39 protein-coding genes and 1 tRNA gene (1 of these 40 cut by a window edge) are annotated in these 57671 nt (G+C 48.1%); 19 read left to right on the top strand and 21 right to left on the bottom strand.

Annotation, left to right across the window (positions count from 1 at the left end):
- Positions 1-995, bottom strand: the 5' portion of a protein-coding gene (locus N836_RS52445; protein WP_023072846.1) for a response regulator. 808 nt of this gene lie to the left of the window's left edge; 995 of the gene's 1803 nt are visible here — the first part of the coding sequence; its start codon is at positions 993-995; the stop codon falls past the left edge of the window.
- A 232-nt stretch (positions 996-1227) separates the two neighbouring features.
- On the opposite strand from N836_RS52445, the gene N836_RS52440 reads away from it, so the two are divergent.
- Entirely contained in the window at positions 1228-1536 is a 309-nt protein-coding gene (locus N836_RS52440; RefSeq protein WP_023072845.1) for a hypothetical protein, read from the top strand.
- A 409-nt stretch (positions 1537-1945) separates the two neighbouring features.
- Here N836_RS52440 and N836_RS52435 read toward each other — a convergent pair whose 3' ends face one another.
- Entirely contained in the window at positions 1946-2665 is a 720-nt protein-coding gene (locus N836_RS52435; RefSeq protein ID WP_023072844.1) for an MOSC domain-containing protein, read from the bottom strand.
- 44 nt (positions 2666-2709) lie between these two features.
- Positions 2710-3378 carry a M24 family metallopeptidase gene (locus tag N836_RS52430; RefSeq protein ID WP_023072843.1) on the bottom strand — a complete coding sequence of 223 codons (669 nt, stop codon included), beginning with the start codon at positions 3376-3378 and terminating at the stop codon, positions 2710-2712.
- A gap of 154 nt (positions 3379-3532) precedes the next feature.
- Here N836_RS52430 and pdxR point away from each other — a divergent pair, with 154 nt between their 5' ends.
- Both pdxR and N836_RS52420 read left to right on the top strand, forming a co-directional pair.
- The gene (gene pdxR, locus N836_RS52425) at positions 3533-4990 is read left to right on the top strand and encodes a MocR-like pyridoxine biosynthesis transcription factor PdxR (protein ID WP_023072842.1); all 1458 of its coding nucleotides are present in this window, start codon (positions 3533-3535) and stop codon (positions 4988-4990) included.
- A gap of 181 nt (positions 4991-5171) precedes the next feature.
- Positions 5172-7040 (top strand): GTPase family protein, encoded by a 1869-nt coding sequence (locus tag N836_RS52420; protein WP_023072841.1) that lies wholly within the window; start codon positions 5172-5174, stop codon positions 7038-7040.
- Between the two features lie 136 nt (positions 7041-7176).
- Here N836_RS52420 and N836_RS52415 read toward each other — a convergent pair whose 3' ends face one another.
- Complete coding sequence (locus N836_RS52415; protein ID WP_023072840.1) at positions 7177-8643, bottom strand: ABC transporter substrate-binding protein; 1467 nt, start codon at positions 8641-8643, stop codon at positions 7177-7179.
- 785 nt (positions 8644-9428) lie between these two features.
- On the opposite strand from N836_RS52415, the gene N836_RS52410 reads away from it, so the two are divergent.
- The 6 genes from N836_RS52410 to N836_RS52390 all read left to right on the top strand — a co-directional run bounded on the left by N836_RS52410 (position 9429) and on the right by N836_RS52390 (position 18462).
- Positions 9429-10838 carry a response regulator gene (locus N836_RS52410; RefSeq protein ID WP_023072839.1) on the top strand — a complete coding sequence of 470 codons (1410 nt, stop codon included), beginning with the start codon at positions 9429-9431 and terminating at the stop codon, positions 10836-10838.
- Between the two features lie 142 nt (positions 10839-10980).
- The gene (locus N836_RS52405) at positions 10981-11346 is read left to right on the top strand and encodes a response regulator (protein ID WP_023072838.1); all 366 of its coding nucleotides are present in this window, start codon (positions 10981-10983) and stop codon (positions 11344-11346) included.
- A gap of 95 nt (positions 11347-11441) precedes the next feature.
- Positions 11442-12035 (top strand): chemotaxis protein CheW, encoded by a 594-nt coding sequence (locus N836_RS73320; RefSeq protein ID WP_023072837.1) that lies wholly within the window; start codon positions 11442-11444, stop codon positions 12033-12035.
- 45 nt (positions 12036-12080) lie between these two features.
- Positions 12081-14477, top strand: coding sequence for a methyl-accepting chemotaxis protein (locus tag N836_RS52400; protein WP_023072836.1), 2397 nt, complete (start codon positions 12081-12083; stop codon positions 14475-14477).
- Positions 14477-17557: a hybrid sensor histidine kinase/response regulator gene (locus N836_RS52395; RefSeq protein WP_023072835.1), complete on the top strand. Its 3081-nt coding sequence runs from the start codon at positions 14477-14479 to the stop codon at positions 17555-17557. Before N836_RS52400 ends, N836_RS52395 begins: the two co-directional genes overlap by 1 nt.
- Positions 17558-17610: 53 nt before the next feature.
- Positions 17611-18462 (top strand): p-loop containing nucleoside triphosphate hydrolase superfamily, encoded by an 852-nt coding sequence (locus tag N836_RS52390; RefSeq protein ID WP_023072834.1) that lies wholly within the window; start codon positions 17611-17613, stop codon positions 18460-18462.
- A gap of 187 nt (positions 18463-18649) precedes the next feature.
- Here N836_RS52390 and N836_RS52385 read toward each other — a convergent pair whose 3' ends face one another.
- The 5 genes from N836_RS52385 to N836_RS52370 all read right to left on the bottom strand — a co-directional run bounded on the left by N836_RS52385 (position 18650) and on the right by N836_RS52370 (position 27520).
- Positions 18650-20065, bottom strand: coding sequence for an MATE family efflux transporter (locus N836_RS52385; RefSeq protein ID WP_031292752.1), 1416 nt, complete (start codon positions 20063-20065; stop codon positions 18650-18652).
- Positions 20066-20354: 289 nt separating this feature from the next.
- Complete coding sequence (locus N836_RS78195) at positions 20355-20480, bottom strand: helix-turn-helix domain-containing protein (RefSeq protein WP_071789053.1); 126 nt, start codon at positions 20478-20480, stop codon at positions 20355-20357.
- A 16-nt stretch (positions 20481-20496) separates the two neighbouring features.
- The gene (locus tag N836_RS52380) at positions 20497-22473 is read right to left on the bottom strand and encodes an ArnT family glycosyltransferase (RefSeq protein ID WP_023072832.1); all 1977 of its coding nucleotides are present in this window, start codon (positions 22471-22473) and stop codon (positions 20497-20499) included.
- 247 nt (positions 22474-22720) lie between these two features.
- Complete coding sequence (locus N836_RS52375) at positions 22721-24328, bottom strand: hypothetical protein (RefSeq protein ID WP_023072831.1); 1608 nt, start codon at positions 24326-24328, stop codon at positions 22721-22723.
- A gap of 423 nt (positions 24329-24751) precedes the next feature.
- Positions 24752-27520: an NACHT domain-containing protein gene (locus N836_RS52370; RefSeq protein ID WP_152532135.1), complete on the bottom strand. Its 2769-nt coding sequence runs from the start codon at positions 27518-27520 to the stop codon at positions 24752-24754.
- A gap of 188 nt (positions 27521-27708) precedes the next feature.
- On the opposite strand from N836_RS52370, the gene N836_RS75845 reads away from it, so the two are divergent.
- The 3 genes from N836_RS75845 to N836_RS52360 all read left to right on the top strand — a co-directional run bounded on the left by N836_RS75845 (position 27709) and on the right by N836_RS52360 (position 30666).
- Positions 27709-27832, top strand: a tRNA-OTHER gene (locus tag N836_RS75845).
- An 81-nt stretch (positions 27833-27913) separates the two neighbouring features.
- Entirely contained in the window at positions 27914-29518 is a 1605-nt protein-coding gene (locus N836_RS52365; protein ID WP_023072829.1) for a TROVE domain-containing protein, read from the top strand.
- Positions 29519-29877: 359 nt separating this feature from the next.
- A complete protein-coding gene (locus N836_RS52360) occupies positions 29878-30666 on the top strand; it encodes an alpha/beta fold hydrolase (RefSeq protein WP_023072828.1) in 789 nt (262 codons plus the stop codon).
- A gap of 36 nt (positions 30667-30702) precedes the next feature.
- Here the strand turns inward: N836_RS52360 and N836_RS52355 are convergent, their stop codons facing one another.
- The gene (locus N836_RS52355) at positions 30703-31719 is read right to left on the bottom strand and encodes a sulfotransferase family protein (RefSeq protein ID WP_023072827.1); all 1017 of its coding nucleotides are present in this window, start codon (positions 31717-31719) and stop codon (positions 30703-30705) included.
- 1432 nt (positions 31720-33151) lie between these two features.
- On the opposite strand from N836_RS52355, the gene N836_RS52350 reads away from it, so the two are divergent.
- The 4 genes from N836_RS52350 to N836_RS52340 all read left to right on the top strand — a co-directional run bounded on the left by N836_RS52350 (position 33152) and on the right by N836_RS52340 (position 41506).
- Positions 33152-33676 (top strand): hypothetical protein, encoded by a 525-nt coding sequence (locus N836_RS52350; RefSeq protein ID WP_152532134.1) that lies wholly within the window; start codon positions 33152-33154, stop codon positions 33674-33676.
- The gene (locus tag N836_RS52345; protein WP_023072825.1) at positions 33673-37515 is read left to right on the top strand and encodes an nSTAND1 domain-containing NTPase; all 3843 of its coding nucleotides are present in this window, start codon (positions 33673-33675) and stop codon (positions 37513-37515) included. Before N836_RS52350 ends, N836_RS52345 begins: the two co-directional genes overlap by 4 nt.
- A 39-nt stretch (positions 37516-37554) precedes the next feature.
- A complete protein-coding gene (locus tag N836_RS73315; protein ID WP_023072824.1) occupies positions 37555-40518 on the top strand; it encodes a C1 family peptidase in 2964 nt (987 codons plus the stop codon).
- A 454-nt stretch (positions 40519-40972) separates the two neighbouring features.
- Entirely contained in the window at positions 40973-41506 is a 534-nt protein-coding gene (locus tag N836_RS52340; protein WP_023072823.1) for a pentapeptide repeat-containing protein, read from the top strand.
- Between the two features lie 153 nt (positions 41507-41659).
- Here the strand turns inward: N836_RS52340 and N836_RS75840 are convergent, their stop codons facing one another.
- From N836_RS75840 to N836_RS52330, 4 genes are all read right to left on the bottom strand, one after another.
- Positions 41660-41863 carry a hypothetical protein gene (locus tag N836_RS75840; protein WP_071789049.1) on the bottom strand — a complete coding sequence of 68 codons (204 nt, stop codon included), beginning with the start codon at positions 41861-41863 and terminating at the stop codon, positions 41660-41662.
- An 83-nt stretch (positions 41864-41946) separates the two neighbouring features.
- On the bottom strand, positions 41947-42894 hold the full coding sequence (locus N836_RS52335) for a CHAD domain-containing protein (protein WP_023072822.1): 948 nt from the start codon (positions 42892-42894) through the stop codon (positions 41947-41949).
- A gap of 78 nt (positions 42895-42972) precedes the next feature.
- Positions 42973-43422, bottom strand: coding sequence for an SPFH domain-containing protein (locus N836_RS0138055; protein WP_023072821.1), 450 nt, complete (start codon positions 43420-43422; stop codon positions 42973-42975).
- A 277-nt stretch (positions 43423-43699) separates the two neighbouring features.
- Positions 43700-44512: an acyl-CoA desaturase gene (locus N836_RS52330; protein ID WP_023072820.1), complete on the bottom strand. Its 813-nt coding sequence runs from the start codon at positions 44510-44512 to the stop codon at positions 43700-43702.
- Between the two features lie 275 nt (positions 44513-44787).
- Here N836_RS52330 and N836_RS52325 point away from each other — a divergent pair, with 275 nt between their 5' ends.
- From N836_RS52325 to ltaE, 3 genes are all read left to right on the top strand, one after another.
- Positions 44788-46155, top strand: a complete 1368-nt coding sequence (locus tag N836_RS52325) for a (Fe-S)-binding protein (protein WP_023072819.1) — start codon at positions 44788-44790, stop codon at positions 46153-46155.
- Positions 46156-46236: 81 nt separating this feature from the next.
- Complete coding sequence (locus N836_RS52320) at positions 46237-46662, top strand: thiol-disulfide oxidoreductase DCC family protein (protein WP_023072818.1); 426 nt, start codon at positions 46237-46239, stop codon at positions 46660-46662.
- Between the two features lie 17 nt (positions 46663-46679).
- Positions 46680-47708: a low-specificity L-threonine aldolase gene (gene ltaE / locus N836_RS52315; protein ID WP_023072817.1), complete on the top strand. Its 1029-nt coding sequence runs from the start codon at positions 46680-46682 to the stop codon at positions 47706-47708.
- Positions 47709-47754: 46 nt separating this feature from the next.
- Here the strand turns inward: ltaE and N836_RS52310 are convergent, their stop codons facing one another.
- The 7 genes from N836_RS52310 to N836_RS52275 form a co-directional block, all read right to left on the bottom strand.
- Positions 47755-48495: a YHS domain-containing (seleno)protein gene (locus N836_RS52310; protein WP_023072816.1), complete on the bottom strand. Its 741-nt coding sequence runs from the start codon at positions 48493-48495 to the stop codon at positions 47755-47757.
- 248 nt (positions 48496-48743) lie between these two features.
- Positions 48744-50036, bottom strand: coding sequence for a glycoside hydrolase family 10 protein (locus N836_RS52305; protein WP_023072815.1), 1293 nt, complete (start codon positions 50034-50036; stop codon positions 48744-48746).
- Complete coding sequence (locus tag N836_RS52300) at positions 50029-51009, bottom strand: HAD family hydrolase (protein WP_023072814.1); 981 nt, start codon at positions 51007-51009, stop codon at positions 50029-50031. The genes N836_RS52305 and N836_RS52300 overlap by 8 nt, the downstream gene beginning before the upstream one ends.
- A gap of 751 nt (positions 51010-51760) precedes the next feature.
- Positions 51761-53773: a dynamin family protein gene (locus N836_RS52290; RefSeq protein WP_023072812.1), complete on the bottom strand. Its 2013-nt coding sequence runs from the start codon at positions 53771-53773 to the stop codon at positions 51761-51763.
- Between the two features lie 59 nt (positions 53774-53832).
- Positions 53833-54600, bottom strand: a complete 768-nt coding sequence (locus N836_RS52285) for a GntR family transcriptional regulator (RefSeq protein ID WP_023072811.1) — start codon at positions 54598-54600, stop codon at positions 53833-53835.
- 80 nt (positions 54601-54680) lie between these two features.
- On the bottom strand, positions 54681-55838 hold the full coding sequence (solA, locus tag N836_RS52280) for an N-methyl-L-tryptophan oxidase (RefSeq protein WP_023072810.1): 1158 nt from the start codon (positions 55836-55838) through the stop codon (positions 54681-54683).
- A 148-nt stretch (positions 55839-55986) separates the two neighbouring features.
- Entirely contained in the window at positions 55987-57639 is a 1653-nt protein-coding gene (locus N836_RS52275; RefSeq protein WP_023072809.1) for a BCCT family transporter, read from the bottom strand.
- Positions 57640-57671: the final 32 nt, after the last annotated feature.

The following is a 57671-nucleotide window of genomic DNA, read 5'->3' as shown; positions in this document are numbered from 1 at the left end:
ATCTCATGGCGTAGCTGTTGGACCAATTGATGAAACTGGGCGGCTGGAATATCGGTGGATGGTGTGATTTGTAATAACTTTTCTAGTCGCTGGGCCAGGGTGGAACCCATGGGAAAACCAAAACTCCCTAGAGCACCCACTAGCTTGTGGGCTGTCATTTGGCTGGTTTGATACAGTTCGCGTCCCAGGGTACCTTGTTCGATTGCGATCGCAGCTCGTTCCAATACCTCCACCCGTTCCTGCATTACCCCCTGATATTTCTTCCAGGCTTGCTCTACCGCCACGGTTGTCGTTGACCGAGGGGTTACTGGCTCTGGCACCTCACTAACATTTAGCCGATACCCCAACCCATAGACTGTTTTAATTAAATTCTTAGGAGCCCCCACCATACTCAACTTTTGTCGGAGCCCCTTAATATGAGTCCGTACCGCATCTTCACTCGGTGGATTTTCAAAGGCCCACAAATCATCAATGATGGCATCCAGGCTATAAACCCGATTGGGTCGGCGTAAAAACAACTCCAGCAGCGCAAATTCCTTAGGCGTCAGATGGACTGGTTCACCGTTGTAGTTGGTTTCACAGGTACTTGGGTCCAGGTTAATCCCCCCCAGCTGCAGCACTGTAGGCAGCCCCACCTGCTCCCGTCGCAGCAGCGCTCGAATCCGAGCGCCCAACTCATCTAAATCAAAGGGTTTAACCACATAGTCATCAGCCCCTGCATCCAACGCCTTCACCTTATGGGCAGGCGTGTTAGTCGCCGATAACATCAGAATCGGTTGCTCGTAACCGTTGCCACGAAAGGCCTTACAAAATTCAATCCCACTACCATCAGGCAGGTTAAGATCGAGCACCACCAGGTCATAGCTAAACATATCCAGGTATCCCTGGGCACTTTCACCACCCGTGGCAATATCTACCGCATAGCGCTGATGAATCAAGTGATTGGCCAGCGTGTCCATCAACACTTCATCATCGTCTACCAACAATATGCGCATCGCACCGAGATAGAGTACTTTCTTTTCTTTGCTTCAGAAGCCCTACTTATCTATGTAAGTCGGAAACCCTTGTACTTTAACAACATTTTATAAAAATTATTTACCTTAAGGAGAGTAAATGACTCTATTAGTTTTACTAAACCCTATTTACCCACATACTATCTGGAATTTTCTAGAATAGAGATGACGGTGCTTAAAATATTCCCCTATTTACCGTTAGCAGGAGGGATTGATGCAACAATTTTCTGTACCTATCCCAGATTTAAACAAATTAGCAGTTGCCAGTACGGTCACTTTTTTAGCCTGCGCTACGCCTGCCTTGGCCCAAACGGTGCCTGCTCCCCATGTGTCAACACTTGATCAAGTCAGCCTAACTAGGCTTGCCGCCGATTTGGCCTATCCTAATAGCGCTCAACGTTTCTTTGAAGCAGGCAATGCCCAGTTTGAAGAAGAAATTCGACGCCTGACAGCAGAAGATGCTGAGACTGAACCACAGCTCACGATCAAACCAGAAGTCCTAGAACAATTTGAAGACGAATAACAAGACTTCATTGCTGCTGGCCAGCTTTCATGACATACAGTCTCGAAGAGAGCTTGTCATCATACTTGATTCCCTCTTAGCGCGATTTCATCCAGTTGTCATCGCCCTGGCTGACCAACTAGGCGTTTACGCTGTCTAAAATCACGTGGCATGGCAAAACTCTCTCAATATTTACGGATGCCCTATACAGGTGAGGGGTGCAATGGCAGCTAGCAATGCACAGCAGCCATGGTTCTCATAGAGATAAAACAATGACAAATAAAGGGTTATTCGACAACGGTGCTTAAAAGCCAATAACAGGATTTGAACCCGTGACCGCTCGATATTGGCTATCCTTTAACGCCGCACTCACGTTGTCTTAAACGATCAAGTAGCCATTATCAACCATGCGATCGCATCCCACCGCCTACTACTCATTTTCACCGATTAACCGAGGTGTTGCATCCAGCCTAACGCCTTGGCTAACACGATTGGCCAGAGTCCGCTGCCAGTTTGGAGCCAGCAGTGGCAGTTCAGCCAGTTCAGCCATCAAGTCACGACTAGTAGTACGGTGATGCATCGTTTCATTAGCCCGCATCACGGTCCATTGAGGATAGGGACGATTGATTAAGATAAGCGGCTGATTAGGAGTCACATACCCCTCTTGTAAGACTCGAAAATACCAGCCCGTTTTACCTGTGCGTTGTACCTGCAGGGCAAGATCTTTAATGTGCCATCGCCGTGACAGTTTCCAACAGGGTTGACGCGGTTGAGAGACCTGCACAATAGCGTCTCCTACCCCATAGGTATCACCAATACACACCGATGATTCTGTTTGGCCAATCACTGTAAAATTCTCTCCGAATGCCCCATAGGGCAATGCTGGATTCATCAACTGTTGTCGCCAATCAGGATAATGCTCAGCTGCATAGGCCAAAACTGCCTTTTCAGGGCCACCATGGTGACGTAAGTCAGCCTGTCTGTCTCCCTCTAAATTGGTTTTACCTAACCAAATGGATGTATCAACCGGTTCTTTAAAGAAGCCAGTTGACCAGGGCCGATCCATGGGGTCAGGTGCATTTTTAACCCCTAAATTTTTAACCAAACCTACCTGTATTGACGTCAGGTAAGGCGTCTCTACTAAGCTCATAGGTCTTTCGGTAAATAGATTATTTGACGACGGCACTAATGGTGTCAAATGAGAAGATCTTCATAAAATGCACCAAATGCCCTGTGGGGGTGACGAATTTGAATCTCTAGTACCCACAACTTAGATGACGGACAAAAGGAGATATCTGCAAGACCACCTTTATAGTAAACATCATGGGGAAAGTCACCTAGGCGATGACCACTTAAATCCATATTCAACACCCAACCCATCTGACGGGCCGTGTCTTGTGCAAATTTATAGAGGCTATTACCCCCCAGGGCATCTATTTTCCACTTGTCTGATACTGTTTGAAAGATGTGTTTTACATCGTCAGCACAGCGCCGTAGTATCAGATTCTCCCCTGTGACAAAGGTATCTCCTGCAGCCCCTTCATAGTTTCCCCAAACTGGACCCACATCAATGAAGTAGATATCATCTTCTCCCAGGCGAATGCCAGATGCTGAAGCTGCCCCAATTGTTTTGATTGTGTTGGGGCCAAAGCGCACATAGGGCTGATGCCAGTTTTGGCGAGCGCCCATATCCTGCAGGGTTGCGATCGCGATGGCATTGGCTTCTTCTTCTAGCATACCAACCTGAATTTGCTGAGAAATCCGTCTGACTGCCTCAAACGAACGGTCACGACTTGCAAAGAATAGATCCTCAGAAAAATTAGCGTGGGTTCTTTCAAGTACCTGTTGTTCTAAGGTGTGCATAAAATGACAGTCCTAATCTTGAAACGTAGTTTATGAACCCTTAAGTCTCTCAAGCTTATGGGCTTACAAACGATTGCTGAATGACACATTACATCCTATAAAAAGATTGGACTAATGTAATGGACCAATTCAAAGAAAAAATAGTGTACCAATTATGTTGCACCTTCAGCTTGATCGACAGCGCTCCCATCATCCCTATTACCTGCAAATTATGGAGCAAATTCGTGGGGCTATTCTTTCGGGGCATTTACCCAGGGGCTTTCAATTGCCCCCCAGTCGACAACTTGCCATAGAACTCGGTATTGCCCGACGTACCGTTGTTCTAGCCTATGAAGAGCTATGCGCCCAGGGATATTGTGAGGGCCAGGTGGGTAAAGGTACCAGCGTTGCTGATGTCGAGTCGCTGCATGCCGTTCCCTTGGAACAAATAACAACCACTGGATTACCTCAATGGCTCATGGGGGCAACCCCTAAGTCAGTTGCTCCTGAGGGTGAGCGGCAACCCACCCTGAATGACAAGAGCATCTCCCCTCAACAACCCTTGATTTGCTTTACACCCAGTCTGGCTCAAACAAATCTACTGCCCCTGAAAGCTATGCAAAAGGCATTTCAAGTGGTGATGCAAACGGCATCCACCCATTTACAAGGGTACGAAAAAAATAACGGTCATCCCGAACTACTAGATGCTATTTGTCATCATGTTTTACCCAACCGAGGTATAACGACCTCTCCCGATCAGATACTCATTACCAATGGTTCGTTACAATCTTCATGTCTATTGGCTGAGTTGTTTGCCCCCCATGGTGGTAGCCTCAGTTATGGTGTTCCAGGATATCTACCAATTTCTCAAAATCTTATAAAAAAAGGGCTTCAAGGCATTCCTTGTGCCGTCGACTCAGACGGAATTTGTCTCACTGAGGCCGCCCAATCAGCCCGATTTCATTACGTGATGCCGGAACATCATTTTCCCACCGGTGTAACACTATCACCTGAGCGCAGAGGACTTCTGTTGCAGCTTGCGAGTCAACAAGATGCATTAATTATTGAAGATGATTATGATAGTGAATTTTATTTTAACCGCCACCCATTGCCGGCATTAAAAGCGGCTGAATACAATGAGCGAGTTATCTATTTAGGGACATTCTCCAAAACGTTATTTAATGGTTTACGGGTGGGGTACATCGTTGCTCATCCGGAAATAATTCAGCAATTGATGGATTTACGTTGGCAAATGGATGGGGGAACCAGTCTGATCCTGCAGCTTTGGTTAGCCGAATTACTTAAGTCTGGCACCGTCGATCATCATTTGCGCCGTATGCGCGTCCATCATCGTAAAAAGCGCGATCTAATTGCTCAATATTTACAACGAGATTTTCCTCACTGGCAATGGCAATCACCCACTGGCGGCTTACAGTTTTGGATTAAATTACCACCGGAACAATCTGCCCTAAAGGTGGTCCAACAATGTCTCACCCTGGGTGTAAAGGTTTTTTCTGGCCATCATTATTACCCATCTGATTGTAAACAGGAAAGAGACCATTTAATTCTCGGATTTGGCAGAGTGACTGAATCGCAAATTCACCAGGCCTTTAGTCAATTGAAGCAGCTCTGAGCATGAGCAGAATGACGTCAATTTCACACGAGTAACGTAGAGCCCATTCTAGTGCCCAGCCGGAGTCTGGGTACTACAATCTATAAAATTCTGCCGTTGTCAGCTTAAAAGTTCGGATGTTTCCCCTTTTACTGTTTTAGCCGCTTGCTTAAACTGAGAGAAAGCGGATGGGTAAGTAACGATGGTAGAGCTCAAACGATGGCAGTGGATTATCCTGGCGTTGCCGCTGGTGATGGTTGTAACCTTTGTCATGATTACCGCAGGTATACAGCTACGTGCTTGGGGGTTGACCTGGATTTGGGCCGTTATTTTACTCGTATTTGTTGGCTGGCGCTGGCTACTAGTTTACTGGACAAAACCCCGTGAAATTGAACGCATCATTACTGCTGTCAAATCAGAGCTAACTTCGGTAACTGCTAATCTTGAAGATAATCAAGTTTTAGAAACCTCCCTGCAGCCCATTGTGACAGCAGCCCGAGAGGACCCACCTGTTTGGGATGATTGGCCTGCCTTCTGGCAGCGATGTCAGAGCGTTGTTGCCACTGTTGCTCACCACTATCACCCGGAGGTTAAGTATCCGCTACTCAATATATATGTGCCCCAGGCCTATGGTTTAATTCGCGGTACGGTAGATGATATGGACCGGGCGATGACCCAGCTGGCCCCGGTATTGAATCAGGTGACTGTGGGACAAGCCTATGAAGCCTATGAAATCTATCGTAAACTTGAACCCTCCATGGGTAAACTGTGGCGGGTGTGGAACTGGGCTCAGTGGTTGCTTAATCCAGCAGCGGCGGCGGCAAAAATGGCTAGCCAAAAAAGTACAACCCAGGCTAATCAGCAGCTGTTGGTAAATCTTAGCCAGCTGCTACGGGAAACGGCGTTGCGAAATCTGGCTCAGCAAACCGCGGCCCTCTATGGTGGTGATACCCTACCGGAGATCTTTGGAACTGACACCTCTAAGACATTAGACGGGGAGGCTAAAACTGCAACGCTGCAGACAATCTTAGAAACGGCTAATCCTACTGAAACTGTTGAACAAAAACCGGTTTCTTTAATGTTGGTGGGGCGAACAGGGGCTGGTAAAAGCAGTCTGATTAATACCCTGTTCAAAACTGATTTGGCTGAGGTGGATGTGCTGCCCAGTACGGAGCAAGTTTGTCAATATAGCTGGCAGCTGGATACTGGAGAAGTTTTAAATCTGATTGATTCACCTGGCTATGAACAAATTGAACGAGGTGATTTCCGTGATTTAGTGCTTGACCAGGCTGCTAAGGCAGACTTATTGGTGCTAGCAACACCGGCGTTAGATCCTGCCTTGCAAAGCGATAAAACTTTTTTGCAAGATCTCAAGGCGACCGAGCCGCAGCCGCCCATGGTGGTGGTGCTTACCCAGGTGGATCGATTACGACCTGTACGCGAATGGCAACCGCCCTATGACTGGCAAACAGGACAGCGTCCTAAAGAAAAGGCGATTCGTGATGCTGTTGCCTATCGCGTGGATAGCCTTGATGTGTCACCAGATAGGGTGATGCCGCTAGTCACCTATGACAACAATAGAAACCCTTGGAATGATGACAGCCTGGCTCTGCAGTTAGTGGAGACCCTGGGACAGGCAAAACAATATCGTCTGGCACGGTTTCTCACTAATCAAACGGCCCTGGCTCAGGCTGCTGCCAAACTAATTGAGCAGTACAGTTTTCAAATGACAACTACCCAGGGGGTAGCCGAACTGCTCAAAAGCCCAATTTTACGTTACATCTCGCGGATGATGACGGGGTCGGATCTGTTGGCAGCGGCGTTGATGGAAAAAATTCCGGTGGAGCAGGCTCCAGTTGTCATCGGTAAGCTGCAGCTGGCCTATGATTTGTTTAATCTATTAGCTAAAGAAGAGAGTACCTTTGATTTGCTGACGCTGTGGCCGACATTGCTGGACAATGACGCACCGCCAGCGCAGGCTGCCTGGGCCTTGGGACATGCCCTGACAGCTTATTGGCTAGGAGAAACAAGTCATCTGGAAAAAGCCTATGCCCAGTATCTCAAGGAATAGAGAGGCCTGGTGTTTAGTGAAGTACGGACTGAGAGTAGAACGCGATAGCTTAGGGCAGGAACAAGGCCTACCCCTGCAGAATTGTTCACTTTTAAGCCGGGTTTACCCAACTTGGATTTGGTATGGGAACTAGTGTTTACACTCCAAACTGGTTGATTTGATCCTGCAAATATTTTTCTGCTTGATTGGGGTCAAAATCACCAAATTGCATTTTCTCGATCCGAGATAGCTCCTGGGGTGCATCAACACCTAGCTCTATTGCTAGTTCTCTTGCTAGCTCTGTTAGGAAAAAGTCTTCTCCCCCATTAGTAGCTTTATCCGGGGGCATATAATTCCAACGCACTAGCTGAGTGGTAATCCAGCTGGCAAAACTTTTCCAAGGATACGGATCAAAGTAAATGCGATCTGGCACATCAAATGTGTTCCCCTGTCCATCGTCAAACTGGCCGGTCATGACGGCCTCAAGCACGGCTAGAGGTTGATTGAGATATTGTTGTGGGGCAATGGCTGCCGCAATTTCTTTGCGGTTGGCAGGGTCGTTAGCGTAGTTGGCTCCATCAATGATGGCTTTATTCAAGGCGCGAAACGTTTGGGGATTACTGTTAATCCAATTTTGGGTAGCAACGAAGGCGCAACAGGGATGACCTTCCCATAAATCTTTGGATAACATGTGAATAAAGCCGATGTCGTCTTGGACTACTCGCTGGGCAAAGTTATCGGGCAGGATAAAGGCGTCGATTTGGCCCGCGGCCATTTGTGCGATCGCATCCGGTGGCGGCAAGATAAACAGATTAACATCTTTGTCAGGATCTAATCCCCCAGATGCCAGATAATAGCGTATCAGCAGATTGTGGTTAGAGTAATCATAGGGAATACCAATGCTCATGCCCCTAAAATCTTCCGGACCATTGATGTTGCCTAGGTGTTTCTTAGCAACAGCAATGCCTTGACCATTATTGTTTTCAATACTCGCTAACCTCACCGGAAAAGGCGCTGAACCTAGTCCAAGAGACATGGCGATAGGCATAGGCGCTAGCATGTGATAAGCATCCAGGTCACCGGCAATGGCCGCATCTCTCACAACTGACCAACTAAAATACTTAATTAATTCTACATCGAGACCATATTTATCATAGAAGCCCAACGGCTCCGACATAATAATAGGGGTTGAACACGTAATCGGCAGAAAAGCGACCTTTAGATTAGTTTTTTCTAGATTTCCAACGTCTGGAGCCTCACCAGCAGTCTCTTCTGCTAGCTCTGAGGCCGAGCCACAATTGGCTAAAGTGACAAGGGCAGCCCCCACAGCAATATTTTGTAAAAACTTGCGTCGAGTCACCTGACTCGTACGTTTAGCATCATTGAAAAACTCACCAGCTTTCGGACCAAAGGCTGCACTAAATGCCTGGTCAAGACCGCCAGCTAATTTAATTAAATCTCTTACTAGCCGCTCTCGTTTTGGTTTACCTTGACCAACCATGCTAATAAACAAAGCTGTTCGCAGCTCTGCCTGGGTGATCGAATCAGCTGCTTCCATAGCAGTTGGCTGATAAACCCGCATCTTCACCAGGTCATCAATCAGATCAGCTGGATTCTGAGGCATCTCTATATCTGCCATTACATTCCAGTGATCTTGAGTGGAATGAAAAGTTCCACAGACATCACAGCGTAAAGAGATCCTGCTGCTTGTTTCCTGAGGGTATAATAAATGGTCTAACGAGCGAGACTGACTGAGAGGTGACATCATAGCAAACTTCTGTTGGTGGGGGTTAACCTCTTTCGCTATGAATGTATTCTAAGGGTGTTATGAATGTCAGGATCGATTACAAGAATTTTATTTTGTTGTGTTTTTGATGTTTGCCAATCATAGGTATCAAAAAAGGTTAGCGTTCATATAAAGTTAATCTTGATGTGTGCACTCTTGATTTCAAAAATATATGAGATACTATTCACGAATGTCTATAATGAGGGCCGCAGGGTCGTAGGTTGCCACCGTACGGATGATCTGAATTCATTGTGTTGTGGTCGAGATTTTAGGGCAAGTCTCAACTGTTCTTTCTGCGGGTGCTTGATTCTCCACAGTAAAACTTGAAGGTTGATGCCTCTATCTTTAGAAACTGGCTGGTGTTTTTCTTTAAAGTCTTTTAGAGTTACTGATTGCAGAAGTCTTAGATAGTAATTAATATTAATTGGGCGAAATTTAGTGCCAGTCATCCTAGTCCTTATTACCTTAATTATATTTGTGACCGCAGCATATAAATTACTGTTGCTCTTCTCTAGAGGGGACGTCTGATTTGTTGCAGAACTGCACCAGGATGCTCTGATAGTAACCTGAGAAGATATAAAACGTGATTGGGTTTATGACAATATTGATTTTCTTAGATCACCATGTATGAGTCGTTTGAGGCAATATCTTTTTTAAGTAAGACACTTGAATCTCGTCAAACTGGACGAGTGCATATCATTAGTGAAGATGTTGAGTGGTGCCTGGATATCATTGATGGCAAGTTGATATTTGCGGCACATTCACTGCAATACTTAAATACTGTAGAGACAACACTGCCGGGTTTAGGCTATGAAGCCTTGCTGCCTGTTTACTGGCAATTGACCAAGTTGAAGGTGTATAGACGCCAGGCCGAACAGACAGGTTTGCAAGCTCTCAACTGGACTAGTAAGGTTGTCGGTGCGTTTGTTCAGTATAATTTTCTCGAAGTAGAGCAAGCGGGAGAAATCCTGGCTAAATTAGCTAAAGATGCTGTTGAAGCCCTCGTGGGTCTAGAAAGCGCTACTGTTGTTTGGTACCCTTTTCCTCAGGAGCTGTGGCATGCAACAAGTCAGGGGATAGAACTCACTGCCTTAATTAATCATTTGTCTGAAAGACTTAAAGTATGGCAGTCTATTAGCGATCGCATTTGTTCTCCTCACCAGCGTCCCTACTGCGAAAGCCTGGATGATCTGGATAAGTCTGTGCCCCAAGGAGGACTCTCACAAAAAATGTTAGAGTCCTTAGTTCGCTTAATGCAGGGAGCCAGTATTCGTCAACTAGCTCAAACTATCAAACAGGATGAAACTAAGCTGGCGCAGTTACTTTATCCCTATATTGCGCAGCAAACGATCAAGCTATGGCCGCCATTACCTCCTTTAAATCGCTTGCCCTGGTTGCCAACTAAGCAACAACAGTCGTCTGAGTTTGTCTCCAATACGGTTAAAGACTCAGATACCCCGGTTATCAATAAGTCTTCTGAGCCAATTCCTTCTGAGCCGATTCCTGCTGAGTCTGTTGCTGTGGGTAATAGCATTGTGCAGAAGAATGGCTCTACTGCTAATACCTGGAGTTCAAATCAAGATAAGTCGAACTCTAACGAATTAAAAAGTAGCACTTTTCAAAACAATAACTCAGGCATAGTTAGGCCAAGACATTTAATCATCTGTATTGATGACAGTCAGGCCATGCTGGAAAAGATAGAAAGCTATCTTGATCCAGCTCATTTTGAGCTTCAAACTATCTTAGATCCAGTAAAAGCTATCTCTCAAATCTGCACCAGGAAGCCTAGTTTAGTCTTAATGGATATCTCAATGCCAAGTATAAGCGGCAATTCTCTATGTTCGATTTTAAAGCGAAGCTATATGTTCAAAGATGTCCCAATTATTATGATCAGTAGCAATACAGGGGCCTTAAACAAAGCAAAGTCTCAGGTTTCAGGCGCAGCTGGCTATTTAGAAAAACCATTTTCAAAATCACAACTGATGGACTTATTAGACACCCATCTGAAGTTTAAAATTAACAGGATGGAATAATTTGAACATCAGGTCAAGCGCCATAATCACTTTATATTGTGCATGCAGCAATAAATTAACTATGAATCTCTTTCCAGATAAAACGATATAAACGGCAACTCAAGATAAAAATTATAACTGTAAGTAATAGGGCATTGAAGACATGGCAAAAAAAGTATTGGTCATTGATGATGTTAAATCCGAACTGGATTTGCTTAGCCATTATCTTGAAGAGGCTGGCTACACTGTAACAACAGCTGCAAGCGGTTCGGAAGCACTGGAAAAAATTGCGTTTGACCGTCCAGATGCAATTGTGACAGATTTGGTAATGCCTGAAGTGACTGGCTTAGAACTCTGTCGGAAGCTCAAGAAAGATCCGGACACAGCTAACATTCCGATTATTGCCTGCACCACAAAAAGTCGCAAGATGGATCAAAGTTGGGCTAAAAAGCAGGGTGTTGCTGGATATGTAGTCAAACCTTGCACTGCTCAGCAATTAGCTGACGCTGTCCGATTTGCAGTTTTGTAATTTACGTAAAACAGCGCATCATTCCCCATGCAAATTTCGTCTACCTCCTCAACTCAGACGTTAAAGACTGCGAATCGTCTTCAACTCATTCCCCCATGCAAATTTCTTCTACCCCCTCAACTCAGACGTTAAAGACTGCGAATCGTCTTCAACAGCTTTTACCTGATGTATTTAATCCAAAAACTGTTGGCGGTGAACAGTTTTTGAGAGTGCAGCTGACCCCTGATTTAACTATTGCTTTAGCGTTAAGTTGGGTTGAAGAGAGTCTGTTGATCCCAACTCAGCTCGTAACACCGATGCCTAATATGCCGTCATCGGTGTTGGGGTTAATGAGCTCAAAAGATCAGGTTTTTTGGGCAATTAATCTAGCCCAATTGTTAGAGTTACCTATCGTTCTAGAACCTTCTCAATCCTATGAAGTAGTGGTCATTCGGGCTTTGCCAACCGACTCTAATATAGAGAGACTTGATGCCAGTACAGATGAAGAGCTTTATTTAGGACTGGTTGTCCCTAAAATCAGAAGTTCTGTCCGCTTATTACAAGAAGATATTATCTCCCCTGTCGACGAAGTAGATGCTAGTTTCCACCCCTACTTAAGTGGTCAGGTTGTTATTGATGATGAAGTCATTCTTGTCCTAAGTGCTGAAGCGATTGGGGCGGCTCGATCACTAACATCAGTTGAGTTTTAGAGTTAGATATCTTTTTTGGTTAACGTAGCGAACTAGGACACCACCATGACTGCGCAGGACTATTCATTAAATAACGATCAGATTCAACGGGCTACTTCGGTTCAGAAACAACTTCCCCGAATTTCTAAGGCAGAAAAGCAAGGGGGACGACCGCTTAGTAGACAGCTGCTACAAACGCTGTTGCCTGTGACCTTGATGCCCCTTGCAGTAGCCAGTGGCTTGGGGATTATTGTCACCAAGCGGGCTGAGAATGCGGATGTGATCTTTGCTCTCAAACAAGAAGCCTTTCTGGCGAGTGAAGCAGCCAGCTTCTTTGTAGAGGATAGCTTTAAAGTTTTAGAGAAATTAGTAATTAGCCCGTCTATTCAAACAACACTGGCTCAAGCTAATGCTAAGGCTGAAGAAGATGAACTGATTGATAGATCGGTTGAGGAGCTAGAGCAACAGTTTGCTCAGACGAGGTTACTAGAGCCCAATGCAGCAGTCAATCAGTATCTAGCAGATGTAGTCGCCGCTGAAGAACTGGATGAGATATTTATTACCGAACAAAATGGCCTCACAGTCGGTATTAGTAACCCAATTACTGACTTTGTGCAAAGCGATGAGGACTGGTGGCTGCAGTCTACGCAATTTGGCGAGTATATTGAACCTGTAAAATTTGATGAATCTGCAAATGTGGCGAGTGTATCGCTTTCTCGGGCAATCTTCCCGACATCAGCTGAAGAAATCGTCGGAGTCGTTAGAGCGGTTCTATCTCAGCAGGTATTAAGTAATCGAATTGCAACCTATTTGAGTAATTCGCTTGGTGACACCCAGAGTGTACAAATTGTCGATGTCCGCAGCGGCCTGGCGTTGGCAACGGTACCGGTCATCGAAGAATTAGAGGGTGGTGCAGAGGTAGTTGGCGGTGAAATCATTGCCCAGTTTGCCCAGGCCTTGTCATCAAAACTCGGACGTGAGTCGGATAGTCCCCAAGTTTTTGTCCAGGAATTACAGGAAGCAACAGCTGCTAACATCATTGAAGTCAGCCGAGTACCGGGACTAGAGCAAGAAGTCTTAGAGGCTGTTGTATCCTTTGAAGGCAGAAACTATAGTTTCGCCACAGTCACCGATCTACCCTGGGTGGCGGTTTCGTCAGAGGACGCTGTTGTGCTTGACCAGGCGGGACTGACCTTGCTGCTGGTCTTTGTTATCACTGCCATCATCTTGGGTACGGCCTCGGGTGGTTTACTCCTATCGCTAGCCCGTAGGCTTTCTCAACCATTGCAAACACTCACTGAGGTGGCCCAGCAAGCAGCAGGAGGAGATCTAGATGCCCGTGCCCGTGTTGAGGGAACCTTTGAAACTCAGATTCTAGGTCGAGGGTTTAACAACCTTTTAGAACAGCTGCAGGGGTCGCTTAAGCAGCAAAAAGAATTTGCCAATGAGCAAAAGCGAGAAAGGGAAAAACTAGAACAGGACATTACCCAGCTGATGGAAGAAGTGGGTGATGCGGCAAACGGTGATCTCTCGGTGCGGGCCAAGCTGTCTGCTGGAGACGTGGGTATTGTGGCTGACTTGTTCAACGCGATTATTGAAAACCTGCGAGATATTGCTGTCAATGTAAAACAATCAACCGGTCAGGTGAGTGGCTCATTGCTGACTAACGAGCAACAAATTCTTAGCTTGGTTGATCAGGCCGTGGAAGAGGCCAGTTCTATGCAGAGCACCATGGTAGCGGTTCAAGAGATGGGTCAATCCATTCAGACGGTTGCCCAAAACGCTAGTCAAGCTTCTAACTTGACGAATGACACCTATGTAACGGTTCAAGCAGGTGCGCAATCCATGGAAAAAACAGCAGATAGTATTCTAGATCTGCGCTCAACGGTTGGTGAAACTGCGAAAAAGATTAAGCGATTAGGGGAATCTGCCCAGAAGATTGCTCAGTCGGTCAGTCTGATTGATGAGATTGCCCTAAAAACTAACTTGCTGGCGGTCAATGCCAGTGTTGAGGCATCTCGGGCTGGAGAGTTGGGACAGGGCTTTACTGCTGTAGCGGAACAGGTTGGCTCCCTGGCGGAACAATCGGCCAATGCGACTAAGGCCATTGCTCAAATTGTGGCTGATATTCAAACGGAGACCCAGGAGGTAGTCACAGCTATTGAAACAGGTACTGCCCAGGTGGTTGATAGTAGCAGCCTGGTTAAAATGACCCAGCAACAGTTGGAGCAGGTGCTGGCTAAATCTGAACAAATCAACCGACTGATGCAGGATATTTCAGAGTCCACGGTTAGCCAAACTCAAGCATCTGTGGCTGTGACTGAGCTGATCCAAAAATCTGCTCAGTCTTCTGAACAGCGATCGCAAGAATCTGCTCAGATGGCCCAAGCGATTCAAAGCACTGCCCAAGTAGCCCAATCACTACAAGCGTCTGTTGAGCAATTTAAGGTTGAAGTAGAATAATGGAATTAGATAAGGAGCAACAAGCTCGACTGACCTTTCTGGCAGAAGCAGAAACATATTTTGAGGAAGTTGAAACCGTCTTGCTGGGGCTAAAAACAGCAGATGATCGCTTGGGTCAAATCAATATTGCCATGCGGGCCGCTCACTCTGTTAAGGGAACTGCTGGCATGATGGGGTTTGTTGAGCTGAGTCAGGTTGCTCACCAGCTAGAGGATGCGTTTAAAATTCTGCGAGCCCGACGATTATCGGTAGATACCTCTTTAGAAAGTTTGCTGTTAAAAGGGGTGGACTGTTTGCGGTCAGTGCGTCTGCATTATCAGATGCAGGAGACTATCGACCCGACGTGGTTAGCCACTGATATTGAACCTGTCTTTACTCAGCTAAACCAGTATTTAGGCGATCTTACCCCGGAAGACGAAGCCCGTCTCTTGTCGGAAGACAATGATGAAAATCTTGATGTAGTGATCTTCACCACAAGTGTTGAAGATTGTCTCGAAGAATTTCAAGATGAGCTATCCCAGCTCAAGGGAGATGACCTCAGACAAGCCACGGTTGCCATGGCTCAACGGATGTCTGAGTTTGGCATGATGGCTCAATTGGAGCCATTTGTATCCCTATGCAGTTCTGTCCAGGAGCATTGTCTGTCTGCTCAAACTGAGTTGGTCGATGCGATCGCACATCAAGCGATGAAAAATTGGCGACGGAGTCACTCACTGGTGCTTTTGGGGCGTACAGAACGACTGCCTGACCAATTAAAAGTATCTGCCGATATTGCGAATGCAGATCCCAGTGACTTAGGTGAATTTTCTTTGCCAGAGCTTTTGGTGAAGCTGCCAACTGCGGAGAGTGAGCTTGAGTTGTCACAGGATCCGCTAGTGTCCTTAGAAGGCATTGAGCTTTTACCAGACTCTGAGCCCGGAGAGAGTGAACTGGTCAGTCAAAATCCCATTGATCAGTCAGTTGATCTAGAGGCATTGCAGGCGGAGTTTGCAAAACTGTCTCTAGAACCCGATCCAGACATCGTTGATCAGCCAGTTCCGGCTGACCATCAGCCGGAGCAGCCACCTGTGGCACCGATTAAAGCCACAGTGAGTCCAGCCGTTGTCTCACCTATCCCTCTCAGTGCGCCGCCGCCCAGTGCTGCTCCGAGGGGGCAAAAAATGTCCACGGTGCGGGTTTCGGTTGAACAACTCAAGCGCATTAACACTAACTTTGAGGCGCTGATTCTGAATCGAAATGCGGTTAATCTCAAACTAGATCAGCTCCAGGTATTTAGTGAGTTGATGCAAGAACGGATGACTGCCCTGGCCGCCTTTAATACTAAGCTCCGGCAATGGTATGACCAGGCGTCCATGGAAGGCCCTCTTGGGGCGATGGTCGAAAATGGAGGCATGGCGGCTCCTGCTGGCAATCGTATCGGCATGAATGGTACCGATCAGACTAAGCCTCAGGCTTTTGAGGTGGCAGCGCCCGAAGATTTAGATGCCCTAGAATTTGATCGCTACTCCCAGCTCCATTTGCTAGCTCAAGAGCATATGGAGACGATTGTGAAACTTGAGGAGGTTAGTCACGATATTGAACTGGGTCTGAATGAAATGGGCCAGGCAGTTGGCGGACTTAACTACACCAGTCGTTTGCTCAAAAACCGGATTACTCAGACCCAGATGCGTCCGTTTGAGTCGATTGTCGGACGTTTCCCCCGAGCGGTACGAGACTGGTCGGTGCAGTATGGGAAAACTGTGGAGCTTGAGATTGAAGGTGGCAGTACCCTGATTGAGCAATTTGCGTTGGATCAGCTGAGCGATCCGCTCATGCATCTATTACGCAACGCCTTTGACCATGGGATTGAAAGCTCTGAACACCGTGTTGCCCAACAAAAGCCTGCTGTCGGCAAGATTTCGTTGCGGGCGGTGAATCGTGGTAACCGAGTGGTGATTGTTCTGAGCGATGACGGCGGCGGGATTAATCTAGATCGTGTTCGCGATCGCATTCATCAATACGGTCTTCCCACTGCTCAAATTGATGCCATGAGTCGTCAGGAACTGCTGTCCTTTATCTTTGAGCCAGGCTTTAGTACTAACGACCAGGTAACTGAGCTATCAGGGCGTGGCTATGGTATGGATGTGGTCCGCACCAACTTGCAAGACTTAAAGGGCGATATCCAGGTGACCACAGAGCTGGGGCAAGGCACTACGTTTAGCATCAACATTCCGCTCTCCCTCTCGATTGTGCGGGTCATGCTGCTGGAGCGTAACGGCTCTATTTTTGCCGTTCCCGTTGATACGGTGCAAGAAGTGATCAGAACGCCAGCTATCGAGATGACCGAGTCATCCATACCCTGGAAAGAAGGCTCCATTCCGCTAATTCGATTAGAAGAGTACTGGGTGATGCGGTCTAGATCGCCAGAGATGAGTGGTCAACCGCTGATTAATTGTCCCATGGTAGTTGTGGTCGGAGAAAAGCAAAACTGCTACGGCCTGAATATTGACCGCTTCTGGCAGGAATTGGAAGTAGCCATCCGTCCAGTGGCCAGTCCCTTGCCCTTGCCTACCGGGTTTAGCGGAGTCACGGTATTAGGCGATGGCCGAGTCATTCCGCTGGTTGATCCCATTCGTTTGATGGAATGGCTGGCCGATGAACCCGAACCCGTGCAGCCTGCGCTCCCAAGCATGGCTATCCAGTCCCAGGGCACCCGGATATTGGTAGTTGATGACTCCATTCATGCGCGACGCTATATGGCCACTACGCTAGAACGCTCCGGCTATTTGGTGGAACAGGCTAAAGACGGTCGCGAAGCCGTGGATAAGCTGATCAACGGTCTGACGGTGGCGGCGGTGATCTGTGATATTGAAATGCCGCGACTTGATGGTTACGGTGTGCTTGAAGAGCTGAGGGAGCAGCCGGAATATGAGGAGTTACCGATTTTGATGCTCACCTCGCGGAGTAGTGAAAAACACCGCAAGTTAGCGATGAACCTAGGGGCAACCGCCTACTTTTCAAAACCCTATAACGAGCAAGAGCTGCTGAAGGAATTAAAAGCGCTGACGGTTAATGAAAAGCTGATGGGTGCAATCGGGTAACGTATACCTAGAGCATTTAGCTTGCTCACCCTTAGGCCCATTCAGGAAACCCTATGGCATCAACATTAGGTCAGTGGCGGCAGCGGATTCGCGAGTATAAAAATGATCTGGTGCAGACCTATTTCAACTATCGGATTGAGGCAGTCAATCGTCCCTATACAGTCGCGTTTCGCCCTCAGCCCTATCGATTTTTGCTGCTGCTTAGCCATATGCGGTCGGGCTCATCGTTGTTAACCCACTTGTTAACCACCAATCCAGAGGTGATTGGCTATGGGGAAACCCATACTAATTATGCTGATGCCAATGACTTTAAAGGGTTGCTCAAAAAGGTGTACTGGCAAGCCCAGGACTTTCGCACCCTGGGGGATGTGCGTAACTTGCGCATGAATCATCAGTACGTCATGGATAAGGTGCTGCATAACAAAAAGTTCTTGAACCATGACTTTCTGGAGTCTGAGCAGGTTTATGCCATCTTTTTGTTGCGAGAGCCACAGCGGAGTCTGGCCAGTATTGCCGACCTCAAACCCCACTGGAATCAGCAGGATACGATTGAGTACTATGCTGAGCGCATGGCCATGTTGGTGACCTATGCGCAGCTGATTAATGACCCAGCTCGGATGCTGGTGGTGACCTATGAGCAGCTGCTGGATCAAACGCCACAGGTGCTCACCACCCTCCAACAGTTTTTGCAGACCCGAACCCCGTTTACAGAAGAGTATACAGTGCTCAAAACTACTGGCATGAAAGGAGTCGGTGATTCTAAGGGCAAGATTAAGGCCGGTAAGATTGTGCGATCGCAACGGCAGCTCACTCAGTCATTTCCACCGGAGCTAGTTGAGCGGGCTCAACAGGCCCATAGTGACTGTCAGACCGCGTTAATGGACCTATGTCAGTCGGTTGCTTAGGGGCTAAGTAGGAAAAACCAGCGTGAGATTGTGTTGTTGAATTTCCTCTCCTTACCAAGGGTGCCGTAGACGGAGGGGGTTCGGTCGTCGATAGCACTTACTGTCGATACCTCCCTGTAAGCCCCCCAGAATTGGTGGCCTTCAGATCTGCTCTCACGGGCATGCCCTTGCCTTCAGCTAGTTTGATTCAACCTGCTTTTTGCCAGTCGCCTGACCGCCATCGCCACAATAGACATGCACTCAGCACCAGAGTAAACAGAATTGCGGCAATCCACCCGCCAAAAACGCCGATCCCTAACTGCGGTAGAAAATTGACCAGTCCTTCGCCCTGAGCGAACGTCAGAATATGGGTAAAGGGCACAAAACCTAACCAGGTTAAGAGAATGGCGAGCAGGCTAGGCATCCTGATATCACCAGTACCCTGAAGACAAAAAGCACTGCCAATATTCAAGGCATTGAAAGCGTTGTAGACCACAGCCAACCAGAGTAATGTTTGGCTCAGTTGAATAACAGCTTCAACTTGGCCGTCAGTTGTTGTGACGAATATCGGTACTAGCCACCGTCCGTTCCATGCAAGCAAAGCATTCACTGAAACTGAGTAGAGTACAGACAGGGTGATCGCAATGTTGCCTAACCGTTTTGCCCAGGGACGATGACCTGCCCCAATTGACTGTCCAACTAAGGTAGTGCCTGCTTGAGCGATGCCCAATGTTGGCATGTATGCCGTAGACGTCAACATCATCACAACTTGAGTAGCCGCCCCCGGAACAACACCGAGCTTAACCTGCATGATTTGAAACAGGGAAATTCCCATTAAATCAGCAGTCATGAGAAATCCCAGTGGCAATCCCATAGAAACCAAACAACGGATCATTTGCCAGTGAGGTGGCCAAACTCTACGCGAATGAAAGTCTTGGTGAATCTTACCGCTCAGAAAAACCATTAGGAAAAGCACTGTACCTATCGTGAGCGAGAGCGTCGTTGCCCATGCTGCCCCTGCCATACCCATGCCTAACTGAAACATCAATCCCTCGTTCAGAACGACATTTATGAGGCCAATGGAGATCCATATCCACAGAGTAATTCTGGTCTTACCAATACCATTGAAGAAGCCAGCCAAGCCCAAATTGGCAATTGCAATTCCTAATCCCAGGAGTCGCGGCGTCCAATAACTAATGGCTAACTGTTCAACTGCTGGAGAAAGCTGAAACAGCGAGAGCAATTTGCCCCCCGGAAAAGCCAGAAAAATAAATAGCGGTGTAAGCAATAAAGCACTCCAACATCCGAGACTCACTGCCTGCGACGCTTGGAATGGCTGACCCTTTCCGTATGCCTGGGCTACCAAGGTTTGCACGTACATACCCACCCCACCAAATAGAATAAACAGCACCGTAATGAGAAAGTACAGTGCTCCCATCGCAGCGATCGCATCAGTCGAGAGACGTCCGATAAACCAAGCGTCCGTAAGATTTAATACTGCTTGAACTCCATTGCTAAGAAATAGCGGAAATGCCAGCAGTAAGATACGTCGATAGTCCACACGACGTTTTCCCTGTGAGTCAACTCTTGCCGCAGGCAAATTTAATTCAGCGTGAGAAGTCATTGCAAAGCTTTGGGTTAACAAACCCTCCCAATCCAGAGTAAAGGTCTTGTTTACGCGCACAATTTGGTCGATGTAGGCTTTAAGGTTTGCTGGAATGCTGCATCCAGCTTGATACAAATTCCTTTGTTAAAGTACGCGAAATCGAACGACTCCCTCTTGGGCTAGAGTCTAGATATAGAATATGCGACATTTGCAGGCGTTTCCTAAATCAGGAGTTGGATGAATAAATGAAGTATCCAGCTAATGAGGTCTTAGGCTCTTGCAGCTTCTCCTGATTTTTTGCACATTCTCACTGACTATTGATCAAGGCTTTGGGTGTGGCACCCACCCATCGCTTAAAGTGGCAATTCAAATAGCTTTGATGGGCAAATCCAACCTCTAGCGCAATAGCGGCGATCGTGAGTTTTCCTTCAATTAAAAGTCGTTATTCCTTAGTTGGTGGCAAATAGCTGTACTGACTTCTGGGAGTTTCTCGCCTCTTCAGTCTGTTGCCAGATCTCTCGATAGCGTTTGCCATCAACCTGCAGTTCTGCCTCTAAGGGAGCATCAACATCCCGAGAGGCTGTTTTCATGATTAAACAAGGTTCAAATCGGCTATAGCGCGGCTGGCTCGATAGGGGCTCCGATTCATTGTCAAGATTCACATGCTGAATCTGAAAGCCACGGCGGGGTGCATTCAGTAACAACCATTGGGGATATTCAAAGGAGATATTTTCAAACACCATGCCAATATTGGTACAGCTTTGATTATTGATCTCGCTGGCCGCATTGGTGTAAATCCCTTCTAATGCGGGCTGGGTATTAAAATATTCCCTTGAACGCGGGCTAGCAAAAATGTTGTTCTCTCCGGTCAGGGGTCGGATATCGTTGTTGAACACCCACTGCAATGACAGCAACACTAGAAAGATTGTCAGAATATTAACCACTCTACGATTGAGTGAATGGCCAATCACGGTGCCCACTAGGGCTGCAAAGAGAACAAAAATGGGTAAGTGTAGCCGACAGCGAGACGAGGACCAGGTCAGCAGCTGACAAAAGAGGAGAAAGGTGGCTGTTGTGGTTAACCAGTAGATAAATAACCGTCGCCGCTGTTGTAGCCGACTGTTGATCAGCAGTAACCCAGATGAGATCAGAATGATGGCTAGATGCAACGGATTACCCGCTTTATCTTCATTAAACGAAATGCTGGGGACATAAAATCTCGACTCTTTCGCACTGGTAATGGCCGGGTCACTGACGTCTACACCAATGATGTTGTGAAAAATAGTAATCGCCTTTTCTGTCAGCCCTGTGGTGGGCGTCATCAAGCCATCTAGATGCAGGTTTCTCACAATGTCGGCATGGAGAGCTAGATTTCTAACGACGTTGGACATCAGATAGGTAAGACCAACGGCTGTGCCGGTTTCATCCCCCGGTGAGCCCAGGGGAGTACCAAATAGGGCATAGTTGCGGAAATAATGGCCAGCATTGATAACGATGGCAATGGCCAGAATCCCGACCATGGGTTTGACCATGCGCCACTTCAAACGGCGAATGCCCCAAATCAGCAGCCAGATGCAAAAGGGAAAGGCGTAAATATAGGCTGTGCCTTTAGTCAAAATTGCCAGCCCCAGACTGGTACCTAAACACACTAGCCGGATGGGGTTCAACCCCTGCCCCATGGTAACCAGGGCAAAGTAGACAAAACAGACCATCCACAGGGTAACCACATGGTCATTGTTGGTGCTGGACCCTTGTAACACGGCCATGGGCATGGTGCCAGCAAAGATCGCGGCTAAAATTTGACCGTTGCGGCCTGCACCGAGCTCTTTGGCAATTAGCGATATGCCAAACATCGAGCCGATCATGCTGACCCATTGCACAGAGTTGCTGAGATAGTCGCCATTGCTGAGGATTTGCAGATGTGCGATCGCAAACTCCGACCAGGGGTTTTGATACAGCTGAAAAATATTATGACTGGGATAGTGCGCTACCGTCCCATTTTGAATCCAGTGCATAATCCGACTGAGATGGTACTCCATCGAATCGGAGTGATTAGGAGCCGCCATCACCGCTGTGACGCCGATTGCCAATAAAGCAATGGTCATCCCCACCGTCGATAGCTTGAGGGTCACTGGTAAATTAATAAATGGAGCCGGATTCAACCAATAGCCAGGCGCAGCCTTAATTAGCCTGGGACCGTAGGCTTGCCACAGAAAAACTCCGAGCCCTGCTGTGATCAAAAACCAGGTCAAGGTTAACAATACCGGATTAAACCCTCGGATTAGGCTTAGCCCCTCAGTTAAAACGGTGACAATAACAGCCCAAGCCATCAAGGCTCCCAGTAGCGCCTCTCGTTTATGCTGAAAAAGCTTTGAGCCGATCAGTACTAATAGGATCAGACTGACTATAGGAAAAATAGCAAACATTTGTAGTAGATAGGCTGGATAGAGCTTAGATACTGTGTGAGGACATTGCTGATCCTCGGGATGGCTTTAGTAGTAAGATGCAGCCCAATAGCAACAGCTCCAGACTGGTCCATCCCCTAAATCAGCGATCGCAGAGTGTGAGAAAACATGGTAAAAATTATTCCACTCCACTATGCTACCCACAAGTGTAGTGAGCAATCGGCACTATTTACTACACCGTTGATTCAAAGAAACGCTACCGGAAAGACTATCTGACAAACCCAATATTGTCATCTACAACCGCCGTTGGCCCTACGGGCACTCGTTCTGGATTATCAATATCAAGGGTCTTAAACTCAACCTTGTCACTCCACACCTTGCGGAGAAAGTCCTTGACAAATTCAATGGTCAATAACTCTCCAGGGCAGCGACGATAGCCAAACCCAAATGGGGCATAGCCGGCATAGTCACAGACAGGAAAACTTTGATTCTCATTCACACCAAAGACAGTACCAAAGGCGCTATTGGTTAATATAGCGTTGCGACCGTCTTTAACCGCCAGGCTAATTTTGTGGAACGGACAGCGAGCAAATCCGATTTCTTTAGCTCTAGCCTCATCAATTTGGTCACTGGTGGGAGTCGTCAGATAACGGTCTGGGTTGAACTCATTAGGGTCGAGCCAGTGGCGAGGATCGCGACTGGTCTCGCTGTGGGGGTTAATAATGTATCCATAACGCTGATATAGCGGCGTCAGATTTCCCGTTTCTTCAATCAGAGAGATACTACCGTCATTGGGGGATATGGTGCGGAACAGCTCCATGACAAAGCGGTCAAGCGGTGTAAACGGCGATACTGGGGATTTTAATGAATCACTGCCATGGCCAAAGAGCTTCTTTAACCATTCCTCTAATGGGTTGCTTGGAGTCGCAGAGGTAGGAGGCTGATCAAAATCACTTTCCATGGTGCGTTTGAACCATTCTCCTATGATTGGGTCCCCTTGATCGTCTGTTCTTAACCTGGAAACAATTTGATAAATGGTATTACCCCACTGGCTCAAGGCGACAAAATTATGGAAACATTCAAAGACCACATCCTCACGGCGAAAATCAGGTCCCTGTTCACCATTTTTGAGCCAGTAATAAACAAATGTCTTTTCAGGATTGGGGATTTTACCTTGAAGCATGTCTTCAATTCTGGCATCAACCCAATCTTCCAGTATTTTCCGCAGAGTTCGGACCCGCACATAGTTGTCATGAACAATGTCGAGAATTGGATTAACGTAGGCTAGTACCGTATTAAAACTCTCCCCAACCTGTCTGACTTCGTCAGGGATAGCCTCGCCTTTCACACCCAAATGCAGATCCCAATAAAGGTCAAAATACGTATCATAATAGCTAGCCATCAAAGGCCGATTCGCATTACTTGTAGACAGCAGCTGATCAAAAAAGTCGACGACTTTCTCCCCATACATGGGCCGATAGAGATCGGGAGTCAGGGCTGATGCATAAAGTCTTTTTCGACGATTCTCTTCGCCGCGATTCTCATACCCTTGGATAAAGACCGATAGTCCTTTTTCTAGTTCAGGTTCCCAGCTGTCATAGAGCATGCCCCAAAAGAAAAATGGTAGGGCTTCTTCCTTGGTAAACTTGAGGTCAATCATGGGAAGATCGTGGCGTTCTCCCTGAAAGACACTGGTAACGATGGCGGGAAGAATGGCATTTTCAACATAGGATAAATCAAACAGCGTGGGCAGCGCCTCACGCAGCCGCAGTGCCGCCTTTTTCTTATTCAGCCGCCAGGCCAAGATGTCTGCTTTGACATCGTCAGCCAGGGAAGCGATAAAATCATCAAGCTTAAGAATGGGAAAAAAAGACATATTTCTGACCACCTTTTTACTTGTTAGATCAGTAAATTGTTGGATTAAATTGTCGAGTAGATAACCTAAAGTAGCAGAGTGAAGACACGTTCCTCTGCAGCAAATCTTTGGTATGAGCCCAGCCTGGCTACGGCTGTAGTTTTTTGAATCTACATCCCTAAATTTAGTCATTTACGCTACATAGTCGATGAAATTGTAACCTTTCGAAAAATGACTTCATAAAACACAGGGGCTCTTTGGAGTGAACACTCTACGGTCGTTCAAGCCTGATTGTTCTCGTTCCCTTTGGGTTTGACTATAGCCCTGTCGCTCTACATTGGTTAGGTGTCATCAACGCCTGGATTTTTCCTCTTGCCCATGTAGGCTTTTCTGTCTGTTTAGTATGATTGCGGCTAGCTAGTCTGGGCTAATTGCACTGGATTCTCATTCCTCTGTTCTCATGCTTCTGTTTTTTGCTCCAGCGTTTTGCCAGGCCGTCACAAAGGCTGGATACCCCAACGTATCTGCCCAGGTCCAGAAGAGTTTGAAGAACGCTAACAGTTGTGCTTTGGGTTGGTCTATGCAGGCTTGTTCGTAAATAGGGCGTAGTTTGGCAACCAGCTCAGGGATTTGGTTATCGGTGGCAGCAATTTGTAAGGCATGGCCCGCCTGCTTTTGTTTCGTCTTATTCTCACTGGCGATCAGACACTGCCACAGGGTTTCAATGGCGACGGGATGCCCAGGCTGCAGCTGGCTGAGCTTTTGGGCCAGTCGTAGCCGGTTGCGATCGCTCAACCGAGCCACTAAACTATCGATTTGTTTAGCCCTATCAGGTGACCGATGGGGTTTTCTGTTGACGCGACGTCGGGAGCTGACGCGGCGAGACTTTGCAGACGTTCCTATCTCTACAACCATGGGATGGTTGGGGGCAAGGGTGGCCAGGGCGTTTAGGGTCGCTTTATCCTGGGGATTATCTACTAGCAATTGTTCTAAGGTAGTTATGGGCAACGGATGATTGGGGGCAACCTTTGCTAAACGTAGGGACGCTTTTCGTTGTGTCAGTGGTTGTGGGCTGGCGTTGATAATCTCAACTAGTGTTGTAATCGCTAAAGAATGGCCTGGTGAAAGGGTGCCTAAGTGACGAGCCATATCCATTTTTAGATAGTCACTACGCATCGTGGGCAACAATGATACCAGGGTTTCTACTGCGACCTGGCTTTGGGGAGCATAGCTACGACCGAGGCTGTAAGCAGCCATCCAGCGATCAAAGAAATCTTGACTGGGATCTTGAGTCAGCTGAGTGAGCACCTGAGTCACCCGATTCAAGTCCGACTCCGCTAATGCCGCTTTAGCCGCTTCGATTAAGATGGATGGGGTTTTTCGGTTGAAGTTAAAGCGCCACTCTACTAGTTGTTGAATGATGATATCCGCCTTCGGAAACTCGGGATATTCCCCCAGGGCGCGACCCGCAAATAGCCAGGTACGATGCTCAAAAAAGCCACCACAGTCATCTTTAAACTCAATCAGTGCGTTTACTAAGCTGTTCTTTTCGGCGTTGGGAATATCACTGCGGCCTAACCAGAGCAATATAACGGCCTGCCAGCCTAGCATCACCATTGGGAGCTGCTTGTGGTGGAGAGTTGTAAAGTGTTGCCACCGATCAATGGCCTGGGCTGCAAAATAATCACGAAATGTACCGTGTAGAAAGCTATAGACCTTTTCACCCGTGGATGTGGCCAGCGGCGTCAGCCAACCGAGCTGAATGGCGCGTTCAAACCAGGGCAGGTCTGCCGGTGTCAGGTGTTGCGTTACCCGAGAGAGGCTCAACTGAGTGGTCGAGACATTGAGCGTAACCAGGGCCAGCTGAGAGAGCACTTGGTTGATTTGGTGTTGTTCCAGCAGGGTGGTTGGGAGCGTATCCTGCTGCCAGTCATAAAGGGCTGTGACAAACTGCTGGTAGAGCTGATGTTGGGTCTTGGCAAGTTGTCCACCGCTACCCAACCGGCAAAATAAAGCCAGCCGTAGGGGATTGCGTAGATTGTTGCGCAGGCGTTTATGCTCTGGCAGTGAGAGTTGCTGACACAGGGCTTTTCCCTGCTCAGGTTGATGTGCAAACCATCGACGAATAAAAGGCTGAATTTGTTGTCGGTAATTCTCGTAACCTAGCAGACGGTAGGTGGGCCAGTGGCTGAGGATATTTTTACCTGCATCCCAAAGGTTGAGACGACAGGTGATAATAATGCGTCCATTACTGAGCCAACCCTGCAGCTGATGGGCTAGCTGAGTGATGGCTAAACTGCCGGACAGCTCCATTTCATCGACCGCATCCAGCAGTAGCCAACTGTGTCCCTGTTCAATGGAGTCAGCCAGCTCTTTTTGTTGTTCAGGGGTCACCGTGCGCTGGTTGAGAGCTAGTTTGAGCCAGTCTTGTAATATGTAGTCTTCGAGTGATTGGGTGCCCAGTTGGGCCAGGGAAACCACAATTGCTAAATCGGCAGTTTGCTGGAGAATCTCCTGGGCTAGCTGTTGCAGGAGCGTGGTTTTACCGGCACCAGGTTCACCGACAATCGCCAGGTTTTGAATGGTATTGTGCTGCAGATAATTTAGCAGTTCAGAGGTGTCAATGGTGTCAATGTCTGATGTTTGTTGAGCAGATGATTCTATGATGTGTTCTACTAAAGCGAGGGGCAGTTGCGGTGGGTCCACACGGCCCAGCAGGTTAGAGTTTAGGCCTGTTTGCAGGGTCGATGAAAGAGCGTGTTGACAGTATTGTTGCCAGCGGCGACTGTCTGTGGGTGGGGTACTTTCTGAGGGGGGTGAGCGATCGCATCTACGCTGTTCCCAAATGTGATCAAAGGTTTTCAATAAAGCAGGGCGATCGCGACGGTGATGCCACAGGGTTAGGGTAAAATGCCAGACTTCTGAGCCCCGACGGCTGATGCGGTTATCTTCTAGCACTGCTACGTGATGTTCCAAGTGATGCAGCGCCGTTTTAATTTGAGCCTTGGTGAGGGACTGCTCGCCAGCCGCTAGCTGGGTCAGAGCTTCAAGATAGCGGATTTTGGTACGGACGATGAGCTGCCGATCTGTAGCCCAATGGAAAGTAAGTTGCGATCGCAGTCCCTCAATGGCCGTTTCATCCTCCATATCCAGTTCATCATTGCCAAAGTCCACCAGAGCCATTAGTAGTACTAATGTTCGCTGTTTAGCCACGGGGCCGTAACTGATTTTGGGCAAAGTTGAGGTCCCCCCCTGACTAACCAGCACCCCCTAATTGTAAAACGCCTGCTATTCAAGCCTTTAGCCGGTTTGAGCTGGCATTCGCTTAGGGGTAAATCGTTTGCCTATTCTAAACATGTCGAAAGGCAAACGGAACAGATGTTCCTGCTGATTGACATCCGGTGATAGTAGCTCAGTGGACAGAGCGCCTAAACTCCCTTTTTCACCACTTATCCGCAAGGGTCGACGAATTAGGGTTATCGCCTTCGGAGCGGGAGGTCGGGGGTTCGATTCCCCCCTATCACACTTCACACCGAACTGCGGGTGCAACTCCCGCTCTACTCCCTTGTCCAACGGATCATGGCAATTGCCCAGGAGGGCCGATAGATGAAATCAAGCTATTCCTTTTTTACAAACGCAAACCGCACCCCTCAAACCCAGCCGATTCCGGGTCGTCAGACAGATATGGTGCAGGGGCGTTCCGGTGGCTATCAGTTCAAAATCGATCTGTGGCAACAGCTGCGTCGTTGTTTGTTGTTGGGTACAGCCCAGGGCAGCTTTTATGCCAATAAGTATGAGCTGACTGATGAATTTGTCAATGTCGTGACTCAAGCGGTGACGATAGATCCGGGTCGGGCCGCAAAAGAGATTGTCTATGCCAGCAATGGTCATGCCATCAATAACAGTGCTCCCCTGTTTGCCCTGGTATTATTGTCCATGGGAGACACCCCAGCGGCTAAGCAGGCATTCCAGGAGATCTTCTTGAAAGTAGTGCGTACCGGCAGTCATTTCTATGAATGGCTGAACTATACCCGTAGCCTGCGGGGCTTTGGTAAGCTGATTCGCACCTGTGGCCAGACCTGGCTGGCAAATCCTGATGCTACGGCGCTGGCCTATCAGTTGTTGAAGTATCAGCAGCGCCACGGCTATACCCATCGCGATGCGTTGCGGCTATTCCACGTAAAGCCCGAGACACCTGAGCACCAGGCACTTTACCAGTGGGCAACCCAGGGGTGGAACACGGTACCTGAGACACCACCCAGTGCAGCCCTGGCACAAATTTGGTGGTATGAGCGGGTCAAGCGTGACCCATCCTTAACCCTGGAAGCAATTCGTCAGGGACGATTGACTCATGAAATGATTGCCCCCGTGGGTCAAATGGATCAGCATGCCTGGCAGTTGTTATTTCAAGATATGCCCATGGGTGCATTGTTGCGTAATTTGGGCTCGCTGACCCACTTGGAAGTTTTGCAGCCCCACAAGCATAAAAATCTGAAGCATTTGGCAGAGCGCCTGCAGAGCAAAAAGCAGTTGCGTAAAGCCCGCATTCACCCCATTGATATCCTCAAAGCGTTGAAGACCTACCAGTCTGGAGGCAAGCTGGGGCGTAGTCAGAAAATCTGGCAGCCGATTCCGCGTGTGTTAGACATTTTAGAAACAGCTTTAGAGCGCTGCTTTGATGTGGTGCAGCCGACGGGCAAAACATTTTTACATGCTGTCGATGTGTCTGGTTCCATGTCTTACTATACTGTTAGCTCTGTTGGTTTAACCTGTTGCGAGATTGCCACTACGCTGGCCCTGGCAACAGCCAAGGCCGAGCGCAACTATATCATTCGCGGGTTTGCAACCGATTTTCGCGACCTTAAAATTACGGCTCGCGATAGCTTTAGTTCAGCCCTGACCAAGGCCTCCAGCCAAAACTTTGGGGGGACTGATGCGGCGGTGGCCTATGACTGGGCAATTCGCCACCGTGTCCAGGTGGATGTGTTCTGTTTCTGGACTGATTGTGAAAGTTGGGCTGGTAAGTCTCATCCCAGTCAGCGTCTGGCTGACTATCGCCGCCAGGTGAATCCTCAGGCAAAAGCTGTCTATATCACTCTGGCTCCTTATAAAGTGAGTCTAGTAGATCCACAAGATCCTTACTCCTGGGACTTTAGTGGGTTTGATCCAGCCATGCCCAAAGCCATCCAAATGATTGCAGCGAGTGTGTGAGTAGACGGTAGGTTGTTTGCCGTTACTTGAGGACGAATGCTCCAAATGCCTTCACCCCGATTCCACAGTGATAATCTCGTCAGGGTTGTGCCTTGTGCATTTGACTGAGCGCTCGACCGCCGCAGTCCAGCCCTGGGGTGCTCAGTGCGATTTGCCTGCTACTACTATATGAATCAGGTGCCCGTACTAATACTATCGGCGAGTCACCTTATCCATTGGCACCCCAATTCAGATTACGGCAGCTCATAAAGGGCAGTACCATAGTAAACAAGCCGGTCATTTAGCTAGAGAGCTAACCCAATCTTGCTATGCTGAAATCTCTCAGCTGTTGGAGCAGGGCTTCCCTTAATGTTTGCACAATGCTAACTCAACGTATTCAACTTTTGACAATGGCCACAGACCGGCAACATTTGCCACTGCTGATTTTTTTGCCTGGTATGGATGGCAGTGATGTATCACTGCGGCAACAGTTGAATGAGCTTAAGGATACGTTTGATGTGCGCTGTTTTTGTCTTCCAGGTGATGATAAAACTGACTGGCACGGTTTGGTGACTCACCTAGTAGAGTTAGTTTCTATCGAGAAAGCATCTCGGCCCCATCGATCGATATATCTCTGCGGTGAATCGTTTGGAGGTTGTTTAGCACTAAAGACAGTTTGTCATTCTCCTGATCTGTTTGAGCGACTGATTTTGATTAATCCAGCTTCCTCGTTTAACCGTCAAATTTGGAGCGCATTGGGAGCGTTCGTAGTTCAACGAATGCCAGGTGCCATATATCGGTTTGGAGCAGTAGGACTACTACCTTTTTTAATCTCATTTGAACGAGTCTCTGAGGATAATCGACAGGCTTTGCTGCAGGCTATGCAACAGGTAACCCCAGACGCATCGGCCTGGCGGCTATCATTGCTCAACGAGTTTCAGCTAAATGAAATGTCCCTAAGACAGTTGCAGACACCCACGTTGCTAGTCGCTTCAGTGCTTGATCAGCTATTGCCGTCAGTCTCCGAAGCTAATAGGCTAGCGGCATTACTCAGGAACGCTCAGATGATTACCCTGGAGCGCAGTGGCCACGCCTGCTTGTTGGAAACGAACACAAGTCTTTATCGCCTACTTGACCAGCATCAGTTTGTTCCAGCTATAAAGCTGTAGTAGCAGCAGAGGTAACTAATGACATGCCACCACCACCTACTGGCCAGTTTGTAACGTCACTTGATTCACAAACTTAAAGACTCGCTTGCGAACATTACGAGAAAAAATAATCTGACGAAAATAATAGATGGAATTTCTCAACGTAGTCATGAGTAAATTGAAGAAGTCTAGCAACCCTATTTTCTGACTTGAGAAATCATCATAACCAAGCTTATATAGCTCTTGTTTGGTGACAAGATAACAGATCTTTGCCTCAAGCCCTGTAATGCGCTTAGGCTGTCTGTCTGAGGTATTCTTAGACAGTGAGGAATTATGACCGAAAGACGTCAGATCTATCTGAGGAAATTCGATTCCTGAAAACTGGTTAATTTCTGCTAAAACCTGATCAGTATTGTTTAGAACCTCCTCAAATTTGATTAACATGCAGCGAGTTTGACCGTATTTCTCTTTGAGATCAAAGTAAGTGTTGACACAGGTTTTCCATGCTAAGGACTGAATCACAGGATGGTAACGCCCTCGATCCTCCTGAAATTTAGGAGCCACAGTCCAATAGTACTTATAGGACAGCAGCGTTGCTACAGGTGAACGCAGAAGAAAGATAAATTTAGCCTCTGGAAATGCATCAGAGATAACATTAAAGTTCAAATAGTCCTGAGGAGTGTTGTATCCCCAAATTGGCTTGCCTGCCAAATCAGCCAAAAATTGCATCATGTCCTGTAAGATTTGAGCCCAGTTTTTGGTCTCACCATCTGATTTGTAGGAATTTGCAAAGTCACTGATTTTTTCTAACTCTGCTTCTGAGAAAGGTAGACCAAACCAAACTTCATCCTTGAGTTCTTTTGGTTTGGTTCGGTTTCTAACTTGATCAACAATGAAATCAACAAGTGATTCTTTAGTGCTTTTAGCAGTTTGACTATAGCCATCAACACTTTCAACATATTGAAGATAGTAAAAGTCGTTGATAACGAAGCAATTTAAACTGTCGTTTAGGATACGAGACACCAGCGTTGAGCCGCTACGAGGAAGCCCAACGAGCAAAATAGGAGATGACATTTAAGATTTACCGCAAGACTTTTTTGGGGCTTAAACGTGTCGATGCACCATTGTCAAAAATTATATAACAGTTGAATGGAATGGCAACGGATCCCCGACTTTTCCGACAATCTCATTGATTATTCGACTAAAGACATGTTCTATCTTTAGAATGGCAACAGATTCTCAACTTTCCTGCTCATCTCATTGAGTATCTAGCCAAAGACATGTTCGACTTTAGTCGAAGTTCTTGGCCGTATCAGCAACGGCGCTTTAAACATACTCATGATTATTTGCTATCTGTACGTCTATATCTTATTAAGTGGGTGAACTCAATCTTCTATAAGATACGAACTAACGAACAAGCTGTTTAACTTCGTAGATTTTGCCCCTAAACCCCAGAATGCCTAATTGGGAGAACGCCAATACTTCCATAAAAGGGGGGCTCGATATCTGATAGCTAATTGGGGCAACTCAGATCTTGCACTAAGGTCGGTCGTGAAGCTCAAACCCACGTTGGGTTTTGAACCCAACGCTAATTGAGGGCTGTCCACTAAAGGGACAAGATTGACTGGGCAGCTCTATATTTAGAGCTTTTAGGGATTCTTTAACCGCTTGAGCGGTTTTGAGCCAGTTAGCCTTTCGACTTTGAGTCCAAGGCGGGTTAATGCTTCCTTGCCAGGTGCAAGATCTCAGTCAACCTACTTATTTGTCTCTAGCAGCTCGCTCTTTAAATGACTCCGGTGAAAGGGATTTAAAGGGAGACTCTCTTGCTTGGGAGCAGCTATGCCAGAGGATGCTATCTTGTTGTATGGCTAAAAGCTGCTGATCGTTCTGTGTCTACCATGGCTAACAACTTTCAATCGCTCTGAGACTCTGGATGCTATCAATCTTGGCGTGGTTGGGGGTTTGCACAAAAATAGAGTCCCAGGTTGAGGCTGTGGATGGGTGGATGGGTGGATGAGTGATGGGGTAACGGGGGAATTATTTAAGCACGCGGGGCTTAGATCTGTGTAATTGGAAGAATGCTAACCGTGAAACAGTTCTCTAAGTCTGATGCTACAGCGGCGATGATAAGAGAATTATTATCCTCGGTAAAAGCTTTAGTTAGATTACACCAGCTTGTATGCCAGGCCAGGTGCAGGTGGGGTAGGCAGAAAAGTACCCTCAGGGGTACTATCTGAACGTTGCCAGGATATTTCATAATTTAGTGCCGGAGTTCTATTGAGTGTCATTGGGTTAAAAAAGGCAACAAAATCATTTGATTTTATGCTCTATGAATGTTAGGTACGCTTCAATTGTTGTAGGGAGCATAAAGCCCTTATTCCTTCATTCTCTAGGAAAACTAGCCATCGGTTGGATAATAAATGCTCACCTACCTCAAGTGGGGGGATGCTAGTTTGCTTTAATGGTCTCCCTGCAAAATCCTACCCTGTCAACCGTTTGCAAAACTATGTTTAAGTTAACCGTTGAGCAGATTCTTGCCAGTATTGAAGCATTGTCAGCAGAGGAGAAAGAAGAGCTGAAATCTAAACTCCCTGATCTATTAGCTGCCTCTGAGTCTGGGCTAGGACAGTCTGCTGTCCAGACCCAGTCCTTTTCTGTAGGTCGAGATTTTCAGATCCAGGGAGACGGGGTGACCGCTGATTTTAGTCAAACTCTGACTGCTGGAGCAACAGGTGGGAATCCCTTACGCGATTCAGTGGCCACAGCTCAGAATTTACAGGCTATTTCTACCGCAATCGCCGACCTCAAGCAGGCAATTGCGTCCAGTGCAGAATTGAATCCGGTAGAAAAGCAAACTGCTGCTGTTCCCCTAGAGGCCCTAACCCGAGAACTAAACCAATCAGAACCTGATAAGGGACTCGTTGACCAAGCAATCGCCACATTGAAGAAAGGACTGGACGGTGTGCAGACCTTAGCTGAACCCGTCATGAATGTGTCATCCCTAATAGCAAAAGCCTGGTTTGTCCTATGACTGAAGATCCTCCCCCGCGTCCGTCAGGTTCAGAGAGTAGCCAATCCCAGCATGTACAAATTGGCCATGATTTCCGTGTGGAAGGAACGGGACATCAGGTGGACTTTTCCCAGACCCACATTGAAACTCAAATTATCCAGCAAACCTCCGTGGAGGCAGTACAATCCCGTCCCCTGATTACCACTTCCCCTTACAAGGGGTTGAAAAAGTTTGAGGCTACCGATCATCAACGATTTTTTGGTCGAGAATCCCTGGTTGCTGACCTGCTCAGATACCTAGCTGCCCATCGTTGTTTAATTTTGCTGGGAGCCTCCGGCAGTGGTAAATCATCGCTGGTGCGGGCTGGAATTATTCCAAAACTAGAAGAAGAACGGGGAACGAATTTAATCGATCTGACGTTTACTCCTGACGAAGATCCCTTTGATGCGTTCTATGCTAGTTTGTTAGGCCATTTCAAACAGGCTGATGCGAGATTAGCCCGTCAGGTTGATGCCAATACCCTGACCCAAGTTGTTTTGCAACTACAATCACCAGACACCCCCTGGGTCATCTTTGTGGATCAGTTCGAGGAACTGTTTAGTATTACTCAGCCTCAAAAACGAGAAGCGTTTGTTGCTAGCCTGGTCAACCTGCAGCGTCTGATGATCCAGGAGCAACATACTACAGGCGGTAATGGCCGATCGCTCTATTTGATCCTGGCCATGCGGGCTGATTTTCTCGATCAGTTTGCTCCCTATCGAGATTTGGGACAGTTGACTGAGCGCTATATGCGCTTTATCACCAACATGACCCGTGAGGACTTGAAACGAGCGATCGCAAACCCTGCTAATCTAAACGGTGTCGCCTATCAGGACGGCCTATTAAAGGAAATTCTCAACGATTTGCAAGATCAACCGGGAGAACTTCCTCTGCTGCAGTACATGCTAGATTTGCTCTGGAAACGGGCTAACCTGGACAATCGGCTAATCTGCTGTGACGCCTATTGGACGATTGAAGGCGTGCAAGGGGCACTGCGTCAGCATGTCAATGAGATTTACAATCAGCTACCTCCAGCCGACCAAACCCATGCCCGCCAGATTTTTCTAAGCCTGGTGGACACGTCTGTCAATCGCGATCATCCAGAGGGATCTAGTAAAGCCGTCAGTCGGCGAGCTTATATCTCTCAGTTCACCGATGCAGAAACTCGGCGAGTACTGCGCTACCTGATTGATGCCAATCTGCTGGTGAGTAACTGGCAGCCACAAGAGCGTGATATCCAAGGGCAGACAGCTGTTCCAGATGTTTTGGCGGATGGGGCTTTGTCCCGTCGCGCCACTGTTGAGCTGGCCCATGAAACCCTGATCCGCTCCTGGCCATTATTACAAAACTGGTTGGAGGAAAACCAGGAAATTATCAACCTTAGACATCGCCTTTCTGATGAAGCGAGGCAATGGCATGAGCTAGCCCAGAAAAGCCCCGCCCAGGCTACAGATGAACTTTGGCGGGGGGCTAAGTTGGAGCGGGTCGAGGAACTCCGGCAAGAGGGGCGGTTTGAGATGCTGTTTGGGGGCTTGGAAGCTGCCGAAGATGAATTTGTCGATGCCGCATTGACGGAGCGCGATCGCCAACACCACGAACAGGAAAAACGCCGTCAGCAAGAACTGCGTCTTTATCGAATTACAGGAATCAGCTCAGTCCTTGCTAGCGGTGTCCTAGTTCTTCTAGCAATAGCTGTCACTTTAGGGTGGAGGGCACAACTTCGGGAAATTGAAGCACTGATCACGGCTGCCGATGCTAGTTTTAGTGACAACCGCCACTCTTCCAATACTTTGGTTACGGCACTGGAGGCAGGAGATCGTCTGCAAAAATCCTTCTGGTTTAGAAATGACAGCGACCTTCAAGCGAAAACGCTTCAGGTTGTTTCCCAGGCGGTTTATTGGGTTAAAGAGCAGGGTGTATTATCTGGCCACAGTTATACTGTAGAAAGCGTCGCGGTTAGCCCTGACGAGTCAACAATAGACCAAAGAATTGCCACTGCAGGCAGAGACGGTACGGTGCGGCTGTGGACCCTCCAGGGGGAAGAGCTGCAAACCCTGATGAAGCAAGAACAGCACTTCTCCTTTGTGCGGTTTAGCCCTGATGGTTCCAGACTAGCCATAGCAGATTATGATGGCAAGGTAACGCTGTGGTCCCGACAGGATGATTCACTGCAGCCCCTGGGCAATGGGCATCAGCAGGCTGTGCGAGAAGTGAGCTTTCATCCAACCGAGCCGCGCCTTGCCACTGTTGGTGATGATGGTAGTGTCAAAATTTGGGATTTTAATGGTCAACAGCTCAACTCATTGGATGAACATCAGGCTGCGGTTGATGCCGTTGCCTATAGTCCTGATGGCAGATTTTTAGTCACCGGAGGAATTGATCAAACAGTTATTCTTTGGGATAGTGACGGCAATCGACTCCAAACTATCGAGAATCTTCCCAGTGCCGTTTTGTCTCTGGATTTTAGTCAAGGTGGACAGTGGCTGACTGAGGGAGATTGGTTAGCGATCGCAATGGATGATGGCACCGTCCAAATTCACCCGTTTGATCCTGACGGGGCGATCATCCTAGAACCCGCGATTACTCTCAGCGGTCATACTGCCGGAGTAACCGCTGTGCAGTTCAGTCCCAACGGCACCTTGATTGCCACTGCCAGCGTCGATGGCACTGCAAAAATCTGGAACCGTTTTGGCAAAGAGGTATATGCCTTAGAAGGCCATGACGGTCGCATCAATGGACTCGACTTTAATGCTACAGGCACAATGCTAGCCACGGCTAGTAACGATAATACGGTAAAACTCTGGAATCTCAACTCTCCTGCGCAACGTATCCTGAGCGGTCATTCCAGCACCATTTTCAGTGTCAACTTCAGCTCAGACAATACACTGCTGGCAACAGCCAGTACCGACGACAGAGTCCTGGTGTGGGATGCCATGACTCCCTACGATACATCTCCCCAGGTGCTACAGGCTGGTAACGATGTCTACAATGTTGCGATTAGTCCCAACAGTCAATATTTAGCAGGAGCACTTGAGGACGGTACCGTAAAACTCTGGTCTCTTGATATAGATAACAACAATCAAATGGAACCACTGATTATTCCAGCTCATGGAGATAAGGCGGTATCCGATGTCCAGTTTAGTGATGATTCTCAAACTCTTATCTCTTCAGGCTACGATGCAGCTGTTCGATTTTGGCGGGTCGCAGATGGAACTTTGCAGGACACGCTCCAGAACGATGATCAAAATTTGACTGGAATCTATGCTCTAAGCTGGCATCAAGATATTAATTTGTTAGCTACTGCCAATGATAATACTACTGTCAACATTTGGCAGCTAGAAACTCAGCAGTTACAGCTCATTGCCCATGAACAATCCGTGTATCAGGCTCTATTCAGCCCAGATGGGCAAACCCTTGTCACTGCTGGCGAAGATGCGACTGTTAAACTCTGGGATCTAAAGGATGAATTACAGCAGGAACAGAAACTCAGGGGGCATGGTGCTGGTATTTGGGGGTTGGATATCAGCGCAGATAATCAATTGATTGCCTCTGGCAGTGACGATGCAACTGCCATTATCTGGACCATGAAAGGCAAGCACCTCTTACAACTTATGGGTCATCAAGAAGCCGTAAACACGGTTAGCTTTAGTTCCGACCGTCGCTGGCTGGCGACGGGCAGTGCTGATGACACCGTTATCCTATGGAATGTAGAAGATCTTTCGCTTCAGGCATTTCTGCAGCAGGGATGTGATTGGTTAACCCATAGCCAACATAATCTGAATCATAAAGTTCAACAACTTTGTCCGACATCATTGCCCTAATGGAATACTGTAAACACCCATATCTAAGAGGGAATTATTATGCTTACCCCACGCGGAAACAACAATTTTAGAGAAAAAGGGTTAGGTTGGATAGCCGACAATCCAGACCTGAGAGACTATAGATTAGATGATGGTTTTTTGGATACTTTGGAACCCACCAAAGAGCAACAAAATCTAGCAGTTGTGACTGAGATTTTGAAAGAACTTAAGTCAAGTGCTGGCACAGATAAAATAGATCATCTGATCAATTACCTGGAGTTTGAATCAGAAAAATACTCTATATTCTCTGTTCGTTATTTTGATGTACTCAAACCTCAAGTTTCTGATCCGAAAGTCAAGGATGTCAAACCCTATCTCTACCGTTTCTTAGAGCACATCAGACAAGGACGCACAACAGAAGTTCATAACCTTAAAAATTCAATTCAAGAATCGATGGGAACTAGTTGGGATGAGCTGAACAAAGAACTCAATAAAGATATTGAAGGTGATATCCATGAGTCTGGTCACAAGAATTTACTGCAATGGATGAGCAGCAAATACTACGACGAATATCTTACTAAAATTGTTAAGCTTTTTCAGATTTTTGTTAGCCAGAACCAGGAAAATGAGCAAAAGGTCGAAGTAGACGGAGTTATAGGAATTGACACCTTTAAAGCCTTAACCCACTGGCTAAACAATGGTGTCAAAGATCTAAAAAACTATCGCATAATGTCACCTGTACCCTTTCCATCTCCACTTCCTTCAGAGGTATTATCTCTCGTTTTGGCTAGCTTAGTTCCACTGGAGACGTTGGCTAGTTTGAAAAGACAATATAAAGCAGATTTTATCAGCAACATGATGGGTGTTGCCATTAGAAGTGAACCATTAAGAGATGAGTTACTTAACGATCCATATCATAAAGCGCAATGCCAAAAATATATTGATTATCGCTTTGACCAGTTAGTCGATTTTATTGCAAGAAAATATTACTTGCTGATAGAGCCTTTAATTCTTGTCGTATTACAATTTCTAGGCGCAATTGGGGCCTATAAAGATTTAAACTATGCTATAAAAATGGCGGCATCACAATTTAGCTTTATTATTAATCTGGACTGTGAAAGGCTAGAGAACATTGTTAACCATGTCCAGTTTCAAGTTAAAAAGGACCAGCAAAGCTTTGATCTTGAGAAGAAAATAGAAGCTTTAATAGATGGTATCCAAGAGCAGATCGATCAGCTTAAATTAAGTTCTCAGAGTCACAATGCTAAAAGCAGGATTCCCAGTACCAAAGATCTGGAAGCTCTTCTCGATCAATTAAAAAATAAAATCAACGCCAGTCAGTTCTCACAAAATAATTTGCAAGATACTCTGAATCTGGCAGGACTTGAGGACCTAATGACCACTGTTGATCTGCAAATTTTAGGATCGACGGAAAAACTGCCGGACAACTTCAGGCTGGAATTGCTTAAAGAAGTTGAAAATCTTAGATGGTTACAGCAAATCTCATACTGGGCAATTTATCAATTTATAAACCGATTTAAGCAAGAGTTTCAGTCAGATCCGACCAATGGGTATTTAGCTCAAGAAAATAATCCAGATCAGTCACTGGAACAAGAGTTAAGCTTGCTTTTACGGGGGAATCAAAGCCATGCTAATACTAAAGGGCTGGTAGAAGAAGTTATTATCAATTTAGGCCTTAAAATTATTGGAAAGACTCAGGATGATATTCAGCAAGATATCCTCCTAGATATCGAGATTTTAAGGGAAGCAGGAAAAGAAGATCATGCTTTAGAAGCGCTCGCTCAGTTAAAAGGAGAAAGCCTAAATGACAAGGTTGATCTCTTTCTCTATGCGATGGAAAAACACCTTGTCGAACAAAAACTGTTTAACTTGTTTGAGCCTAAGCCAACCATTATTGAATTAATTGGTGAAGTTAATCGTCCAACTGTTTGTGAAGATGATCACTCAACTAGTACAGAAGATCAGACAAACAATATTCATAAAAGACAGGCTTATAAAAATAGCTATGAGGAACCACTATCTATTTTTCAGTCGACTGCAACCTATCAGATTCCAGTTGGCACTAATCTTACTCGTAATTTTTACAAAGAAAAAAACAAGGTAAAAACCAGTCAACAAGAATCTAATACGCACAATACTTCACCTCAGAATAAACAACACGGTTATTTTGCGAATCTCCCCCATGCCGTTGACTTAACCTACTGGTGTTCTCCCGTATCTGATCAAGGTGCTCTCAACGCCTGCACAGCCCACGCCGGTGTTGCCCTGGTTGAATATTTTGCCAGGCAGTATGCCAATGAGTTGGAGGCGCTTTCAATTCCCTTTCTATATAAAGTAACGCGTAGTCTATCTAATTGTTCAGGGAATGTCGGCGCATCCCCCAGAGACACCATGCGGACCATGGTGTCTGTCGGCATTCCTCCTGCTCGTTTCTGGACTGTGGATGATGCAAACTTTGACACCGATCCTCCCACGTTTTCCTATTCAATTGCCCAAAATTATCAGACGCTAAGCTATTTCCGCATCGATCATCCTGACGTACCCAGGGATGATTTATTAACTCGCATTAAGATTGTTCTGGCAGCCGGGTTTCCTTGTATGTTCGGTTTTACCCTTTATGAGTCAATCTATGAAGACTTTAATGCTCGGCGAGGTTTTATTCCCTATCCGAATCAGGATAGCCAAAGCGTTAATCCCTTGGCCAAAGCCGTTGGTGGTCATGCTGTTGTTGCCGTTGGTTATCATAACGATAAGCGAGTCCCTCGATCCGGAGGCAGTGGGTATTCCCAAGGGGCGATCTTGATTCGCAATTCCTGGGGGCCAGAATGGGGGATTGGGGGCTATGGTTGGTTACCCTATGATTATGTGCTAAATGGCCTGACATCGGATTGGTGGTCGTTGATCAAAGCAGAATGGCTAAAAACAGGGCGATTTGGCCTAGGTGGCTTTCGAGATATTGGGGGTAGACCTTTAATCAATGGCAAACAATCTGGTGGCTCCTGAGATATCTCCTGAAATCAGAGGAATAGATATCTATGAAGTGCTGTATATCCTGTGTCGCAAGCTCTGTAGCCAGTGAGTAGCTACAGGCATGATCTGCACATCCATTGCATTCCATTAACATCCTGTGTCGCTTTTGACAAAATACGCCAAGATAAGGGTACCGTTCGAAACAGTGTTGACGAACTGGCGAATAATCACTTTGGATGTGTTGTGAATATTTTCACGACATATTGGTCTACAGCTCGTATCTGTAGCGATTTCCATGGGCATTGAATACAGTCTTATTATTGCCCACTGACCTGCTAGGTCAGTATGTATTCATCTCAATCGAGAAGCATATATAGGGCACATCAACGTTCTGTCATCGGTATTCCGTCCATAGCGCCAAGCTGTTTCTTATTAGCCGGAGATTACCTCCAGCCCAGACATACAAGGCCCCTATAGGAGACAGACCATGATTGACATTCAACAACTATGCCACGAATACAATCAAGGCTACCGAGATTTCTCTGGCATCAGCCTCCACAATGCTAATTTAAGGCATATTCACCTCAGCGGTGTGGACTTTAGTCAATGTGACCTCAGCGGTGCCGATCTCAGCAATGCTGATCTGAGTCGCAGTGACCTTAACAGTGCTAACTTAACCGATGCCGACCTGACCAAAGCCGATCTGAGCGGTGCGAAGTTGATGGGAGCTAACTTTATCGGGGCTGACCTGTCAGGAGCAAGTCTGGTGGGGGCCGATCTGAGCCAAGCTGATTTAAGAATGGCCAATCTGGAAGGAGCCGATCTGAGTGGGGCTAACCTGACTGGGGCCGTTGTCAGCGGTGCTAACTTCTGCAATGCCAATTTGAATGCGGCCTGTCTTGATGAGACTGGCTTAGCAGAGGTTGATCACGATGGTGCTAACCTCTGTCATCTGAGAACGCCCGTGATGAATGGCTCAAACGGTAAGACCCATCGGTGGGTATCCTGGGGAGCCCATTAGATGTCGAGGCCCCTACGAGCAGGCAAGTTTCAGGGGGAAAAGCCCTGAGCACCCCACTCGGCCACTTATCAACCAATACAAATAACCTAAGGGCAGGCACAAGGCCTGCCCCTACAAGGTTGTTGATTCTCGTTGTCATACTTCTGCCATGTTCTAGGCGGTACAAACATCTCCCTGGCTACCTGACAATACCAACGGTCTAAATAAAATCGTGTTTAATGCAGAAGGCTCCGACTGAGTAACTCCACTGCTATCTGCCTCTGGCATGTCTTGACGACAATCAGGACAATACCAATAAATCTCACCATGGCGAATATGGCGCAGTAACGAACTGTTGCAACAAATGCAGTAACTCATAATCGTTTCCCAACTTTGGTGCTATCACTGTGATACTTCACAAAGTTGAAGATCTTATGAGGGAGCCAGCGGCCTTGTCGTGCTTATGCTGCTAAAAATAGCCGATGTAGGGCATTGCGCCCTGCTAAGGAAAGATAGGGCTGCCGTAGTTCTAGCCATTGCTGCCACAGTTGCCGATGCTGCTGTCGAAAATAGCGGTTTAAGCTGGGCAGTTTTTTGGTCCATTTAGCGCCTAGCGTTTTCTTTAAATACGATTGCAGTACGACTTCATCCTGCAGTTCTCCTAATACATCCTGCATTTGTTTAAAGGTGTTGACCTGGGCTCTGTAGTCCTCTCCGTAGAACTCTCGGAATAGGGCCATCTGATAGCGTACGCCTTTGACCTGTTTGCGCAGTGCGTGGACTTGTTCTAGCTCTTTGTGGTTAGTATCGTTGGTGACCAGCCAGCCAGGATGGAGTAACAGCTGCGCAACCATCGGTAGCTGTAGATCCGGTAGGGCAACGGCTAGTGGCAGACTGGAGACGGGCTGGTATTGGGGGTGCTTAAGCCAGTGTTTGATTGCCTTAAAGATCCGTTTATAGGCGTTACTGCGGAGTAGTTTGTCCGTCTGGACGACATACTTTTGCCGCTGTTTTTCTAGCTGGCGATTGAGGCGACGCAGTACTTTGGCTTCTGACTTTTTTGGCTTTGCCTGGCGGCTGTACTGTTTGAGCCAGTATTGCAATACGTCTAGATCGCGTACGTTACCTAGGGTTTTACCTAAACGCTTAAGGGCGCGATCGCTAACTGCCTTGGGTAAATCAATAGCAAAATCAAAGGCCGCACAGACGGTACGCAAACGGCGTAGTCCCACCCGCATCTGATGTAAAAACTCAGGATCGCGATGGGCGAGGACTCCCTTTTCTTGCTGGCGAATATGATTAACGTATTTTTTAATAGCCTGATGGGCATAGTTTCCCACATGCTGAGATTGCTCTTGAGCAGGTCGCTGGGAAACATAAGCAACAGCTAATGTTGCTTGAGGTTTCATGGGATGCCCCCCGATTCCAAGAAGTCAATCTTAGGCTATCGTATCGATCCTGGCCCGTGGAGATTGCTTAGAAAATCTCTACGCCTTGTCATCAGAATTATCTTGAGAATTATCTTGATCAGAAGTATCTTGCCTGCTTAGCTCTATGTGAAAGGTATTGCCGGTTGATTGCTCCAGGGCCTGCAACAGTCTTAGCTGTAACAAGGTGGGATTTTTGTGGGTCAGCCGAGCGGCATTGGCCAAGTTTCTTAAAGCGGCGGTTTCACCCCGAGTGCGTTCCAGTTGGGCCAGTCCTTCCTGACGGGCTTGGACAATTTGGGCATAGAGCTTTTTAAGTTCTCCTGGCAGCATTAGGTCGCGCATGCTGAGGTTTATGAGCCTTAGCCCCAGGGGAGTTACCTGGCTAGCGGTGATGTCTAGCAGCTGTTGATTTAGTTCGCGATTACCCAGCAGGTCGTCCATGGCCACGGTGCTGATTAGCGATCGCAACCCGTTTTGCACCGTTAGGTAGATTGCCTTGGGAAACATGGAATGCTTAGAACTCCCCGGCAAACCACCACAGCAACTTAGCGGAGGACTTAACCTGCAGAGCTAAGCTGCATTAAAGGCACTTACCGGAGAGCAGATCAGGATTTGAACCTATGATGAAAGAATCATCTCCAAATTAAGGGGGCAATGGGCAACCCTCAGCGAGTAGATACCCGCCCGAGGGGCTAACCGGCCCTTAATCGGTCATAGGATTCCCCAAGTCGCACCAATGACCGATCAAATCATCTTTGTAGGCGCGCACAGACATAGGCCATGTTTAACTGGCGACCTTCACCTTTTCCGCTAATCCAACCGCCCGCAGCAAGCGAATCACCTGCCAAACCAGATCAATTTCCCACCAGCTTTTTTGAAAACAGGCAGAGGACTGACAGGCGTGGTGATTGTTGTGCCACCCTTCGCCATAGGTCAGCACTGCCACCCACCAGCAGTTGGTAGACATATCGTTGGTATCAGTAGGACGATAGCCAAACTGATGACAGGCGCTGTTGACAAAGCAGGTGCCATGGAAGCTGATCAATAGTCGTACAAATACGCCCCAAACCAGAAACGGCATACCACCGGCTAGATAGAGCAACACTCCTAACGCCACTTGCAAACCGATGTAGTGATTATGGCAAAACTGATAGAACTTATCGTCGCGGATATCCTGGGTCATCCGAGGTAGCTGGGAGTGGGTGGGGACTGTATGCATCAGCCAGTTGATATGACTCCACCAAAATCCTTTGCTGGCACTGTGGGGATCGAGTTCTTGATCGGTGTGTTTATGATGCAACCGATGATAGCCAACCCAGCCATAGACACCGCCCTGAAAGGCCAGGGTGCCCAACAGAATAAAAAAGTGTTCTAGCCACAGCGGTACCCGCAAACTGCGATGGCTGGCCAGGCGATGAAACCCAAGGGAAATACCAAGACCTTGGGTCAGCGCATGTAAACCCAGAGCGACGCCAATCGCTCCCCAACTGAAATTGCTTGGCAGCAGCGCCAGGAGGGCTAGTACGTGAAGAATAACTGTCGATATCACCACCGTCCAGCGTAGCCGGGGGGTGGGCAGAGCTGCTGTATTAACCAAGGATTACTACCTAATAAGAACTATTAAGGGCATGTACCCATAAGGCAGACTAGCATTATTCATCTTAAATAGTGCTGTGTGTGGCAAATTCTCCGGTGGAACGGGGGAGAGATTGTCTTGGCTAGAAGTATTGACTTGGGTATATGGCTTGATTTGAGAATCTGGGGATCTTTATCTGCTCCATTGGCTTATTCAATCGGACCAGGGCGGTTTTCGCCCGTAGCAGCAGATTGAAAGCGATAAGCTAGTTAAGGTATCGCCTCTTGCTCCTTCGCATGCAGACTTCGGAATCCCCTACCGCATCTTCCCTGAAACTGGATACCAGTTTGAACTCTAATACAGAGGGGTTTGATGCCCATGAGCCCCCTGATCAATCATTAATTGATGCCTGTGTCCACTGTGGCTTTTGTTTGACCACCTGCCCTAGCTATCGAGTCATCGGTAAGGAAACCGACTCGCCGCGCGGGCGGATTTATTTAATGGATGCCATCAATAAGGGCGAGGCCCCCCTATCTGCGGCGTCGGCCAGTCATTTTGAATCTTGCTTGGGGTGTCTGGCTTGTACGACGTCCTGTCCGTCTGGTGTGCAGTATGACCGGTTGATTGAGTCGGTGCGATCGCAAGTCAACCGTAACCATGAGCGACCTTTACCGATCCGGCTGCTACGCCAGCTGATTTTCTCCCTATTCCCTTATCCCGACCGGATTCGTCTGTTGCTCGGTCCCCTGGCTCTTTATCAATGGTCGGGAATTTCTAAGCTCATCCGCAGCACTGGGTTGCTAGAGCGCATCATGCCTCAGCTGGCAGCCATGGAGTCTAACTTACCGGCAGTTACCCCCCAGTGTTTTCAGGATAATTTGCCGGAGACTGTGCCCGCCCAGGGAGAAAAACGCTATCGAGTTGGGATGATTCTTGGCTGTGTCCAGCGGGTCTTTTTCTCAGATGTGAACGAAGCCACCGCTCGGGTGCTCAGCGCCAATGGCTGTGAGGTGGTGATTCCCAAAAGTCAGGGCTGTTGTTCAGCGCTGCCTGCCCACCAGGGAGAAACCGATCAGGCTCAGGCCCTGGCCCGCCAGATGATCGACAGTTTTGCCGACACGAATGTCGATTACATCATCATCAACGCTGCGGGCTGTGGCCATACCCTCAAGGACTACGGTCATATTCTTAAAGACGATCCTGACTATTGCGATCGCGCCGTTGCCTTTAGCAATCAAGTCCGTGATATTCAGGAATTTTTGGTCGAGGTCGGCCTCACGGCCAAACTCTCTGCCCTGACGGATGAACCCCTCAATCTGGTCTATCAAGATGCCTGCCATCTGCGCCATGGTCAGAAAATTACCCAGCCACCGCGTCAGTTGCTGAAACAAATTCCTCAGGTGAGTGTGTTTGATCCCATCGATGCCGAACTCTGCTGTGGTAGTGCGGGTGTGTACAACATGCTGCAGCCCCAGGTGGCCGATGAGCTAGGTCAAATGAAGGTCACAAATCTGCTCAATACTGGTGCCACCCTGATTGCCTCTTCCAATCCCGGCTGTGCCCTCCAGATTCAAAAACATCTGGAGCGCCAGGGAAAAACCGTACCGCTGATGCATCCTGTCGAGCTATTGGATCGATCAATTAGTGGTGAGAAATTGTCTTAGATCCCAGCTACCTCTGCCCGGCAAGAAATAGAAAATCAATTTAGACTACCAGAGGAGACAATAGTATCGATCCTCGCATCTATGGCCGACTGGAAAATTAAACTGCTTTACGACGGTGACTGCCCCCTGTGTCTACGCGAGGTCAACTTCTTGCAAACAAAAGACAACGGTCGCGGGCTAGTCGCCTTTACAGACATTGCCGCTGACGATTACGATCCCGCTGACAACGGCGGTGTCTCTTTTGAAACTGCCATGGCCCGGATTCATGCTGTTTTACCCGATGGCAGTGTGATCCAAAATGTTGAAGTCTTTCGCCAAGTCTATGCAGTGCTGGGGATCGGCTGGATGTATGCACCAACTCAATGGCCTGTGCTCGGTCCTTTGGTGGATAAACTTTACGATATTTGGGCTGACTGGCGTTTAAAGCTTACAGGTCGGCCCGATTTGGCTACAATTATTGCCCAGCGTAATCAGCGCTGTCAGCCTGACGAAGTCTGTCGGTTGTAGCACACACACGTAAACCGATGCCCATTGATCTGAGAAGCGATACTATTACCCAGCCTACCCTGGGTATGAGAGAAGCCATTGCCAAGGCGGTGGTAGGTGACGATGTCCTGGGCGATGACCCCACTGTTCAACAATTAGAACGTTATGTGGCCGGTCTTTTGGGCAAAGAAGCCGCTGTCTTTATGCCGTCTGGTACCATGACCAACCAGGTAGCGCTGCGCACCCACACAGAGCCGGGTGACGAGGTGATCTTAGAGTCTCAGGCCCACATTTATTACTACGAAGGGGGTGGGCCAGCGGCTCTCTCAGGGGTGACGTGTCGTTTGATCAATGGCGATCGCGGCGTTTTTAGGGCCACCGATTTAGCCCAGGTGTTGCGCCCCAGCAATGTTCACTTTCCTCACACAAAGCTAGTCTGTCTCGAAAATACCCATAATCGCGGCGGCGGCAAAATTTATCCCCTGGTGGAGATTGATGCGATTGCACAACTGTGTCAGCAGCATCAGCTTAAACTTCACCTTGACGGAGCCCGACTGTGGAATGCATGCATCGCCACTGACATCACCGCAGCCGATTATGTGAAAGCATTTGATTCCGTCAGCGTTTGCTTTTCCAAAGGTCTCGGTGCCCCCATTGGTTCAGCCCTGGCCGGGTCAAACGAATTTATCCAACGAGCCCGGCGGTTTCGCAAAATGTTTGGGGGCGGTATGCGTCAGGCTGGCATGATTGCCGCCGGAGCCCTCTATGCCCTCAAACACCATCGCCCCCGCCTACAAGCAGACCACAGTAATGCCCAAAACCTGGCTAAAGGCCTGCAGTCAATTCCAGGCATTGTCATTGAGCCAAAGACAGTAGAAACCAACATTGTTGTCTTTCAAACTGCCTCATTGTCAGCCCAAACCCTTGTCGAGCGATTAAAACAAAAAGGCGTTTACGTATTGGCCGTAGGACCAAAATCTATTCGAGCTGTCACTAATCTGATGGTGTCAGCAGAACAGATTCAACAAGTTCCCCATCTAGTAGAACTAGCTCTCATCGAGACTTAGGCGGGCGCACTCATGTGCGCCCCTGGAATTACACAACAATCTCAGCCTAAAAATAGACAGCACCAACGGTGTCGTAAAAAACAACATCAGATGTGTCTAAAATACTAGGCCACTGTGCATCGGCTTTAGTAATGTTGCCAGGGACATCTTCTTGCCACTGTTTTTGCACATCCAGACTGTAGTTGAGATACAGTTTGCCATCAACCACTTCCCATGCCTCAGGGACTGTTGACGCCAGGTTGCCTTCACTCAGCGCCTTGGCACAGTAACCACCATACTGGGGGGCATAGGCCTCCGGGTTGCTGGCAAACATGTCTTTGTGGGCCGCACTAGAAAAACGCCAGGTCGCACCGTTCCACTCATACTCATAGTCACTACTGCCTTCAACCGGCGCACCAACGGTAAAGTACGCTACGGGGTCATACCCTCGGATGGCAAGATTATCATTTGCCTGGGGATCAGAAAAGACGGTAGGAATATCAGCTGCCGCCGCTGCCGCGCAAGGATCGGCCGCAGCGGCGCAGGGGTCAGCCGCGCAAGGATCAGCTGCACAGGGATTGGCCGCACAAGGATCAGCCGCGCAAGGATCAGCTGCCGCTGCACAAGGATCAGCCGCACAAGGGTTCGCTGCACAAGGATTGGCCGCGCAAGGATTGGCCGCGCAGGGATTCACAGCCTCTGCTGCGCAGGGATTAGCCTGAGCTGTGGTGTATGGTGTGGGACCTACTAAGGCTGTAAAACTGACAATCGAAGCCGCAACAAGTGTAGAAAAATACTTAATTTTCATGGATCTAATATTCCTAGAAGCTAGAGATTAGTACGTTGGCAGCAGTAGGTTGGCAGCGCCACAGCTATATTGGCATCAAGCCCTCCCTTGAACCTGAGAGTTTGCTGAACTAATAATTAGCGTTCATCAGTTATTCCATAAGTCCTTCTCATACAGCGCACCCCAACCACTGTTGCCACATCATCACTTCCTATCTGAGGGGAGCAGATGACATCATAGTTCGCCTCAGATAGGCCAACTACTCAGCATCAGGCTGGAAACAATCTCAGGAGTGTTTGTTTAACTTCTAAATCGGATGCTTTTTTGAGAAACCAAAAGGTTGTCTCCCAAGAGAAAAATGAGACACCTTGATAGCCAGCCTGTTGTACCGCTGAAATCTCATCTACTGTGCGGTTAAACTCCTTGGCTGATTTTAACGGTCCTGTGTAAAGCCCAATGGCAATGGGAATTTGGGTGCGCAGATTGTGAAAGCCGCTGTTGTATAAGTCTTGTTCAAAAATGTTGAGGTCATCCCGGTAAAGCTGGACGACCACTTCATCCACAATGCCCAGGTTGACCCACTGGACCCAGTCTTGCAGATACTTGCGATAGGCAAAGCCAGGAGGGTTAGGGGATACAGAGACAATTGCTTCGGGTCGTACCTGTTTTACCGCCTGGGTAATGTCGGTGAGTAGTGTGGTAATGGCATGGGCCCGCCAGGCTATCCAGCCAGGGGCGCTGGGATCGTCGGGAGGGAGCGCACCGCCATGGCTGTCCTGGTAAAGCTGCACCGAATAGGGATCATAGCCCATGGAAATCGGCAGGCTAAAGTGGTCGTCTAGCTGAATGCCATCCACCGGGTAGCGCTTAACAACATCGACAATCAGATCGGTGAGAAACTGACGCACTTCTGGATGCATGGGATTGAGCCAGGCAATGTTGCCACCGCTAATCTCCATCTGAAAATTTTTGAGGGGCTGGGGCAGCAAAGGATGGGCTGACAGCGGTGCTGGGATTATGTCTCCAGCTCGGTTGGTGGTTAACCACTCGGGATGGGCTCTGGCGATGGGTGATGTTGCCGGTATCATCAGACCATATTCAAACCAGGGAATCAGCCGCATATTGTGGCGATGGGCCTGGCGGGTAAGACTGTGGAGAATGTCGTCAAAGGGATAGAGGGGGACATTGGCGATGCGATCGCAACACTGGCCGCCTGCCTGCTCAGTCACCTGATTGGGATACAGGGTATAGCCCTGATTCCAAACACTGGGATACAGGGTATTGATCCGATGTTCCGCCAGATTTGCGATCGCATCATCTAAACGAAAGCTGTAGTAATTAATGGCCGCCGCCACATTCGTCATCCAGACACCCCGGATTTGGCTGCTGGTGGTCAGCTTGACAGCCGGAGCCTGCCAGCTGGCCAGCACTAGCCACACCACTGCAATCCACAGTGCCAGATAGCGTCGCCGTTTGCGCCGGGCCAATTTAGCCCGGAGTAAACGGCGCTTAGATAATGTATCCGAGGATTTACCAGAAGAAGAGGGATTAGCGTCAGACATTCACCATGGACCAACGGGATTCTAAATACTTCACTACGCTATCTTCACCATGATGACCAATAATTTCGGTTGCATGCCGTTGCAGTTCTGACGTCGCATTGGCCGTTGCTACTGCCACATCTGCCAGCTGGAACATGGAGATATCGTTGTTATGATCCCCAAACACGGTCAAATTGTGATCCTGCAGTTCATGCAGCATTTGCAGCTCGCGAATGCCATTGGCTTTGGTGGCCGACTTATCCTGCAGTGTTAGCCAGTACCAGTCCGGCTGATAGAGATTTTCAAACAGATGCATATCGAGACGTTCAGGAAAGTGTTGCTTTAATGCTTGCGCCAGGACTGTCAACCGGGCTTGGGTGTCAATCAGCGTAAATCGCATCACCTGTTCGTCAAAAATTTCGGTTAGATCACCACGGCAGGACCAGCGACCATCTTCATTGGCCTCGGCATCATCGATATACCACTGAATGCCAGGATTAACGTCTGTGGTGAAGTATACATGGTCATCTTGACCGTTGTAGCTAGAAATTAACGGTTTGATACCGTGGGATTGTGCCAGCGCCAGAATCTCAGCCGCCAGGTCAATGGCAATGTCATTAACAATTAAATGCTCTCCTGTCGCTAGATCAGTAATATAGGCTCCATTTAGCTCAATTACTGGCAATGGTAATGAGACACCCTGAAAAATGGGACCGACAGAACTGATACTGCGGGATGTGGCCACGGTAAACGGCAAACCAGAGGCGAGTAAGCGATTTAGGGTATCTCGTGTGTAATTTGATAAGGTGGCTGTGGGGGTGAGTAAAGTGCCATCGAGATCCGAAACATACAGTGTGGGCATAGGTGATTTTGAGGCAAAACCAGGAAGTTGACGGTGAGCTGAGAGTCTTCGCGCAGTGAGGCTCGGAGTTTGAGCATAGGAACATTGGTCAGCCAGGTTTGGATTTGACCGTTCAGCTGTTGCCATGGTCATCAAAACCGATAGGGGCTACTTGTTCAGGTTGAGGCAGCTTCAAACCAGGGGAAATATACAAATGGAGCGATCTCCAATAGCGATCTCCAATTATAAAGCGATGGCAGTTTGATCTTTGGAGATGACTAGCACCGTACGAAATCTTTCTGGCTCACCATGGTTCTATCTATTAGAGAACTTTTCTATGCTTTGGGGATTGTTCCTCCAGGGAGACAAACTGTTTTACCCAGGATTATTCAGGTGACTAGCTGTTATCTGATTCTAATGTGTGTCTTTCAGCTTGGTAGTATATTGACTCTACTGCCTCAGAACCTCATTGTTTCGGTCCCTAATATTCATATTCTGATAGTTTCAGCCTCTATCTTTATTGCTATTTCGATGTTAATGCATCAAAGTCTCATAACTCGAAAAGGGTGGCTTAATTCAATAACTTATCTATGGTTCTCGCTTTTATTTTTGGGTGGAGTAGTACTGACACAGCTGGTGGTTACAGCTGATGCCTATACCTATGCCCCTGACGTAATTGCATCGTCCACGTCAGAGATTATGTCAGGTTTTTCGTCAAATATGTCCTTTAGCATCTACCTTGTGATCGCAATCATCTATACGCTAGGGCTAGTTTTAGTATTCCTTGGGACTCTTCTATCCTGGCGTGATTTGAGAAGATGGCTTTACAGGTAACGCTACCGTGTCTTATTACCATGTTTTATCTAGGTCTCATCACCCCGAAGAGTGGGCACTGCCCGCCCGCCTAAATCATCACTTGCAATATTTCTAATTCCTGCTGAATAGTCTCTTCCAATGTCTGCAAGCGTGCCACTGCTTGCTCTCGGTTAATTTCATTTTGTTGTTTTTTCTCTATTAGACTGCTTAACTCCAAATGCCGGGCGGCAATATCAGCGCTAATTTGCTCAACTGTCTGCTCTTCGTAAGCGTAAAAACAGTCTGTTACCGCTTTGTAGATCGACTGCCACTGGTCTGCAGCAATCTGGGGTAAATGTTTGACAAACTCTTTGCGGGTTGCCCGGATAAATTCCTGCCGCACGAACTCTGCTTGGACTGCCAAAATCCCGCCTAAGGCCGCAATCACACCAACAATATTCAAAAATAGGCTAGTAAAGATTAGCCCTAACGACTGTAGAATAATGGCCACACAAACAGAGCTAATGGTCATTTGTAGAACAGATTTCCAAAACCGATTCAGCGGTTGTACCGAATTGTTGAGTGTGTCGGGTACTGCATCAAAGAGATCGCGAATATCGTCAATCCAGGGACGTATATCATCAGCGGCTCCGGTTGCGGGGACATAAAACTTGGGTCCCGTCATTTTCTTTTGGATCTCTTCAACGACTTGGGTATAGGCCGCTTGGTAATCGATAGCGCTTTCGCTTAGCTCTGCAAACACCTCACTGATCGTTTGCGTGGCGGTCAATTCCCATTTGGTCAGCTGATCGTTGATGTAGCGTTCAAAGGCTCGCTTAAATTCTTTGTAAAAGTTATTCCGCTGGTTTTCGTCTAGAAAATTAAGGAAGTCGAGATCTGGCTGGGAGGCGACAAAGTCGGTGTCAAAGGTTTTTTCTAGACTGAGGATATAGGTTTTGAAGGAATTGGCAATGGCTTGGGCGGTGCGATCGCACCGTTGTCTGATCAACTGCCGATAGTTATCCCGAATCTTTTCTAGCTTGCCAAACTCATCTTCCACCGAGGCTAACCGTCGCTGCAGTTCACTCAGGTCTGCGTCTAACAGCGGAATCCGTCGCTCCACGGCTGCTTGTACGGCACTGTAGGCTCGCTGTGCCAGCTTAGCGGCCTGCTGAATTTCGGCCTGCCCCCGCTCTTGGGTCAAAAAAGTCTCCAGCGCAGTCAGCAGCTGATCCACCCCACTACCGGCCAGGGAGTCTCCCTGACGTCGCTGTCGGAGGGCGCTGAGAGCCGATACCTCAAACCAATGGGTGGGTAGACCCTGGGCAAATACCTGACGCTGACGTTGTTCTGCCTCGGCTAGCGCCGTCTCATCTGCCGGGTTTACCAGCCCTCGCTTAATCCGGTCCCAGCCATTGACGACATAGAAGCACTCCAGATCACGGCTTTGAACATAGTTTTGTAGATAGCGGCGCTCATCTAGGGTAATTGGCTGCAGTGCATCCAACACAAACAAAACTGCCTGGGCTTCGCTGAGATAGTTGAGTACCTGCTGATTGCGGGTTTCAGTATCGTTGAGACCAGGGGTATCAACAATTTCTAGCCCCGATGCTAACAATGGTATGGGGCACTCAATCACGACGTGGCTGATGTCGGGAAATGCATTGGTCTCCAGCTGACGCGCTTCATCGGCCGGAATGGTGTAATCGGCTCGGAAGGTCTCGAAATCAATGGTTTGAGGGGATGTGCCATTGTTGTAGTGCAGGATGACCCGTGGCTCTGGGCCATGGCGCAGCAGGCTCAGCAAGGCGGTGCAGGGGCTGACATCACTGGGCAGCAGCGACTCACCCACCAGGGCATTGATCAGCGTGCTTTTACCCCGCTTCATTTCCCCTAAGACAACGATGCGATACTTGCCCTGGTGCAGCTGCTCAGCCGTGCTTTGCAGCGGACGGATGTGGCGGGTTAACCCTAGCTGGCCAGACTGTTCAGTGGTTTCGGCCCGGTCCATTGCGATCGCAATCTGACTTAATGCCTGGGCAGCTTGCTGCCGCCGGTGGGTGAGTGCATCAAGGCTGCCGACCATTGACGAGTTAGCATTGGCTGCTCGAGGTGTGACCATAAGAACGTGCAAGAACGGCATTGCTGACTATTAAGCAGCTAATACTCTTTGACTAGTATTTACAGTCCAGTGTGCCTCAAATCCCCAGAATTGAGATCGGTGATCTCGGATGTGTAGCAGATCCAGTCGGAACGCGACAATACTTTGCCACACACAGCTGGCAGACTATTGTCTGCATAGGCAACAAAGTCGAGCACCAGTAGCGGCATCCCCAAGGGAATAGTTAAGTGTTTGGTCAAGTCATAGGTGGCCGGTATACACCCTAAATTCACTTTGCCAGCATTGAGATAAATGCCGTTTGCTTTGAGCGTGCTGTAGGTAAATCCTTGTTGTAATGAGTCTGTTAACCCTGCGCCAATGGACTCGGGGAAATAGTCAATTTCTAAGGCGATGGGAATATGATCTGCATAAATAATTTTTTCTTGCTGATACACGATAGCGGCTGGAGATACGGAGAGAGTCCGCGCCACTTCAGAGGATGCCTGAATACGATAGAAATTTAGTGATTGAATCTGGCCCACATAGCCCTGTTCTTGCAGGGCAACATCGAAGTGGGTCATGGGGTTAGAGATGGAAATGCTGATCTTGTGATGACCGCTGACAAAACTGCCTTTACCCTGCTGACTACTGACCAACCCCTGCTGAATCAGATTTGAGATAGCTTTACGTATGGTAGTTCGACTAACGCCAAAGAGTTCTCCCAGGTCAAATTCACTGGGTAGACGCTGTCCCGGCTCATAGTGACCCGCTTCAATTTTTTGTTTTAGTTGCTCCGAAATAACAATGTGCAGCGGTTGTTTATCTGCACACGGCTCACTTGGAACCATGGGGTATGAAGGCATGTCCAGAGGCTACTCCAGATATCCTAGCGGAAAAAAGGAGTAGGCGGTGATAGGTAAGGAGGGGCTTAGGTGGCGATTGATTGAAATCGACTAATTTTGAACAGGCTGGTGTCGTGGGGAGTGTGACTATCGATTGCCAGGTCCGCCAGCATCTTGCCTAACAAGGTGGTGAACTTAAAGCCGTGACCAGAAAAGCCTGCACCGATGATTACATGGGGATAGTCAGGGTGTTGATCCACAATAAAATCTTTGTCGAGGGTGAGGGTATAGAGACAGCGGCGGGTGCTGAGTAAGGAACCCGCAGTACCGGGAATATACTCCCTGGCCCAGTCGCGGATATGTTCAGTCCAGGTTTGACTGGGGGTATAGTCGACGTCGTCAGGTGTACTGACGGTCTCCCAGCCATAAAATGTGGTGATTTTAACACCGAGGCTGGAGTCCATATGGGGGATGCCGTAGGGCATTTCACCATAGATGCCGTTCATGTGGGCAAAGAAGACGGGGAAGGTGCCGGGGGTAAAGTCTGCCGTGTTATTAGGCTGGTAGAAACCGAGCTGACAGGGCATGATTTTGAGAGGTAGCTCGATGCCCTGTGCGGCTAGGAGGGATTTGGCCCAGCTGCCGACCGTGAGAACAATGCGATCGCAGCTAAACACCTCCTTTGCCGTATGCACCTCCACCCCATGGGTTCCAGGAATCACTTTAACCACGGGCGTTTGGTCCATCATCTCCGCTCCGTGCTGCTGAGCCAAACGAACATGGGCCAACAGGCAGCGGGAGGTGCGCAACAATCCAGACTCAGATTGAAACAATCCCTCCATGCCTTCTTTGAGCACAAACTGAGGATAGCGCTTCTGGATCTCCGCCCGGTTCAGGTGCTCATAGTCCAGCTGGGCTGTGTCCATACTGGTCTTGAGTTTTTGGAACGTGTCGGTATCAGGAAAGCCAAAGTCTAAACCACCGGTTTTGACATAGAGCTGCTCCCCCGCTTGTGCTTGCAGGTCAAACCACAGCGGGTAGGCATCCCGCATCAGGTTAATGTAAATGGGATTGTCATAGGTATAGCGGATAACGCGAGAGTAGCCGTAAGAGCTACCGTTTTGGTGGTTCAGCTCAAATTGTTCTAAGAGTAAAACGCGCTGGCCTGCTTTGGCTAAATAGTAAGCAGCCGCACTGCCGACACCGCCTGCGCCGATGACAATCGCATCAAAATGTTGGGCCATAGGTAAATGTCTCCTTGTTTGCTTTAAAGACAAGGAGGGTTACAGGGAGGAAAGCCCTGAGCAGCCCTCCTCACCATCAGCCCACCCCTAGAACTACAACGGCAAAAGAACCGATCAGCACTACCAAAGCCAAAGGCAAAACCAAGCCCTACGAAACGACTTTTTCAACAGCCCTTTCAGCCATCTGCATTTCTTTCCCTTCGAGCATGGCCAATTCCTGGCTTAATCCTCTATAGAGGCTATAGCACATCACCAACAACACAATTGCAAACGGTAGTCCTGTGGCAATCGACGCGGTCTGTAATGCCTGCAAGCCGCCGCCTAGCAGCAATACCGCTGCAACTACGCCTTCTGTAACGGCCCAAAATACTCTCTGGGGCACTGGCGAATCCATCTTGCCGCCTGAGGTTAAACTGTCTACTACTAAAGAGCCAGAATCCGATGATGTGACAAAGAAAACCACTACCAGCACAATGCCCACAAATGACGTAATGGCGGTCAGCGGTAGCTCTTGCAACATCACAAATAAAGCTGTGGCCACATTCTCACTGACGGCATCACTGATCACACCAGATAGGCCACCCAGTTCCATGGACATGGCGGTGCCGCCAAACACGGACATCCACAAAAATGTCAGCATCGTCGGCAGTAGCAGTACCCCTAAAAGAAATTCGCGAACGGTTCGTCCTTTAGAAACACGGGCGATAAAAATACCGACAAAGGGAGACCAGGAAATCCACCAGCCCCAGTAGAACACAGTCCAGCTGTTCTGCCATGCTGTTCCTTCAAAGGTTTCGGTCCAGAAACTGAGGGTGGGTAGAGAAGCGGCATAGTAGCCAACCACCTGGACAAAAGAACCTAGGATAAACAATGTTGGCCCCACCAATAGCACAAAGGTCATAAAGAGGGCCGCCAAAATCATGTTGAGTTCACTCAGACGACGGACACCCGCATCTAATCCAGAGACAACTGATGCGGTGGCAAACCCGGTAATGATGGCAATCAGACCAATCTGGATCGGGGTGCTAATGGGTAGACCTAGAAGAAAATTAAACCCGGCGTTGACCTGCTGAACGCCAAATCCTAAGGATGTGGCTAAACCAAATAGGGTAGAGGCAACCGCTAAAATATCGATGGCGTTACCGGCCCAGCCATAAATGCGATCGCCCAAAATGGGATAAAACACGGAGCGAATCGTTAGTGGCAATCCCCAGTTATAGGCAAAAAATCCGAGGGACAGACCCACGATGGCATAGATGCCCCAGGCGTGGAGTCCCCAGTGAAAAAAGGTGATCCCCAGTGCCTGCTGAGCTGCATCCTGAGAGAGTGGCTCAATTGCGCCAATTAATGCTGGCGGGTCTTGGAAGTGATATATCGGTTCTGCCACACTCCAAAACATGAGGCCAATGCCCATGCCTGCACTAATCAGCATGGCAATCCAGGCAAAGGTAGGGAACTCGGGCTTGGCATTTTGCCCCCCCAGACGAATTCTGCCAAATTTACTAAAGGCGAGAATAATGGCGATGCCCAGATAAACGCTGACGGACAGGATTAAAAACCAGCCCATTGCCTCAGCAATAAAGGTTTGAACAGCTCCAAATGCGTTCTCGGCTGGCTCACGGAAAACCAGGGTGATCAGCACAAACAACAAAATTAAACCAGCGGAGACTAAAAACACCTCTGGGTGAAAGTCAAAGCCGTAGCCGGCAATGTTGCGATCGCCAGGACGACGACCACTTTGAGATCGCCTGGGGGAGTCAAAACCCTCTTTCCCCTGGGCAATCGGTTTTTGTGGGGTCATGGTAGTACTACTCCAATGGGTAGAGCGAGCAT

Source organism: Leptolyngbya sp. Heron Island J (assembly GCF_000482245.1).
Taxonomy (GTDB): Bacteria; Cyanobacteriota; Cyanobacteriia; order Phormidesmidales; family Phormidesmidaceae; genus Leptothoe.
The sequence above is the reverse complement of the archived record's forward strand: the minus strand, read 5'-3'. Positions and strand labels throughout refer to the sequence as shown.

Coding starts and splice junctions, on each gene's coding strand:
- N836_RS52375 (WP_023072831.1), bottom strand. CDS start 24,328: ATGTCTTTTTTTCCCATTCTTAAGCTTGATGATTTTATCGCTTCCCTG.
- N836_RS52380 (WP_023072832.1), bottom strand. CDS start 22,473: ATGTTTGCTATTTTTCCTATAGTCAGTCTGATCCTATTAGTACTGATC.
- N836_RS52435 (WP_023072844.1), bottom strand. CDS start 2,665: ATGAGCTTAGTAGAGACGCCTTACCTGACGTCAATACAGGTAGGTTTG.
- N836_RS73315 (WP_023072824.1), top strand. CDS start 37,555: ATGCTTACCCCACGCGGAAACAACAATTTTAGAGAAAAAGGGTTAGGT.
- N836_RS52290 (WP_023072812.1), bottom strand. CDS start 53,773: ATGGTCACACCTCGAGCAGCCAATGCTAACTCGTCAATGGTCGGCAGC.
- N836_RS52420 (WP_023072841.1), top strand. CDS start 5,172: ATGGTAGAGCTCAAACGATGGCAGTGGATTATCCTGGCGTTGCCGCTG.
- solA (WP_023072810.1), bottom strand. CDS start 55,838: ATGGCCCAACATTTTGATGCGATTGTCATCGGCGCAGGCGGTGTCGGC.
- N836_RS52305 (WP_023072815.1), bottom strand. CDS start 50,036: ATGTCTGACGCTAATCCCTCTTCTTCTGGTAAATCCTCGGATACATTA.
- N836_RS52285 (WP_023072811.1), bottom strand. CDS start 54,600: ATGGTTCCAAGTGAGCCGTGTGCAGATAAACAACCGCTGCACATTGTT.
- N836_RS52300 (WP_023072814.1), bottom strand. CDS start 51,009: ATGACCATGGCAACAGCTGAACGGTCAAATCCAAACCTGGCTGACCAA.
- N836_RS52405 (WP_023072838.1), top strand. CDS start 10,981: ATGGCAAAAAAAGTATTGGTCATTGATGATGTTAAATCCGAACTGGAT.
- N836_RS52440 (WP_023072845.1), top strand. CDS start 1,228: ATGCAACAATTTTCTGTACCTATCCCAGATTTAAACAAATTAGCAGTT.
- N836_RS73320 (WP_023072837.1), top strand. CDS start 11,442: ATGCAAATTTCTTCTACCCCCTCAACTCAGACGTTAAAGACTGCGAAT.
- N836_RS52340 (WP_023072823.1), top strand. CDS start 40,973: ATGATTGACATTCAACAACTATGCCACGAATACAATCAAGGCTACCGA.
- N836_RS52385 (WP_031292752.1), bottom strand. CDS start 20,065: ATGACTTCTCACGCTGAATTAAATTTGCCTGCGGCAAGAGTTGACTCA.
- N836_RS52345 (WP_023072825.1), top strand. CDS start 33,673: ATGACTGAAGATCCTCCCCCGCGTCCGTCAGGTTCAGAGAGTAGCCAA.
- N836_RS0138055 (WP_023072821.1), bottom strand. CDS start 43,422: ATGTTTCCCAAGGCAATCTACCTAACGGTGCAAAACGGGTTGCGATCG.
- N836_RS52320 (WP_023072818.1), top strand. CDS start 46,237: ATGGCCGACTGGAAAATTAAACTGCTTTACGACGGTGACTGCCCCCTG.
- N836_RS52360 (WP_023072828.1), top strand. CDS start 29,878: ATGCTAACTCAACGTATTCAACTTTTGACAATGGCCACAGACCGGCAA.
- N836_RS52400 (WP_023072836.1), top strand. CDS start 12,081: ATGACTGCGCAGGACTATTCATTAAATAACGATCAGATTCAACGGGCT.
- ltaE (WP_023072817.1), top strand. CDS start 46,680: ATGCCCATTGATCTGAGAAGCGATACTATTACCCAGCCTACCCTGGGT.
- N836_RS52395 (WP_023072835.1), top strand. CDS start 14,477: ATGGAATTAGATAAGGAGCAACAAGCTCGACTGACCTTTCTGGCAGAA.
- N836_RS52325 (WP_023072819.1), top strand. CDS start 44,788: ATGCAGACTTCGGAATCCCCTACCGCATCTTCCCTGAAACTGGATACC.
- N836_RS52430 (WP_023072843.1), bottom strand. CDS start 3,378: ATGCACACCTTAGAACAACAGGTACTTGAAAGAACCCACGCTAATTTT.
- N836_RS52275 (WP_023072809.1), bottom strand. CDS start 57,639: ATGACCCCACAAAAACCGATTGCCCAGGGGAAAGAGGGTTTTGACTCC.
- N836_RS52415 (WP_023072840.1), bottom strand. CDS start 8,643: ATGCCTCAGAATCCAGCTGATCTGATTGATGACCTGGTGAAGATGCGG.
- N836_RS52365 (WP_023072829.1), top strand. CDS start 27,914: ATGAAATCAAGCTATTCCTTTTTTACAAACGCAAACCGCACCCCTCAA.
- N836_RS52310 (WP_023072816.1), bottom strand. CDS start 48,495: ATGAAAATTAAGTATTTTTCTACACTTGTTGCGGCTTCGATTGTCAGT.
- N836_RS52355 (WP_023072827.1), bottom strand. CDS start 31,719: ATGTCATCTCCTATTTTGCTCGTTGGGCTTCCTCGTAGCGGCTCAACG.
- N836_RS52350 (WP_152532134.1), top strand. CDS start 33,152: ATGTTTAAGTTAACCGTTGAGCAGATTCTTGCCAGTATTGAAGCATTG.
- pdxR (WP_023072842.1), top strand. CDS start 3,533: ATGTTGCACCTTCAGCTTGATCGACAGCGCTCCCATCATCCCTATTAC.
- N836_RS52410 (WP_023072839.1), top strand. CDS start 9,429: ATGTATGAGTCGTTTGAGGCAATATCTTTTTTAAGTAAGACACTTGAA.
- N836_RS52390 (WP_023072834.1), top strand. CDS start 17,611: ATGGCATCAACATTAGGTCAGTGGCGGCAGCGGATTCGCGAGTATAAA.
- N836_RS52335 (WP_023072822.1), bottom strand. CDS start 42,894: ATGAAACCTCAAGCAACATTAGCTGTTGCTTATGTTTCCCAGCGACCT.
- N836_RS75840 (WP_071789049.1), bottom strand. CDS start 41,863: ATGAGTTACTGCATTTGTTGCAACAGTTCGTTACTGCGCCATATTCGC.